General features: G+C 71.2%; 41 protein-coding genes (1 of these 41 running past the window's edge). 13 read left to right on the top strand and 28 right to left on the bottom strand.

Annotated features, from left to right (window positions below; translation table 11 throughout):
- From AC30CM_RS12870 to AC30CM_RS12855, 4 genes are all read right to left on the bottom strand, one after another.
- Positions 1–16,549: the 5' portion of a non-ribosomal peptide synthase/polyketide synthase gene (locus AC30CM_RS12870; protein WP_490117266.1), read on the bottom strand. The gene continues 6,224 nt to the left of window position 1, outside the view; only the first 16,549 of its 22,773 coding nucleotides appear in the window; the start codon lies at positions 16,547–16,549; its stop codon lies beyond the left edge, outside the window.
- Positions 16,550–16,590: 41 nt separating this feature from the next.
- Complete coding sequence (locus tag AC30CM_RS12865) at positions 16,591–18,402, bottom strand: ABC transporter ATP-binding protein (protein ID WP_490117265.1); 1,812 nt, start codon at positions 18,400–18,402, stop codon at positions 16,591–16,593.
- Entirely contained in the window at positions 18,399–20,057 is a 1,659-nt protein-coding gene (locus AC30CM_RS12860) for an ABC transporter ATP-binding protein (RefSeq protein WP_490117264.1), read from the bottom strand. Before AC30CM_RS12860 ends, AC30CM_RS12865 begins: the two co-directional genes overlap by 4 nt.
- Positions 20,058–20,122: 65 nt before the next feature.
- Positions 20,123–20,362, bottom strand: a complete 240-nt coding sequence (locus tag AC30CM_RS12855) for an MbtH family protein (RefSeq protein ID WP_490117263.1) — start codon at positions 20,360–20,362, stop codon at positions 20,123–20,125.
- Positions 20,363–20,568: 206 nt separating this feature from the next.
- Here AC30CM_RS12855 and AC30CM_RS12850 point away from each other — a divergent pair, with 206 nt between their 5' ends.
- A complete protein-coding gene (locus AC30CM_RS12850; protein ID WP_490117290.1) occupies positions 20,569–21,537 on the top strand; it encodes a methionyl-tRNA formyltransferase in 969 nt (322 codons plus the stop codon).
- On the opposite strand, the gene AC30CM_RS12845 is transcribed toward AC30CM_RS12850, so the two are convergent.
- From AC30CM_RS12845 to AC30CM_RS12800, 10 genes are all read right to left on the bottom strand, one after another.
- Positions 21,511–22,326, bottom strand: a complete 816-nt coding sequence (locus tag AC30CM_RS12845) for an ABC transporter ATP-binding protein (protein WP_490117289.1) — start codon at positions 22,324–22,326, stop codon at positions 21,511–21,513. The genes AC30CM_RS12850 and AC30CM_RS12845 overlap by 27 nt on opposite strands.
- A 23-nt stretch (positions 22,327–22,349) precedes the next feature.
- Positions 22,350–23,417, bottom strand: coding sequence for a FecCD family ABC transporter permease (locus AC30CM_RS12840; protein WP_490117262.1), 1,068 nt, complete (start codon positions 23,415–23,417; stop codon positions 22,350–22,352).
- On the bottom strand, positions 23,414–24,457 hold the full coding sequence (locus tag AC30CM_RS12835) for a FecCD family ABC transporter permease (RefSeq protein WP_490117261.1): 1,044 nt from the start codon (positions 24,455–24,457) through the stop codon (positions 23,414–23,416). Before AC30CM_RS12835 ends, AC30CM_RS12840 begins: the two co-directional genes overlap by 4 nt.
- Positions 24,458–24,464: 7 nt before the next feature.
- Positions 24,465–25,343, bottom strand: a complete 879-nt coding sequence (locus AC30CM_RS12830; protein WP_490117260.1) for a siderophore-interacting protein — start codon at positions 25,341–25,343, stop codon at positions 24,465–24,467.
- A 61-nt stretch (positions 25,344–25,404) separates the two neighbouring features.
- Positions 25,405–28,794: an ATP-binding protein gene (locus AC30CM_RS12825; RefSeq protein WP_490117259.1), complete on the bottom strand. Its 3,390-nt coding sequence runs from the start codon at positions 28,792–28,794 to the stop codon at positions 25,405–25,407.
- On the bottom strand, positions 28,787–29,518 hold the full coding sequence (locus tag AC30CM_RS12820; RefSeq protein ID WP_490117258.1) for a DUF4194 domain-containing protein: 732 nt from the start codon (positions 29,516–29,518) through the stop codon (positions 28,787–28,789). The genes AC30CM_RS12825 and AC30CM_RS12820 overlap by 8 nt, the downstream gene beginning before the upstream one ends.
- Complete coding sequence (locus tag AC30CM_RS12815) at positions 29,515–31,014, bottom strand: DUF3375 domain-containing protein (RefSeq protein WP_490117257.1); 1,500 nt, start codon at positions 31,012–31,014, stop codon at positions 29,515–29,517. The genes AC30CM_RS12820 and AC30CM_RS12815 overlap by 4 nt, the downstream gene beginning before the upstream one ends.
- Before the next feature lie 116 nt (positions 31,015–31,130).
- Positions 31,131–31,496 carry an RNA-binding S4 domain-containing protein gene (locus tag AC30CM_RS12810; protein WP_490117256.1) on the bottom strand — a complete coding sequence of 122 codons (366 nt, stop codon included), beginning with the start codon at positions 31,494–31,496 and terminating at the stop codon, positions 31,131–31,133.
- Between the two features lie 50 nt (positions 31,497–31,546).
- Entirely contained in the window at positions 31,547–32,950 is a 1,404-nt protein-coding gene (locus tag AC30CM_RS12805; RefSeq protein WP_490117255.1) for a hypothetical protein, read from the bottom strand.
- 252 nt (positions 32,951–33,202) lie between these two features.
- Positions 33,203–33,865, bottom strand: coding sequence for a GntR family transcriptional regulator (locus tag AC30CM_RS12800; protein WP_490117254.1), 663 nt, complete (start codon positions 33,863–33,865; stop codon positions 33,203–33,205).
- 52 nt (positions 33,866–33,917) lie between these two features.
- Between AC30CM_RS12800 and AC30CM_RS12795 the strand changes: the two genes are divergently transcribed.
- Together AC30CM_RS12795 and AC30CM_RS12790 are read left to right on the top strand one after the other, a co-directional pair.
- Entirely contained in the window at positions 33,918–35,042 is a 1,125-nt protein-coding gene (locus AC30CM_RS12795) for a glycerate kinase (protein ID WP_490117253.1), read from the top strand.
- Complete coding sequence (locus AC30CM_RS12790; RefSeq protein WP_490117252.1) at positions 35,039–35,329, top strand: hypothetical protein; 291 nt, start codon at positions 35,039–35,041, stop codon at positions 35,327–35,329. The genes AC30CM_RS12795 and AC30CM_RS12790 overlap by 4 nt, the downstream gene beginning before the upstream one ends.
- 10 nt (positions 35,330–35,339) lie before the next feature.
- Here AC30CM_RS12790 and AC30CM_RS12785 read toward each other — a convergent pair whose 3' ends face one another.
- Positions 35,340–35,729, bottom strand: a complete 390-nt coding sequence (locus tag AC30CM_RS12785; protein WP_490117251.1) for a CBU_0592 family membrane protein — start codon at positions 35,727–35,729, stop codon at positions 35,340–35,342.
- Positions 35,730–35,828: 99 nt separating this feature from the next.
- Here AC30CM_RS12785 and AC30CM_RS12780 point away from each other — a divergent pair, with 99 nt between their 5' ends.
- The 3 genes from AC30CM_RS12780 to AC30CM_RS12770 all read left to right on the top strand — a co-directional run bounded on the left by AC30CM_RS12780 (position 35,829) and on the right by AC30CM_RS12770 (position 38,706).
- Positions 35,829–36,761, top strand: coding sequence for a LysR family transcriptional regulator (locus AC30CM_RS12780; protein ID WP_490117250.1), 933 nt, complete (start codon positions 35,829–35,831; stop codon positions 36,759–36,761).
- 107 nt (positions 36,762–36,868) lie between these two features.
- Complete coding sequence (locus AC30CM_RS12775; protein ID WP_490117249.1) at positions 36,869–38,032, top strand: GGDEF domain-containing protein; 1,164 nt, start codon at positions 36,869–36,871, stop codon at positions 38,030–38,032.
- Between the two features lie 137 nt (positions 38,033–38,169).
- Positions 38,170–38,706, top strand: coding sequence for a hypothetical protein (locus AC30CM_RS12770; protein ID WP_490117248.1), 537 nt, complete (start codon positions 38,170–38,172; stop codon positions 38,704–38,706).
- A gap of 6 nt (positions 38,707–38,712) precedes the next feature.
- On the opposite strand, the gene AC30CM_RS12765 is transcribed toward AC30CM_RS12770, so the two are convergent.
- Positions 38,713–39,012, bottom strand: a complete 300-nt coding sequence (locus tag AC30CM_RS12765; protein WP_490117247.1) for a thiamine-binding protein — start codon at positions 39,010–39,012, stop codon at positions 38,713–38,715.
- A gap of 23 nt (positions 39,013–39,035) precedes the next feature.
- Positions 39,036–39,548: a MarR family winged helix-turn-helix transcriptional regulator gene (locus AC30CM_RS12760; RefSeq protein ID WP_490117246.1), complete on the bottom strand. Its 513-nt coding sequence runs from the start codon at positions 39,546–39,548 to the stop codon at positions 39,036–39,038.
- Between the two features lie 55 nt (positions 39,549–39,603).
- On the opposite strand from AC30CM_RS12760, the gene AC30CM_RS12755 reads away from it, so the two are divergent.
- Both AC30CM_RS12755 and AC30CM_RS12750 read left to right on the top strand, forming a co-directional pair.
- Complete coding sequence (locus AC30CM_RS12755) at positions 39,604–40,731, top strand: FUSC family protein (RefSeq protein WP_490117245.1); 1,128 nt, start codon at positions 39,604–39,606, stop codon at positions 40,729–40,731.
- A gap of 12 nt (positions 40,732–40,743) precedes the next feature.
- Positions 40,744–41,358 carry an FMN-dependent NADH-azoreductase gene (locus tag AC30CM_RS12750; protein WP_490117244.1) on the top strand — a complete coding sequence of 205 codons (615 nt, stop codon included), beginning with the start codon at positions 40,744–40,746 and terminating at the stop codon, positions 41,356–41,358.
- A gap of 13 nt (positions 41,359–41,371) precedes the next feature.
- Here the strand turns inward: AC30CM_RS12750 and AC30CM_RS12745 are convergent, their stop codons facing one another.
- On the bottom strand, positions 41,372–42,133 hold the full coding sequence (locus tag AC30CM_RS12745; protein ID WP_490117243.1) for an IclR family transcriptional regulator: 762 nt from the start codon (positions 42,131–42,133) through the stop codon (positions 41,372–41,374).
- 201 nt (positions 42,134–42,334) lie between these two features.
- Between AC30CM_RS12745 and AC30CM_RS12740 the strand changes: the two genes are divergently transcribed.
- On the top strand, positions 42,335–43,624 hold the full coding sequence (locus tag AC30CM_RS12740) for a DUF6986 family protein (RefSeq protein WP_490117242.1): 1,290 nt from the start codon (positions 42,335–42,337) through the stop codon (positions 43,622–43,624).
- On the top strand, positions 43,621–44,496 hold the full coding sequence (locus tag AC30CM_RS12735; RefSeq protein ID WP_490117241.1) for a bifunctional allantoicase/(S)-ureidoglycine aminohydrolase: 876 nt from the start codon (positions 43,621–43,623) through the stop codon (positions 44,494–44,496). The genes AC30CM_RS12740 and AC30CM_RS12735 overlap by 4 nt, the downstream gene beginning before the upstream one ends.
- A 15-nt stretch (positions 44,497–44,511) precedes the next feature.
- Here the strand turns inward: AC30CM_RS12735 and AC30CM_RS12730 are convergent, their stop codons facing one another.
- Positions 44,512–45,234: an aspartate/glutamate racemase family protein gene (locus tag AC30CM_RS12730; RefSeq protein ID WP_490117240.1), complete on the bottom strand. Its 723-nt coding sequence runs from the start codon at positions 45,232–45,234 to the stop codon at positions 44,512–44,514.
- A gap of 8 nt (positions 45,235–45,242) precedes the next feature.
- Positions 45,243–46,748, bottom strand: a complete 1,506-nt coding sequence (locus AC30CM_RS12725; protein WP_490117239.1) for an NCS1 family nucleobase:cation symporter-1 — start codon at positions 46,746–46,748, stop codon at positions 45,243–45,245.
- Positions 46,749–47,020: 272 nt separating this feature from the next.
- Here AC30CM_RS12725 and allB point away from each other — a divergent pair, with 272 nt between their 5' ends.
- Positions 47,021–48,394 (top strand): allantoinase AllB, encoded by a 1,374-nt coding sequence (gene allB / locus AC30CM_RS12720; protein ID WP_490117238.1) that lies wholly within the window; start codon positions 47,021–47,023, stop codon positions 48,392–48,394.
- 4 nt (positions 48,395–48,398) lie between these two features.
- Here the strand turns inward: allB and AC30CM_RS12715 are convergent, their stop codons facing one another.
- The 8 genes from AC30CM_RS12715 to AC30CM_RS12680 form a co-directional block, all read right to left on the bottom strand.
- The gene (locus AC30CM_RS12715) at positions 48,399–48,686 is read right to left on the bottom strand and encodes a barstar family protein (protein ID WP_490117288.1); all 288 of its coding nucleotides are present in this window, start codon (positions 48,684–48,686) and stop codon (positions 48,399–48,401) included.
- Between the two features lie 14 nt (positions 48,687–48,700).
- Positions 48,701–49,147: a guanyl-specific ribonuclease gene (locus AC30CM_RS12710; protein WP_490117237.1), complete on the bottom strand. Its 447-nt coding sequence runs from the start codon at positions 49,145–49,147 to the stop codon at positions 48,701–48,703.
- Between the two features lie 8 nt (positions 49,148–49,155).
- Complete coding sequence (locus AC30CM_RS12705; RefSeq protein WP_490117287.1) at positions 49,156–49,767, bottom strand: FKBP-type peptidyl-prolyl cis-trans isomerase; 612 nt, start codon at positions 49,765–49,767, stop codon at positions 49,156–49,158.
- A gap of 37 nt (positions 49,768–49,804) precedes the next feature.
- Entirely contained in the window at positions 49,805–50,458 is a 654-nt protein-coding gene (locus AC30CM_RS12700; protein WP_490117236.1) for a dihydrofolate reductase family protein, read from the bottom strand.
- Positions 50,459–50,563: 105 nt separating this feature from the next.
- The gene (locus AC30CM_RS12695; RefSeq protein WP_490117235.1) at positions 50,564–51,382 is read right to left on the bottom strand and encodes an NlpC/P60 family protein; all 819 of its coding nucleotides are present in this window, start codon (positions 51,380–51,382) and stop codon (positions 50,564–50,566) included.
- Position 51,383: 1 nt separating this feature from the next.
- On the bottom strand, positions 51,384–53,051 hold the full coding sequence (locus tag AC30CM_RS12690) for an SMI1/KNR4 family protein (RefSeq protein ID WP_490117234.1): 1,668 nt from the start codon (positions 53,049–53,051) through the stop codon (positions 51,384–51,386).
- Positions 53,052–53,141: 90 nt separating this feature from the next.
- Positions 53,142–54,002, bottom strand: a complete 861-nt coding sequence (locus tag AC30CM_RS12685; RefSeq protein WP_490117233.1) for a universal stress protein — start codon at positions 54,000–54,002, stop codon at positions 53,142–53,144.
- A complete protein-coding gene (locus AC30CM_RS12680) occupies positions 53,999–55,414 on the bottom strand; it encodes an APC family permease (RefSeq protein ID WP_490117232.1) in 1,416 nt (471 codons plus the stop codon). The genes AC30CM_RS12685 and AC30CM_RS12680 overlap by 4 nt, the downstream gene beginning before the upstream one ends.
- Before the next feature lie 123 nt (positions 55,415–55,537).
- On the opposite strand from AC30CM_RS12680, the gene AC30CM_RS12675 reads away from it, so the two are divergent.
- Positions 55,538–57,139, top strand: a complete 1,602-nt coding sequence (locus AC30CM_RS12675; RefSeq protein WP_490117231.1) for a PucR family transcriptional regulator — start codon at positions 55,538–55,540, stop codon at positions 57,137–57,139.
- Positions 57,140–57,263: 124 nt separating this feature from the next.
- The gene (locus AC30CM_RS12670; protein ID WP_490117230.1) at positions 57,264–57,506 is read left to right on the top strand and encodes a hypothetical protein; all 243 of its coding nucleotides are present in this window, start codon (positions 57,264–57,266) and stop codon (positions 57,504–57,506) included.
- Positions 57,507–57,671: the final 165 nt, after the last annotated feature.

Below are 57,671 nucleotides of genomic sequence, written 5' to 3'. Positions count from 1 at the left end.
GGTCGGTGGGTCTGCCGGCGACGGTCGAGCCGAACACGACGTCGTCGCTGCCGGTCTCGTAACCCAACACCATCGCCAGCGCCGTGCCGACGAGGGCGTTCAGCGTCACCCCGGCGCGGCGGGCGCACCGCATCAGCTCGGCCGTCTCGTCGTCGGTGAGCGTGAACTCCAGGCGCAGCGCCAGGGTGGGTTCGGTGCCCACGGCCTCGGGGACCAGCAGCGTGGGTCCGGGCAGGCCCGCCATCGCGGCACCCCAGCGGCGCGCCGAGGCCTCGCGATCACGTCCGGCCAGCCACGTCAGATAGTCGGTGAACCGTGCGGCCGGGGCGTCGATTCCGGCAGTCCGCCCGTCGCGGGCCGCCGCGTACTCGGCGAACCATTCCCGTAGGAAGTGTTCGCGCGACCAGCCGTCGAGGAGCAGGAAGTGGTAGCTGAGGATCAGCCGGTCTCCACCGGTGCCGCGTACCACCGTGCACCGGATCAGGGGTGGGGCCGCCAGGTCGAAGGAGCGCAGTCGGTCGGCTGCGGTGATCTCCGCGACGCGGGCGGTCGCGGCCGCCTGGTCGAGGCCGCCGATGTCGATCACCTCGGGTGACACCTCGGGTGCGGTGGCGATGACCGCGACCGGACGGGGCAGGTCGTCGGCATGGAAGCCCGACCGCAACACCGCGTGCCGGGACAGGACGCGCGCGAACGCCGTGCGCAGCGCGTCGAGGTCGATCGGGTCGTCCACGTCGAACACGTTCTGCACCACGTACACCGGCGACTCGGCGTACCTGGCCTGGAAGTACACCCCCTCCTGCAGGGGCGACAGCGGCCAGACGTCGTCGATCGGTTGGCCCGCGCGCGCCAGCACGCGATCCAGTTCGGGCTGGGTCAGGGTGACGTGGGCCAGGTCGGACGGGGTGCGGGTGGACCCGCCCGCCGAGGCCGGGGCGACGTCGCGGCTCAACTCGGTCAGCGTGGCCGAGAAGTGCTCGGCCAGTTCGACCGTGGCCTGGGCACCCAGACCGCCGTCGGCATAGGTGAACACCGTCTTGAGCCGTGGCCCGGCGGCGGTGTCGTCACAAATCGCGTTGACCTCGAGCAGATACGGCGTCCCGAGGTCCGGGTTGGGACCCACGCGCAGCGCGTCGACCTCCGGGGCCGAATCCCAGTCCGCCGCACCGTCGGCGGTCCACCGGCCGAGGTAGTTGAACAGCACCTGCGGTCCGGGGAGCCTTCCCAGCGCCGCCGCGGTCCTGGCATTGCAGTAGCGCAGCTGGCCGAAGCCCAGGCCTTCGTCGGGCACGGCGCGCAGCGTCTCCTTCACGGCGCGCAGCGCCCCGAGCGCGTCGGCGGGATCGACGGGGTCCAGGCGGACCGGGGCGATGGCCGTGAGCCAGCCGACCGTGCGGCTCAGGTCGTGCTCGCCCCGATGGTCGCGGCCATGGCGCTCGAGATCGAGCACCAGCGGAGCGCCCGGCGCGGTGCCGCGGGCCCGTCGCCACCGCTCGACGGCGAGCGTCAGTGCGGCGACCAGGGTTTCGGTGACGTCGGCGGACGCGGCGGCGGGCACGGTCGTCAGCAGCGCCTCGGTGACGTCGGCGTCGGCGACGACGACGTGGTCGCGGGTGTCGCCGACCACGAGCCCGAACGTGGACGCGGTGGCGTCGAGTTCCCCGCCGGGCGCCAGGGTCGCCGACCAGTGTTCGAACTCCGCGAGCCGGGTGGCCTGCTGGGCGCCGTCGTGCACGGCGCGGGCATGGGCGCGGATGGACGTCGGCACCGCGGGCAGGTCGGGCCGCCGGCCCTCGGCCACGCGGGCGTACGCCTCGGACAGGTCGTCGAGCAGGATCCGCCACGACACCGCGTCGACCGCGAGGTGGTGCACCACGAGCAGCAACCGCCCCTGCTCGTCGGAGCCGCGGTCGAACCACACCGCCTCCACGACGCGGCCCGCTTCCGGGTCGAGTCCGTCGGCAGCGGCATCGGACTCCGCGCCGACGGCGTCGCGCAGGCCGTCGGCGTCCAGGCCCTGCGCGTCGACGCGGCGCACCGAGAGCGGTTGATGCGGCGTCGTTTCCAGCGACCACAGCATGGGCGCGGGACGGTGCAGCCGCAGTCGCAGGGCGTCGTGGGTGGCGACCACTGCGTTGAGCGCGGCGTCGAGCCGCTCCACGGTGGCGCCGACGGGGGTGCGCAGCAGCTCGGTGAGGTTGAGCCGACCGATGGAACCGCCGAGTTCGGCCAGGCGGCCCACGATGGGCGTCGGCATGACCTCGCCGAGGTCGGGCCGAGGGCCGGTGCCCGCCGGATCCGACGCGGGCGACCCGCCGTCCGCCGCTGCCGCCGCCTCGGCGAGTGCGGCGGGGGTGCGCGCGACGAACACCTGCTGCGGGGTGAGGCGGATACCGGCCCGCCGGGCGCGGTTGACCAGCTGGATGGCGACGATGCTGTCCCCGCCCACGGTGAAGAAGTCGTCGTCCGGACCCACCGGGACGCCGAGGATCTCGCCGAACAACCCGGCGAGGACGGCGGCGGTGTCGGTCGTGGCCGGTTCCGGGGTCTGTTCGGTGGCGCGGTTCGTGGCCGCGTGCGTGACCTGGGCCTGGGCCTGGACCTGGGCCTCGGGCGCGGCGTCGGCGGGCGCGGGCAGCGCCGCGCGATCCAGCTTGCCGTTGACGGTCAACGGAAGGGCGCCGAGCACGACGAAGGCCGACGGCACCATGTATCCCGGCACGCGGTCGGCGACGTGGGCGCGGACCCGGGCGACGTCCGGTGCCCCCCGACCCACCAGGTATCCCACCAGGCGCGTCCGGCCGGTGGCGTCGACGTGCGTGGCGGCCGCGGCGTTGGTCACTCCGGGGGCCGCGGCCAATGCGGCCTCCACCTCGCCGAGTTCGATGCGGAAGCCCCGCACCTTGACCTGCGCGTCGGAGCGTCCCACGTACCGAAGCTCACCGGCGTCGGTCCACGTGGCCGTGTCCCCGGTGCGATAGAGGCGTTCGCCCGCCGCGTCGAACGGGTTGGCGACGAAGCGCGACGCCGTCAGCCCCGGCCTGCCGACGTATCCGCCGGCGACCTGCCCGCCGCTGACGTACAGTTCGCCGACCACGCCCGCGCCGACGGGTCGCAAGCGGTCATCCAGCAGGTGCAGGCGCAACCCCGAAAGCGGCCCGCCGATGGCACCGTTGCGGCTGCCCGCGTCGTCGACGTCGGCGGCGGTGAGCGGCCGCACCGAGACGTGTACGCACGTCTCGGTGATGCCGTACATGTTCACCAGCTGCGGTGCGTCGTCGGCGTGCCGGACGTACCAGGCGGCCAGCCGGCGGATGTCGAGTGCCTCCCCGCCGAACACCACGTAGCGCAGCGACAGCGTCGGCCGCAGCCGCGCGTCGGCATCGATCAGCGGATAGAACGCCGACGGCGTCTGACTGAGCACGGTCACGCGCTCGGTCTCCAGCAGCCCCAGGAAGCGCTCCGGATCGCGGGTGTCCGCGGCCTCGACGACCACGAGCGTGCCACCGGTCGTCAACGCGCCCCACAGCTCCCACACCGAGAAGTCGAACGCCGCCGAGTGGAACATCGTCCACACGTCGTCGGCGCCCACGTCGTAGTGCTCGGCGGCGGCCGCCAACAGTGCGGTGACGTTGCGATGGCTCACCGCGACGCCCTTGGGCACACCGGTCGACCCCGAGGTGTAGATGACGTAGGCGTCGTCGTCGGGGTGGGTCGCCTGCCGCGCTCCCGCGGCGGGGGTCGCGGTGACCGCCTCGGCGAGCACGACGGTGGGCACGTCGGACACGTGCGCCACGCGGTCGGCGACGTCGGTCAGCACGCACGTCGGCGCCGAGTCGGTCAGCACGTGCGTCAACCGTGCGGCGGGGGAGTCGATGTCCAGCGGGACGTAGGTGGCCCCCGCCTTGATCACCGCCACCAGGGCGACCACCAGCTCCACAGTCCGCGGAACCGCAACGGCGACACGGGTTCCCGTGCCGACGCCGAGCCCGGCCAAAGTGGCGGCCACCGCGCCGGCCTGCGCGTCGAGTTCGGCGTAGCTCAGCCGGCGCTCACCGCACACCACGGCGGTCGCGTGGGGTGCACGGCGCACCGCGTCGTCGAAGGCCTGGGTCACGGTGCGGGCCGGGCCGGGCCGTGACACCGTGCCCGCGGTGAACGAGCGCTCGACGGCAGTGCGCAGATCGACGTCGCCGATGGCGTCGTCGGGACGTTCGGCGAACGCGCGCAGCACCGCGGCCACCCGCTCGGCCATGCGCTCGGCCATGCCGACGGCCACCCGCCCGGCGTCGTACTTGACCTCCACGGCGAGTTCGTCGTCGAGGTAGGCGACCAGTGCCAGCGGATAGTGCGGCGCGTCCGTGCCGGTGAATCCCGTGAAGGCCAGCGCCGCAGGATGTCCGGTGTCGGTGTCGGTGTCGGTGGTGGGGAAGTTCTCCACCACCACCAGGGTGTCGAAGAACTCGCGGACCCCCGCGATCTTGGCCAGCTCGGTGAGGCCGACGTGCTGGGCGTCGAGCACTGCGCTCTGACGTTCCTGAAGCCGCGTCACGGCCGCGGCCAGCGACTCGTCCGGCGTCCACGCCATGGGCACCGGGATGGTGTTGATCAGCAGGCCGACGACGTCCTCGGTGCCGGCGAGCGTCCCACCGCGGCCCGAGACCGTCGAGCCGAACACCACGTCGGTGCGGCCCACGTGGGCGCCGAGCACCAGACCCCAGGCCGCGTGCACCACGGTCGACGGCGTCACGCCGCGCTCGCGCGCGGTCGTCAGCAGCGTCGTGGTCAGATCCCGGGGCAGCCGGCGCACGGTCGCCAGATGCTCGCCCACCGGAACCGTGTCGTCGACGGCCAGGGTGGGCCGGACGTCGACGAGTGCGGCGGCCCAGGCGGTCCGGGCGGCGGCGTGGTCGGCGGAACGCACGGCCTCGACGTGATCGCGCAGGGAGACCGCCGGCGGCTGGGGCGCCGGTCCGGCGCCCACCGCGGCGTTGTACTCGGCCACGACGTCGCCGAAGATCAGGGGATAGGACCACCCGTCGGCGACGACGTGGTGCAGGGTCTGGATCAGCCGGTGCCGGTCGGGCCCCAGGCTGGCCAGCACGTAGCGCACCAGCGGCGGATGCGCCAGGTCGAACGGCCGGTCGAGCCGGGTCCTGGCGAGCGCATCGGCGGCGTCACCGTCGGTCACCGCAACGTGCTCGAATTCGACCGCGGCAGAGGCGAACACGATCTGCGCCAGCGTGCCGTCGGCGAGTTCGCGGAAGCCCGCGCGCAGCGCCTGGTGCCTACCGACCACCGCCGTGATCGCGCGGTGCAGCACGTCGGGCCGGACCGGCCCGACGAGTTCGGCGACCTGCTGCACGCGGTAGGTGTCCACGCCGCCGCCGTACGTCGCGTGGAAGTACATGCCCTCCTGCAGCGGCAGGAGTGGCAGCACGTCCTCGACGGCACCGTCGCGCTCCCAGGCGTCGACGTCGGCCTGCGTGGCCGCGACGAGCGGGAAGTCCGACGGCGTGTGCCCGGCGAGGTCCGCGCAGCGCGCCAGCGCCGTCAGCGCCTGCGTCCACAGACCCGCCAGGTCCGCCACGTCGGCCTCGGCGAGGATGCCGGTGGGCCACGCCAGGGTGATCGACAGCCGCGTGCCGTCGGGGCCGTCCTCGGCCGCGGCGTTGATCTCCAGGGCCACGGCGGGATTCGTCGGGTCGACGCCTTCGCGCAGCGCGCCCTGCTCGGCGACGGGCTCCCAGTCGCGGCCCGTACCGCCGGAGAAGCGGCCCAGGTAGTTGAACAGGATCTGCGGTGCGGGGGCCCCGGCCAGCGACCGATCCGGATCCAGGTGCCGCAGTACGCCGTAGCCGATGCCGCGGCTCGGGACCGTGCGCAGTTGCTCCTTCACCGACTTCGCGGCGCGGGCCAGCTCGGGTCCGGCCGCCAACACGTCGTCCCAGGCGACGGCGCCGGGATCGACGCGCACCGGGTAGATCGAGGTGAACCATCCCACGGTGCGCGACAGGTCGAGATCGGCGCCCAGGAACTCGCTTTCGCGGCCGTGGCCTTCGAGGTTGAGGACGGTCGCGGTATGTGACTGCCCGCCTCCGCGGCTGGTGCGCCACCGCGCCAGCGCCAGCGCCAGCCCCGTCAGCAACACGTCGTTGGCCCCACCGTGGAACGCGGCGGGGACCGCACCCAGCAGCGGGGTGCTCGTCTCCTCCGGGAGCGCCACGTGGAGCCTGGCCACGGTGGCGGCCGTGTCGACGGCCGGGTCCAGGGGTCGCCTGCCGAGATCGGGGTCCGGCGTGGCCAGGACGTCCGCCCAGTACGGTAGTTCCGCGGTGAACGTCGCGTCGGCGATGGCGTGCGAGAAGGTCCGGAACGACGTGGGCACGTCGTCGAGGACCACCGGTCGGCCAGCCCGGACGTCAGCCCAGGCGCGCGCGAGATCCTCGCCGAGGATCCGCCAGGACACCCCGTCGACGACGAGGTGGTGGATCACCAGCAGCAACCTGCCCTCGCCGGCCGCGTCGTCCCACACGGCGCGCACCAGGAGGCCGGCGTACGGGTCGAGCCCGGCGGCCGCCGCGGACACCGCGGCGTCCACGTCGTCGGGTCCCAGCGGCGCCTCGACCACCGACGCCTCGACCGCCGACCTCTCGATACCGGTGCCGGGCACCTCCAGCGTCCACCCGTCGTCGGTGGGGCAGAGGCGCGCGCGCAGCATGGCGTGCCGCTCCAGCACGGCGGTCAGCACCTCGACCAGCCGGGCACGCGTCAGATCCGCGGGTGTCGCCAGCACCATCGCCTGGTAGAAGTTCGCCAGCGGGGTGTGCGCCGCTTCGGTCTCGGCCAGCATCGGCGTGCGCGCGACGACGCCGACGCCGGTGTCGGCCACCCGTGCCGTCGTGGCCTCGCCGGTGTGCGCGGCGGCGGCGAGCGCGGCGACCGTGCGGCGCCGGAACACGTCGCGGGGGGTCAGGACCAGACCGGCCTTGCGGGCGCGGCCGCACACCGCGATCGACGAGATGCTGTCGCCGCCGAGGGCGAAGAAGTCGTCGTCCACGCCGATTCCGCCGATCTCGTCGATGCCGAGCACCGCGCTCACGATCGCCAGCAGCGTCGCCTCCCGGTCCGAGCGGGGACTGCGCGCCGCGCCGCGGGTGGCCGCCACGGGTTCGGGCAGCGCCGCCACGTCGAGCTTGCCGTTGATGGTCAGCGGCAACTCGTCGACCAGGCCGTAACGGGTGGGCACCATGTAGGGCGGCAGGATCGCGGCCAGACCGTCGCGCAGCGCGGCGACGAACTCCGCGGGATCGGCAGGGCTTTCCGCGGCGATCACGTAGGCCGCCAGTGTCTTCATCGGTGGCGTCGCCGTCGTCGCACGCGCCACGACGGCGCAGCGCGCCACCCCGGGCAGACCGGCCAAGACCGTCTCGACCTCGCCGAGTTCGACCCGGTATCCGCGGATCTTCACCTGGTCGTCGGCGCGGCCCAGGAAGTCGAGATGCCCGTCTGCGCGCCGCCGCACCAGGTCGCCGGTGCGGTACATCCGGCCGCCCGCCACGAACGGGTCGGCGACCATCGTGGCCGCGGTCAGCCCCGCGCGACGGTGGTAACCGCGCGCCAAACCCGTTCCCGCCACGTACAGTTCGCCGACGGTGCCGTCGGCGACGGGGCGTAGCGCGGAGTCGAGCAGATAGCCACGCGTGTTCCAGATCGGCCGGCCCACCGTGGGCGTGGCACTGTCGTCGGTGCCGCCGCCGAGGGTGTTGATGGTGTACTCGGTGGGACCGTAGAGGTTGTACCCGGCGGTGCCGGGAGCATCGCGCAGCGCCGACCACACGCCGTCGCCGACGGCTTCCCCGCCGAGCAGGACCAGCGCGGGGGCGTGGCCGTCGAGCAGCCCGGCGTCCAGCAGATGGTGGGCATAGGTCGGGGTCACGTTGATCACCTCGACCCGATGGCGGTGGCAGTACGCGACGAGCGCGGGCGCGTCGCGGCGCAACTCCTCGTCGCACACGTGCACGGTGTGACCCTCGACGAGCCAGAACAGCTCTTCCCACGACATGTCGAACGAGAACGACACCGTGTGGGCCACGGCGACGCGGTCGCCGGCCCCGGCCGCCGCGGCGCGCGCGACCGTCGGGGCGAAGATGGCCTCCCGGTGGTTGAAGTACATGTTGGTCAGCCCCGCGTACCCGGTCAGCACGCCCTTGGGCTTCCCGGTGGAGCCCGACGTGTAGATCAGGTATGCCGGATGGTCCAGACGCTCGGCGCCGGAGGCGAACTCGCCGAGTTCGGCGGGCGTCGGTGGGGTCGACGGGGTCGCCCGCAGCTCGGCGGCGACGTCGGGATCGTCGAGGGTCACCACGGCGGCGCCGTGGCCTCGCGCGCGGTCGGCGAGGACGTCCTGGGCGGCGGTCGTCACCACCAGCACCGGCCTGGCGTCCTCGACGATGGTGTCCAACCGTTCGATGGGCAGGTCCAGTTCCAACGGCAGGTACGCTGCGCCGGCCCGCAACACCGCGAACAGTGCCACCACCATGTCGATGGATCGGGGGAGCGCCAACGCCACGAAGGTCTCGGGCGCGGCGCCGCGGTCGCGGAGGAAACGCGCGAGTTGGGACACCCTGGCGTCCAACTCGCCGTAGGTGATCCGGCGCTCCCCGAACACCAGGGCCACGCCGTCCGGGTCGGCGGCGGCGGTCTCGCCGAGCAGTTCGGCGATGGTGACCGGCTCCAGGGGGCGCCGCGTCGCGGACCAGCGCCGCTCGAGGTCGTCCCGTCGTCGCGCGGTCAGCACGTCGATCGCACCCATCGCCACGTCGTCCGGGTGACTCAGCGCATCCAGGACGGCGGCCACCTGGTCCACCATCTCGCGGGCCCGGTCGGGGCCGACGACCCGGTGCTCGAGTTTGACGGTGAGTTCCCGGCCGGGCGTCAGCACCCACGTCAGTGGGAAGTGCGTGGTGTCGTGGTACTCCACGGCGACGATGCCGTGCGCGGACTCCAGGTCGGCGAACGTGTCGTCGTCGAGGAAGTTCTGCAGCACCAGCAGCGAGTCGAACAGCACGCCACCGGATTCGCCTGCGGTGCGCTGGATCTGGCCCAGCCCCAGGTGGTCGTGGCGCATCATCGACACGCGCTGGGCGCCGACGGCGGTGATGGCCTCGGCGGCGCTGCGCCACGGGGTGGTGTCCACCCGCACCGGAACGGTGTTCAAGAACAGGCCGATGGTCTCGTCGATGCCGACGAGTTCACCCGGTCGGCCCGCGACCGTCGTGCCCAGGACCACGTCCGACGTGCCCGCGTGGTAGCCGGTGACCGCTGCGACGGCGGTCGTGACCACCGCGTTGAGCGTCACCCCCAGCGTGGCCGCACGCCGGTGCAGGCGTGCGGTGACGGCCTCGGGGATGCGCACCACCAGCCGGCCCGGCGCCACGTCGGGCGAGGCGTCTGGATGGCCCGGTTCGACACCGGAGGCCAAGGTCGGTCCCGGCACGCCGGCCAACAGCTCGCCCCAGGCCTGCGTCGCGGCGTCGGCGCCGACGGTACGCAGCCATTCGAGGTGTCGCACGACCATGTCGCCGTGGGGTTCCAGCACGCCGGTGGTGCCACCAGAGGCGTACAGCGCGAACAGTTCTCGCAGTACCAGTTCGCGTGACCAGCCGTCGAAGAGCAGGAAGTGGTAGGTCAACAGCATGCGGTCGCGCCCGCCGGGCAGGCGGATCACGGTCAGCCGCAGCAGCGGTGGCGTCGCGACGTCGAACGGGGCGGTGCGGTCGGCGGCCGCGACGCGGCGCGCGCGGTCCGCTGCGGTGTCGGTGTCGACATCGGTGAGGTCGACCACGGTGACGGCCGACGGCGGGTCCGCCACCACCACCTGGACGAGGGCGGTCGCGTCGGGATCGGGGTCTGCCTCGACGTGCTCGACGGTGCGGAAACCCACCCGCAACTGCGGGTGCCTGCGCAGCAGCGCCGCGAACGCGGCATCGAGGGCGGCGACGTCGATGCGCCGGTCGACGTCGAACGCGTTCTGCGCGATGTAGGTGGCGTGGCCGCCGTCGAGGGCGCTCTGGTAGTAGACACCCTGCTGCAGCGGGGACATGGCCCACACGTCGTCGACGGACTCGGCGGCCACCAGGCGTTCGAGCGTCGCCGGGGAGAGTCGCACGGTCGAGAAGCGGTCGACGGTCGTCGCCGGGACGGCGCCGTCATTCGCGGAGCGCTCCAGCAGCGCCGCGAGTTCGGCGGCGGTCCGGTGCCGGAACACGTCCTCGGTGGTCACCACGTAGCCGGCCCGGGCGAGGCGGCTGGTGAGGCGGATGGCCGCGATGCTGTCGCCGCCCGCGGCGAAGAAGTCGGTGGCGGTGTCGACCGCCCCTGACGGCTGCGACCCCAGGACGTCGGACATCAGCTCCACCACGCGGCGCTGCAGCGCGGTGGTCGGCGAGGCGTCGGCGGTCGTGTCGGTGCGCGGCGCGGCTGCGCCGTCGACGGCCGCCCGGATGGCGGCCGCGTCTCGTTTCCCGTTGGGCAGCAGCGGGATGGCGTCCGCCACGCGGATGCGTGCCGGCACCAGGTGGCGGGGGAGTTCGGCCGCCAGCAGCGCCGTCAGCTCGGCGGCCGACGGCGCGTCACCGGCGTCGGCGACCACCAGCGCCGCCAACGTGGTTCCCGTGCTCACCACGGCGGCCTCGCGGACGTCGGCGATGCGGGTCAGCGCGGCCTCCACCTCGGCGGGTTCGACGCGGTGACCGTTGACCTTCACCTGGGCGTCGCTGCGCCCGGCGTACACCACCTGCCCGTCGGGCAGGCGGGCACCGAGATCGCCGGTGCGATACACCCGCGCGCCGCCGGGCGCGGCGACGAACCGTGCGGCGGTCTGGCCCGGTGCGTTCAGGTATCCGCGGGCCAGTTGCACGCCGCCGACGTAGATCTCACCGAGCACACCGGCCGGGAGTTCGGCGAGCGTCGCATCGAGCACCCGCACGTCCGCGCCGGGCACGGCGGCGCCGAGGGTGATCCGGTCGTCGTGCTGCGTTCCGGCGAGGACGTCGCCGGTGACCTCGGACGAACCGTAGGAGTTGACCACCTCGGCGTCGGGGCTCGCGGCCCGGATGGCGCGCAGGTGGGTGGTGTCGAGCGCCTCACCCGAGACGATCCACCGGTGCACGCCGGCGAGTTCGGCCGGATGCTCGTCGGCCAGGGCGGCCGCCAGCGAGGGCACCGCGAGCACCTGGTCGATTCCGTGGGCGGCGACGAGCGCCGCCAGCGCCCGGCCGTCGCGCGCGGCATCGTCGCCGGCCAGGACGGTCCGCGCACCCGCGGCCAACCCGCCGAGCAGTTCGGTGACGCCGTCGACGAACGACGGCGAACTCTTGGCGAGCCGGACGTCGGCACGCCACGCCGTGGTGGCCCACGCGATCCGATTCGCCAGCGCCGCATGGGTTCCCACGACCGCCCTGGGGGTGCCGGTGGACCCCGACGTGTAGAGCACCGTCACGGCGTCGAGCGGATCCACCGGGACCGGTCGCGTGCCGTGCGCGGCGATGCCTGCCTGGTCGGCGGCGACGACGGGAACACCCTCCGGCACCTCGACTGCTGCCCGGCCGAGTGCGTCGGCCAGTACGGCGGCGGGGCGGGCGTGAGCCAGCATGAACGCCGTGCGGGCCCGCGGATAGGCCGGATCGATCGGCAGCACGGCCGCACCCGCGGCGACGATGGCCCACGCGCCGGCCACGAGGTCCACGGTGCGGGCGGTGGCGAGCGCGACGACGTCGCCCCGACGCACGCCGGCCTCGGTCAGCCGGCTCGCGAGCGCCGCGGCGCGACGGTCCACGTCGGCGAAGGTGTGCGAGCCGTCGGCGGTGACGACGGCCGTGGCTTCGGCGTGCTGCCGGAAGGCGCTGCCCAGCAGCGCGGTCAGGGTGGTGGCAGGCGGGGCGTCGACGACGGGGCGCTCGCCCCCGGGGTCGTGCGCCGCCCCGGCGACCAGCGCCGCGAGCACGTCCGACAGGACCGCGGTGGCCGCGTCGGCGAAGGCGTCGGAGACGTGCTCCCGGTCGTTGGTGACGGTCACCGTCACGGTGTCGTGTACCGCGATCATCACCGTGAGGGGATAGTGCGGTGCCTCGATGACCCGGACGTCGCCCAGCGTCAGACCGTTGCGGGAATGCGTCGTGGCGCCCAGGTTCTCGATGACCACCAGCGAGTCGAACAGCTCGTCGAGACCGGCGATGCGATGGGCCTGCGGCAACGGCAGGTGGTGGTGGTCGCGGATGGCCGCCTCGAACGCGGCGACCTGGGCCACCACGTCGGTGGCGGTCTGGGCGGGTGTCCACCGGACGCGCAGGGGCACGGTGTTGACCAGCAGCCCCACCATCGCCTCGACGCCGGGGACGTCGGCGTCGCGTCCGGACACCACCGTGCCGAAGACCACGTCGGTGCGGCCGGTCAGTCTGCCGACGGTGATCGCCCACGCCGCGTGCAGCAGCGTGCCGACGGTGACCGAGGCGGCGGCGGCCCGAGCGGTGAAATCGGCGCGTGGGCCCACCTCGACCCTCCGGCTGCCGAAGCCGCCGCGACCGGACGGCGCTGCGCCGTCGGCCGCGGCCACGCGACAGGGTTCGACGAGCCCGGCCAGCAGGCCCGACCACGCCGCCCGTTCGGCCGCGCGGTCGCGCCGCGACTCCGACCACCGCAGGAAGTGATCGAAACCTGCTGCGGGGCCGTCGAAGTCGTCACCGGCGTATGCGGTGAGCAGGTCGTCGAGCACCACGGGCACCGACCAGCCGTCGGCCACCAGGTGGTGCACCGTCTGGATCATCGTGTGCCGATCGGCGGCGTGCCGCACCAGCGTGTACCGCGTCAGCGGGGGTCGGGACACGTCGAAGCGGCGTTGCCGGTCGGCCTGCGCATGCCGGGCGACCAGAGCGTCCGGGTCGGCGGCGGTGCCGCGGTGTGCATCGGCGGCGGTGCCGCGGTGTGCGTCGACGACGCGGAAGTCCGGCGGCACCACCGTCGCGTACACCGCGACGGGCGTTCCGTCTGCCGTCGTCGTGAACGCCGCGGACAGCGCGCGGTGGCGCGTGGCGACGGCTTCGGTCGCCCGTTGGAAGCGATCGACGTCCAACGGCCCCGTGACGTCGACGATCTGCTGCACCACGTAGGGGTCGCGCCGTGTGGTGAACGTGGAGTGGAAGTAGATGCCCTGTTGCGCCGGAGTCAGCGGCAGCACGTCGACCAGACCGGGGTGGCGGGCCTCGAGTTCGGCGACGTCGGTCTGCGTCAGCGGCACCAGATCGAAGTCCGATGCGCTGTGGCCGGCCACGTGCGGGCTCGTCGCGATGGCGGTGAGCAACTCGGTCCAGCGCTGCGCCAACCGTCGCACCTCGGGCTCGGCCACGGCGTTCGCCGCCCAGCTGAACACCGCGCGCAGCACGGTCCCCGTCGGGGCTGCGACGGCTTCGGCGTTCACTTCGACCAGGCGCGGCAACGGCATCCGCGGGTCGCGGTCCTCCAGCACCGCACCGTGATCGTCGGTGAACGACCATGGGCGCTGGGTGGATTCGAAACGCCCGAGGTAGTTGAACAACACCTGGGGTGTGGCGGCGAGCGCCTGCTGCGGGCGCCCCCGCAGGTAGCGCAGCGCACCGTAGGACAGCCCGTGCGACGGGACGGCGCGCAGCCGATCCTTCACCGATCGCACGGTGGCGCCCAGTGCCGGACCGCCGCACACCGCCGTCCGCCAGTCGATCTCGGGGTCGTCGAGTGCCACCGGATAGAGGGTGGTGAACCATCCGACCGTCGACGACGGGTCGACGTCGCCCACCAGCTCCGCCTCGCGGCCGTGCCCCTCGAGTTCCACCAGCAGGGGCGCGTCGGCGTCGGGGTGCGCGCGCACCGCGAGCCATTCGCGCAAGGCCAGATACAGCGCGGCCACCATGGCGTCGTTGACGTGGCCGTGGATCCGCTCGGGCACCGTCGTCAGCACGGCAGCGGTGACGTCGGCGGGCAGTTCGACCGTCAGACGCGCCTCGGTCGCCACGGTGTCCACCGCCGCGTCGAGTGCGCGGTCTCCCCAGGGGCGCTGCGGCACCGCGCACACCCGCTCCCAGTACGCGAGGTCGGCGTCGAACGTTCCCGCCCGGGTGGCCTCGGCGAGCCGGTGGGCCCACGCCCGCCAGGACGTCGCGGCCGGAGCCAGGGCCCCGGGATCGGCGTACGCCGCCGACAGATCGTCGGCCAGTACCCGCAGTGACACCCCGTCCACCACGCAGTGGTGCGCGATCACGAGCAACCGTCCGCCGTCGGCGCCTCGCAGCCAGCCGAACGCGATCATGACGCCCGCGGCCGGGTTCAGCTCCGCTACCAGGCGGTCGCGGAGCGTCGCGGCGGCGTCGGGCACGTCGGAATCGCCGACGAGCATGGGTGCGCTCGGAGGGTCGGCGGGAATCACCAGATCGGTCGAATCACCCGTCGTGGCGGCCCACAGCACGGGGTGGCGCCCCACGACGGCGTCGAGCGCGGTGCGCAGCCTGGTCTCGTCGACGTCCGTCGGCAGGCGCAGTGCCATGCCCTGGTAGAAGCCGTCCAGGGCAGGACCTGCCTCGTCGAGCCAGTGCAGGATGGGCGTCGCGGGCACGGCGCCCGTGGCCTCGACCACGGGGGCCGCCGCCGCGCCCGGCCCGGGCGTGGCGTCGGCGAGCAGCGGCGCCAGCGCCGCCACGGTCCGGTGGGCGAACATGTCGCGGGGACGCAGCGAAAAGCCCAGTGCGCGTAGCCGGCTCACCACGCGGATCGCGACGATGCTGTCCCCGCCCAGGGCGAAGAAGTCCTCGTCGACGCCGATCCGATCCAGGTCCAGCGCGTCGGCGAACGCTCGGCACAACGCCTCTTCGCGCGGCGTGCGCGGTGCGGTGACGGTCCGCGTGCCGCTGGGTTCGGGCTCCGGCAACGCGGTGCGGTCGGTCTTGCCGTTGGCCGTCAGCGGCACCCGCTCCAAGGTCACGAACCGCGACGGCACCATGTAGTCGGGCAGCCTGGTGGCCGCCCACCGGGCCACCTCCGCATGCAGGGCGGGTCCGTCGTCGGACCCGTCGACGGCCACCAGGTAGCCGATCAGCTGTTCGGACGTACCATGCCGGGAGATGGACACCACCGCTTGCCGCACCGCGGGATGGTCGGCCAGCTGCGACTCGATCTCCTCGAGTTCGACGCGCCGACCGCGCACCTTCACCTGGTTGTCGGCGCGGCCCAGGAACTCCAGCGTGCCATCGCCGGTCCAACGGGCCAGATCGCCCGTGCGGTACATCCGAGAGCCGTGCGGGTCGAACGGGTTCGCCACGAAGCGCGACGCCGTCAGCGCCGACGCGTTGACGTATCCGCGGCCCAGCAGGAAGCCCGCTGCGTACAGTTCGCCACCCACTCCGGGCGGCACCGGGTTGAGGCCCTCGTCGAGCACGTAGAGCTGGGTGTGCGGATTGGGCTTGCCGATCGAGGTGGCGATGCGCTCGGCGGCGTCGCGATAGACGACGTGCGAGACGCCGATGGTCGCCTCCGCGGGCCCGTAGCCGTGATAGAGCGTCGTCGCGAGTTGCCTGCGGAAGCGCGCGAACAGATCCGGCGTGAGTACCTCGCCGCCGCACCACACGTGACGCAGCGATGCCAACCCGCTCGGCGTCCCGTCCAGAGCCGCCATGCGATCCAGCTCGAGCAGGGTGTCCAGCATCGACGACACCAGATAGACGAACGTCACCCGCTGCGTCCGGATCAGCTCGAGCAGATACTCGGGATCCTTCTCGCCGCCGGGGTCGGCGACCACCACGCGGCCCCCGCACACCAGTGGCAGCAAGATCTCGTTGACCGAGATGTCGAAGGACAGGGGGGCCTTGAACAGTGAGGCGTCGTCGCCGTCCTTGCCGAACAGCAGCACGTGGTCGCGCTGCCACACCAGGCGCTCGGCGATCGCCTCGTGCCGGATCATGGCGCCCTTGGGTTTTCCGGTGGAGCCGGACGTGAAGATGACGTAGGCCAGCTGCGCGGGGTCGACGACGACGTCGGGTGCGGTGCCCGGTCGGTCGGCGTGCGCCCACGCGGCCAGGTCGACGCGCAACGTCGGGACGCCCCAGTCGGTGTCGTCACCGGCCGCGACGAACGCGGCGACCGCGCCGGCATCGGCGAGCACCTGACGGCGGCGGTGTGCGGGCCAGGAGGGGTCCAGGGGCACGAACGCGGCGCCGGCGAGCATGGTCGACAGGACCGCCACCACCATCTCGGCCGACCGCGGCACCCCGACCGCCACCACGGCCTCGGAACGCGGGTCCACGTCGCGGATGGCGTGGGCGAGCTGTGCCGCATGCCGGGCCAGCTCGCCATAGCTCAGCGTCCGCTCGCCGTGTACCACGGCGATGGCGTCGGGATCCGAAAGGCACTGTGCGGCGAACAGTTCGGGCACCGTCGAGGTGGCCTCGGGAGCCGAGTCGTCGTTCCACTGCGCCAGCAGTTCGGTCATGTCCAGATCTGCCGTGTTCAGGGACTGTGTGGTCACGCGGGGGCAACCTCTCCGTCGTCGTTGGGCCCGGAGGCCGTTCAGTGGTGCAGGCTCCAGGCCTGCCAGAGCCGGGCGTACCGGCCATCGAGTGCGAGTAGTTCGTCGTGCGTGCCGGATTCGACGATTCGGCCGTCGGCCATCACGGCGATGCGATCGGCCGTCGCGGCCTGGGTCAGACGGTGGGCGACGACCAACGTGGTGCGGCCCTTCGTCGCCGCCTCGGCGGCCGCCTCCAGTTCGGCCGCGTGGGCACTGCCGGCCTCCGCGGTGGCCTCGTCGAGGACGACGACCCGGGGATCGGCCAGCACCAGCCTGGCCATCGCGACGTGCTGGGCCTGGGCGGCGGTCAACGTGACGCCCTGCTCACCCACGAGGGTGTCCAGACCGTCGTCGAGGGTGGCGACCCACTCCGCACCCACCCGCTGCAGTGCCGCCCAGACCGCGTCGCGATCGGCATCCGGCGCCACCAGGCGCAGGTCGTCGAGCAGCGTGCCGGAGAAGACGTGGACCTCCTGGGTGATCGTGGCCACCCACTGCCGCAGTCGATCCCGCCCGATCGCGGCCACGTCGACGCCACCGATCAGCGTGCGACCCGCCGTCGGCGTCAGCAGCCCGGCGACGACCGCCGCCAGGGTGGTCTTGCCCGCCCCGGTGGTGCCGACCAGCGCGCACCGGGTGCCCGCGGGGATGGTCAGCGAGACGTCGTGCAGCACCTCGGGACCCGAGCCGTAGGCGAACGAAACCCCGCACACCTCGACGTCGGAACCCGCGGGCACGGCAGCGACGACGGGGTCGGCGGCGGTGTTGACAACGGTGCTGGTGCTGGTGCTGGTATCGGTGCTGGTGTCGGTGCCGGTATCCAGGATCCCCACCAGGCGCGCCAAACTCGCCGCCGCGGACTGGATCTCGTCGAAGTTGAACATCAACTCCCCGATGGGATTGAACAGCCGGTGGAACAGCAGCGCCGCGGCGGTGACCTGGCCGACGGTGACGTCTCCGGCCTTGACCAGCAGGAAGCCCGCCACCAACGTGGATGCCAGCCCGATGAATTCGGCGCGGTTGACGCGGCCGACGAAGCGGGTGAAGAACGTGAAGACCGAGATCGAGATGTCCCGCGCGCGGGCCGAGGCGCCGTCGATGTCGGCGAGGTGACGGTCGTGGATCTCGTAGGCCTCGATGGTCTTGACGCCTTGGATCGACTCGACCGTGACCTGGGCGCGTTCGGCGATCGCGATCCGCTCCTGGGCGTACATCGGCGCCGAGCGGGGGAGATACCACCAGAGCCCGGCGACGTAGGCCGGGATGGCCAGCGCGCCGGCCAACCCGAGCCGCCAGTCCAGGCTCGTCATGCCCGCGAGCGTGACGACGGCCAGGAAGAGCGCGTTGACGATCTGCGGGAGTACCTGGCCCACGGCCCTGGCGACCACGGCGACGTCGGGACCGACGCGCGACAACAGGTCGCCGCGTCCGGCCTCCTCGATGGTGGTGGCGGGAAGGTCCAGCGCGGTGGCGAGGACCTGTTCCCGGAGATCGGCGAGTGTGCTCTCGCCGACCCGCGAGGTCAGATAGCCGGCCAGCCCCGTGCCGAGGCCGCCGAGCAGTGCGGTCACGGCGATGGCCATGGCGATCCCCGGGAGGCCGCCCGCGCCCGCGCCGGCGCTGACGCGGTCGACCAGTGTGCCCAGCAGGTAGATGGGCACGATCGAGGCCGCCGCGGCGGCGAGCCCGACGGCGACGGCACCGAGCAGTCCGCGCCAGCGGTGGCGTAGATCGGTTGCCAGCCAGGCGGCGGTGCGGCGCGTCGACGCGACCGGGAGCACCGGCGGCGTGATGGGTTCGTCGCTGATCATCGGCTCACCAGATCCCGGTACCGGTCGTGCGCCGCCATCAGGTCGAGGTGCGGCCCCTGCGCGACCACGGCGCCGTCGACCACCAGCACCACGCGATCGGCGGCCGCCAACAGCGCGGGACTGCTCGTCAGGACGACGGTGGTGCGTCCGGCCGCACCGCGGAGGTCGCGGATGCCGTCGGCGATGGCCTGTTCGGTGACGGCGTCGACGGCCGTGGTCGGGTCGTGCAGGACCAGCACGTCCGGATCGGCGGCCAGCGCCCGGGCCAGCGTCCAGCGCTGCCGTTGTCCGCCGGAGAGGCTGGCGCCGCGCTCCACGACACGATGTTCCAGGCCGTCGGCGTGCACGGCGACGACGTCGGTGGCGCAGGACGCCGCCAGCGCGGCGTGCACGTCGGCGTCGTCGAGGTGCGCCCCGACGGTGAGGTTCGACCTGAGGCTGCCGGTGAACAGGTCGCCGTGATGGTGCTCGACGAGCAGGCTGGAGCGGCGTTGCCCCTCGGGGATGTCGGCGACGCTGCGGGCTCCTGCCAGCACCAGGCCTGGGGAGTGCGCGGCGTCGGTGGGATCGCCGTCGCGAACGTGGCCCGACAGTAGGTCGACGAGTGCTGTCGCATCGCGGGCGTCGGCGGCGAGCACCGCCACGAAGTCGCCGGGCGCGACGTCGAGGGACAGTCCGCGCAGGGTGCCGTGCCGGGCGTCGCGGATCTCCAGCCGGCCGCGTGGATCGGAGGCGGGAACCGCCGGGCGGGGGTGGTGCCGAGTGGGCGAGTTCAGCACGGTGGCAACGCGGTTGGCCGATGCGCGGGCCTCCGCGACCCAACTGGGGACGACGGCCAGCAGGGAGAAGGGTTCGATGAGGAACTGCACCAGGCCGATGACCGTGACGAGTTGGCCGAGGGACAGGTCGCCGGACAGTGCGAAGTAGGTGGCGGCGACGGCAATGCCCATGCCGGCCAACGCGCCCGCGGCGGCCGCGGCGCCCGCGTGCACGCTCTGGATGCGGGCCGCGCGCAGGGTCGCGGCCAGCGAGCGTCGGCTGGCGGAGCGGTAGCGGGCCGCCGCGTTGGCCTGCGCGCCGATGCCCTGCAGGGGGCGGTGACCGCTGACGAGGTCGGTGGCCAGGGCGGTGGCACGACCGATCTGGGCCTGCTGCTGTTCGACGCGCGAGGCGATGAGCGGCGCGGTGAGTTGCAGTCCGGCGACGACGATCGGCACGCCGATCAGCACCATCAGCCCCAGCGTCACGTCGATGCTCAGCAGGACGGCGCCGCAGGCGACGGTGGCGACCACGGCTCCGGTGACCCGTGGCACGTAGTCCAGCAGATACGACGTCTCGTCGGCGTCGGTCGACGAGATCGACAGCAGCTCACCGGCCTTGTACTCGGTCCGGATGCCCAGCCGGTCGAGGATCTTGTGGCCGAGTTCGACGCGCAGCAGGTGGGATTCGCGGGCGATGGCGAACATCAGCAGGCGCGCACCGAAGCGGTAGACCACGGTGAGTACCACGAACAGCCCGGCCAGGACGGCGAGCCACGCGACGATGGCGGGCGTGCTCCCGGTCAGCACGGCGCGGTCGACGATGACGCCGATGAGCACCGGTACCGACACCTCGCACAGTTGGTGCAGGGCGATCAGCAGGCTTCCGGAACTCAACCACCGCAGGTTTCGCGTGACGGTTCGGCGCAGGATCGAGGCGCCGGTCCACCGGGTGTTCGCCGTCAAACCGATCGGCCGGCGTCGGCGGCCATGCGTTCCCGCAGGGAGCGTGGCCGCATGTCGGTCCAGTGTTCCTCGACGTATCGCAGCGCGTCGTCACGACTGGTCCCGTCCGGACCGCCGTGTGCGACGGTCCAGCCGTCGGGGACGGCGGCGAAGACCGGCCACAGCGAGTGCTGGTCCTCGTGGTTGACGAGCACCAGGAAACGACCGTCCTGGTCGTCAAAGGGATTGCTGGACAACGCTTTCCTCCGTACGTTCGCATCACGACGTCGACCATCCGAGCGGATGGCCCGGTCCCCGCGGGACACGATGGGGTGACCTCCCCGTAGCATCGCCAGGGCATGCTATCAAAGGTAAGGCTAACCATTGCGAGCTACACATCGGTGACCCCGGTGGGGCTCTCCGGCGGGCTACGAGAGTCCCGCCGACGGATCGAGAGGTGACCGTGCGCGTCGTCATGTTCGGATATCAGACGTGGGGGTACCGCACCCTCGAGGCGCTGCTGGCATCGCGCCACGAGGTGTGCCTGGTGGTCACCCACCCGACGAGTGAGCATGCCTACGAATCGATTTGGGACGATTCGGTGGAGGATCTGGCCCGGTCCAAGGGTATCGACGTCTACCTCGCCAAACGGCCCGACGCCGCGCTCGTCGAGATGGTCGCCGGGCTCGCGCCCGACGTCATGGTGGCCAACAACTGGCGCACGCGCCTGCCGGAGGAGTTGTTCTCCATCCCCACGCACGGGACCGTGAACCTGCACGACTCGTTGCTGCCGAAGTTCACCGGCTTCTCGCCCGTCATCTGGTCGTTGATCAGCGGGGCGTCCCACACGGGTCTGACCGCGCACCTGATGGACGCCGAACTCGACACCGGCGACGTCCTGGTGCAGCGCGCCGTCGAGATCACGCCCACCAGTACCGGCACCAGCCTGGTCCACGACACGTTGGACCTCATTCCCGGCGTGCTGTCGGAGGCGTTGGACCAACTCGAGTCCGGAACGGCTCGGCCCGTGCCGCAGGACCTCTCGGAGCGCACGTTCTTCCACAAGCGTTCCGAGCGGGACGGGCTCATCGACTGGTCGTGGCCGGCAGCCGACATCGAACGGCTGGTGCGCGCACTGTCGGATCCATATCCGAACGCCCACACGTACTTTCGGGGAGAGCGACTACGCGTCATCGCCGCGCGGGTGTCAGGTGGCCGCTACGGCGGTACGCCGGGGCGGGTGTTCATCGAAGAGGACGGCGGCATGGTGATCGTGGCGGGCGCGGACGCCTACCGCGGCCGATCCCCGGGTCTGATCCTGGACGTGGTGCGCACCGACGACGGCGTCGACCACGACGCGCTGACCTACTTCGGCCACGGCGGTGGGTATCTCGGTGGAAGTCCCTCAGCGCCGTCCGGTGACGTACGGTGAGGCCTTCGGCACCACCAGCGGCGTGCCGGTCTGCGGATCGTCGATGATCTGGCAGGCCAGGCCGTACACCTCCTCGACGAGATCCTCGGTGATCACGTCCAAGGGCCTGCCCTGGGCGACGATGCTGCCCGCCTTCATCGCCACGATCTGGTCGGCGTAGCGGCAGGCGTGGTTGAGGTCGTGCAGGACGGCGACAACCGTCCGCTGCCGTTCTCGGTTGAGCATCGCGAACAGGTCCAGCAGGTCCACCTGGTGCGCGATGTCCAGGTAGGTGGTCGGCTCGTCGAGCAAGACCAGCGGCGTGTCCTGCGCCAGCACCATCGCCACCCACACGCGTTGGCGCTGCCCCCCGGACAGCTCGTCGACGAGCCGACCGGACAGCCCGTCCACCCCGGTGCACCGCATCGCCTCGGCCACCGCGCGCTGATCGGTCTGCGACCACTGGCGGAGCACCTTCTGGTGCGGAAACCGGCCGCGCGACACCAGGTCTGCCACCGTGATGCCCTCGGGGGCGATCGACGACTGGGGGAGCAGCCCCAGCCTGCGCGCGACGTCCTTGGTGTGCCGGGTCGCGATGTCCTGACCGTCGAGGACCACCTGGCCTGCCGACGGCGTGATGAGCCGCGCCAAGCCGCGCAACAGCGTCGACTTGCCGCACGCGTTCGGGCCGACGATGGCGGTGACCCGGCCGTCGAGGAGGTCGAGCGTCAGATCGGCCACGATCGTGCGCTCGTCGTATCCGATCGACAGTCCGCGGGCCGACAGCCGGGATCGCGACGTCTCCGCCATGGGGTGCTTGTCCTCCTCGAGCGTCACCGGCGTTGCCTCGCCTGGGTGACGAGCAGATGGATCAGGTAGATGCCGCCGAGTGACACGGTGACGGCGCCGACGGGAAGTTCGTTGCTTGAGAACAGGTGTTGCGCCACGATGTCGCTGCCCAGGAGCAGCACCGCCCCCATCGCGGCCGACGGCACCAGACCCACGCCGGGGCTCGCGACCAACCGGCGCGCGATCTGCGGCGCGGCCAAGGCCACGAACGTGATGGGCCCTGCCGCGGCGCACGCCAGCGCGACCAGCGCCACCCCGACCACCAGATAGCGCAGCCGGGCGCCTTCGGGCCGTACGCCCAGGGCGCCCGCCGCGTCGTCGCCGAGTTGCAGCACCGGCAGGCGTGGGCCCAACGCCACCAGGATCGCCCCGATCACGGCCAGGCACACCAGCATGGGGATGACCTCCGACCACCCGAGACCGTTGAGCGTGCCCTGCTGCCACACCGCCGCGGTGACCGCGGTGTGGTAGTCGAGCTTGATGACGATCCACTGGTTGACCGAGTTCAGCACCGCGCTCACGCCGATTCCGACGACGATCAGCCGGTACCCTGCGACACCGTTGCGGTAGGCCAGCGCGTACACCAGGACCGCGGTCACCAGCCCTGCCGCCAGCGCGCCCGCGGCCACGGCGTAGTAACCGCCACCGAAGCCCGCCAACATCACCAGCGCCCCGGTGTAGGCCCCGGAGTTGACGCCGATGATGTCGGGGCTGCCCAGTGGGTTTCGGGTGAGGGCCTGGAAGATCGCGCCCGAGACGCCCAGTGCCGCACCGACGAACAGGGCCATCAGCATGCGCGGCATGCGCCACTCGAGCACCACGACGCGGTCGAACGACGTGTTGGTGCCGAGCAGCACCCCGACCACGTCGCCCGGTGCCACGGTGTAGGTGCCGAATCCGATCGCGACGACGCCGATCACCAGCGCACCCACCAGCAGGGTGGTCACGACGACGACGGCGCGCCACGAGGCGCGCGCCGAGAACCCGCCGATGCGCAGCACGCACTGTCGATGCCCGAACGTCGGCCCGGAGCCGGTCTGCGTGGTGGTCACGGGCGATCGGCTCCTCGCTTGCGCACCAGCCAGATCAGCACCGGGGCTCCGAGGAACGCCGTCACGATGCCCGCGGGCAGCTCGCTGGGGCGGATCACCACCCGGCCGACGATGTCGGCGGCCAGCAGCAGCGTGGGCGCCACGACGGTCGAGTAGGCCAGGATCCACCGCCAATCGGGGCCGGTGAACCGCCGCACCGCGTGCGGGACCATGAGACCCACGAATCCGATGGGACCCGCACCCGCCGTGGCCGACCCGGCCAGCAGGGTGACGGCGACCAGGCTGAGCGCCCTGGTGCGCACCACGTTGCCGCCCATGCTGCGCGCCAGGTCGTCACCGAGCGCGGTGACGTTCAGCGAACGCGACACGACCACGCAGGCGATGACGCCGATCAGGACGAAGGGCGCGATCGCGGCCGAGACCTCCAGGCCGCGGCCGTCCAGCGCGCCCGAGTCCCAGAACCGCATGTTGTCGAAGGCGCGCGGGTGGCGCAACCGGATCGCGAACCCGATTCCATCCATGACCGCACCGATCGCGACGCCCGCGAGCAGCACGCGGACCGGTGTCACCGTCGCCCGACCGGTCATTCCCACGAGGTACACCAGGACCACGGCGAACAGGGCGCCGGCGAACGCGAACCAGATGTAGGTCCAGATGCCGGTGAGACCCCCAAAGGCGATGGCGCCCACCACGAACAGCGCGGCGCCGGAATTGATCCCGAGGATCTCGGAGTCGGCGAGCGGATTGCGGCCGACGGCCTGGATCAACGTGCCCGACAGCCCGAGCGCCACTCCGACCAGCACGGCCAGCACCGTGCGCGGGATGCGCAGTTCGTAGACGATCCACTGGTCGCCGACGTCGCGGTAGTCGGTGACGGCATGCCACACCGTCGCGAGGTCGACGTCGGTGGTGCCGATGGCCAGGCTGGCGATGCTGGTGAGCGCCAGCAGTGCGGCCGCGATCGCCAGGCCCGCGGGGCGGCCGACGGGGCCGCTGCGTGGCGCGGGCGCTGTGGCCCGTGGGGTGGCGTGGGTCGTCATCGGCGCTCTACAGGCCGGCCCGCTCGAGGGCTTCGTCGAACTCCTCGGAGGCCACCTTGTCACCCTTGCCCGCGGCCAGCGCTCGGGTGTAGACGGCCACCACGTCGTCCTCGATCAGGGCGAACTTGGCGTCCCAGGTCTCGGAGTCGAATCGCCAGTAGCCGGTGACGTCGAGTTGATCGACATCCCAGCCGAGCCCGCGAAAGTGCTTGCGGACGACGCGTGATTCGGCGGCCTCGCCGGCGAACCAGCAGTACCCGCGTCCGGCGGGCAGCGGCAGCGTCGTCGCCGTCGCGGCGAGCCGGCTCTGAGCGTGGCCGTTCCCGCTGCCCACCGACGGCAGCAGGGTCACGCCGGCGGGCACCGCCAGGTAGGTCAGGTCCGACTCGTCGGCCACTTCCGCGACCACGACGGTGCGCACGTCGCCCGCCGATCGTTCCAGGATGCGGGCGGTCGCCGGCAGCCCGGACAGGTCGGTCACCAGCAGTTGCCATTCGCAGTCGGGCGGCGGCCGATACCACGACCGAGCATGGTCGAGCCCCACGCGGTCGCCGGGACGGGTCTGTGTGGCCCACGTCGTGCCGAGCCCGCGGGCGTGCAGCACGACGTCCAGGTCGATCAGGTCGCCGCGCTGGGCACGCACCGAGTAGTTGCGGCCGTCCGCGCCCGCGGAGGTGTCGGCGTACCGCACGCCGTCGACCCCCGTCGCCACCGGCGGCGGGATCCGCGAGCCGTCGGGTCCGGGGGAGGAGAAGTACACGCCGACGGCGGAATCGGGCTCTGGACGCACTGCCAGCACGTCGGGTTCGTCGACGCGCAGCGTGATGCGGCGCAGCCGCACGCTCGGGGAGACGACGCCGGTGACCGTCGCATACGAGAAGCTCATCGAATTTAGGGTAGCCTAAATAGGCTTTCGGCATGACGCGGCCCCGCCCGTCACGCCGACGTCACACCCCGGCGGGCACCTTGGCCGTATTCCTCATCTCCTGGCGCAGCGCGCTGAACTCGCTGATCGTCTTGCACGCCACCGTGGCGACCGGACGCGCATTGCGCCCGGTGGCCTCGCGCTTGGACACCATCACCACGCTGTCGACGTAGGGCTGGATCGTCGTAGCGTTCTGCACCGTCGCCACGATGACGAGTTGGAACCCGAACTTGCGGAAGGCCTGCAGCGCCTGCTGCGCGAACTGCGGATCGGACTTGCTGAACGCCTCGTCGAGCATGAGCTGGGCGAACACCGGACGATTGTCCGTGTCGGCGGGCTGCGTGCCCAGGCCCGGTTGGGCAGGGCTGGCGAGGTTGAAGCTCAGCGCGCCCGCCAGGCAGAACGCCATCAGCTTCTCCTGCTCACCGCCCGAGTTGTCCCCGGCGTTGCTGTGCGTGCGGATCAGCTCGTCGGAGGCCACGTCCCACTCGGCGCAGTCGAAGGTGAACCGGTTGCGCACGTCCAGCGCATCCCGCGTCCAGGCTCGATCCTCGGGGGCCGTGGACGCCAACCGGTTTCGCAACCGCAGGATGTCGGCGTACTGGTCCAGGATCGCCTGCTTGTCGCCCAGCCCCACCTCGGCGATGCGCCGCGAGATGGCCCGCACCACGTCGGTCAGCTCGGCCACCGCGGTCAGGCTGCGCTGCGTCGCACGCAGCGTCAGCCGGGTGCCGCTGTTGAACTCCACCGCGCCGAGGCCGGTGTTGACACGGGCGATCTGGTCGCTGATGCGCCGGGTCTCCTGCTCGGCCACGCGGTGCAGCGTCAGGATCGCATCCGGCGCCTGCTCGGTGACCAGCCGCATCATCCGCTCGTAGGCCTCGGGCAGCTCGCGCTCGTCGATGTGCTGACACAGCGCCACGTAGTCGTGCACGCGTTCGTCGAAGACGTCGCTGTCGTTGGGAATCGCATCGGGGAACGCGGTGTCGAACGTGTTGAGGATGCGGGCCAGCTCGTCGTAGGATCGCCGCCGGCTCTCCCGGAGCTGGTCGCGTTCGCGACGGATGGCGGCGAACACGGCCTCGCGGTGCGGCTCCGGATTCAGCAGCTCGAGCGGCACGGGAACCTCTGCGGCGTAACGGTTCAGCAGCTCGGTCAGCGGCTCCGACACGAACGCCGGGCGCAGCCGCTCCTGCAGTTCCAGCAGCCGAGTGCGCCGCACGTCGAGGTCGTCGCGACGGGTCTGGATGGCGCCGCGGCGCGTCATCAACACCTGGATCTCTTCCCAGCATTCCTCGGCGCGCGCGTTGAGCGCCTCGATGTCCGGGTGATCGGCCAGCAGCAGCTCGTATTGTTCGCGCAGGCGCTCGGCGTGCCCGTCGGCGGTGTCGACGTCGACGTGGTTCCACTGCGGAAACTGCTCGCAGATCGCCTTGCACGCCGACGCCCGGTCACGCCACCGCTGCCGCTGCGCGGCGATGTCGTCGGCGGCCCGCCGCGCGGCCTGGTACGCCTCCTCGGCCGCCGCGAGGTCGACGGTCAGCGCATCGAGCTTGGCGGCGACGTCGCCCTGATAGATGTACTCCGAGGGCTTCAGCGGCCGCCGGTCGTCCTTGATGGCGAGCCGGTCGGAGTCCTTGTAGAGCCCGGCGTCGGTCACCGCTCGTCGGAAGCGAGGGAACAGGTCGGGGTCGTCCACGCAGACGTGATCGCCCGCGGCCGTGACGACGTCGGCGGCCTCGGCGGCGCAGACGTGTGCGGGGTCGACGACGAACAGCTTGCCCGCCAACGTGTTCGACGGCGCCTCGGCGGGTTCGGCGCCCAGGAAGCGCTCCCGGACGTGGTGCAGTTGCAGCCGTCCGCGCATGTTGGTCTCGTTGACCAGCCGCAGCACCGCGGCGTAGTGCCGGTCGGGGACCAGCAGGCGCAACCCCACCCCGCGCAGCACCTTCTCCACCGCGACGCGCCACCGGCTCTGGTCGGGCCGCAGATCCATCAGCTCGGCCACGTAGGGCAATTCCTTGGCCTCGACGCCCAGCGCCGAACAGATCAGATCGCGCATGGCGATCGCCGACTCCGGCAGCGCCGACCCGACGTGCTCCACGCGCTTGAGTTCCTTGGCGGCGTCGTCGCGGGCGATGCGCGCCACCTTCTGCGCGTACTCGGCGTCGGTGGACGCCTCCCGGCCCCGGTCGAGCTTGGCCAGCAGCTCGGTGATCTGGGAGGTCAGATCCTCCCGCAGATTCCAGAAGGCATCGGCGGTCTCCGGTACGTCGAGGTCCTGCGCCGTCAGCATCGCCTCGTAGGTGGCGCGCCGACGGCTCACCTCCTCGGCCTGCGCCTCGGCGGCGGCGACCTGGGATTGCAGCGGGCCGATGCTCGAGCTGGAGCCGCTGATCTGGGCGTTGAGCGAATCACCCTCTGCCTTGGCGATGTTCAGCTGCCGCGTGACGTCCTCGTACTCGTTGCCCAGCTGATCGATGGTGGCGTCGAGGGATTCGATCTGCGCCGGGCACTGCGCCAGCCGGACGTGATCGGTGTAGGCGCGCACCATCGGCGCGTCGACCAGGTCGATGATGCCCAGGTCCGACGATTCCAGCGCGTACCGCTGCTGGATGGCCTCGATGTCGCCGAGGATCTTGCGCTTGCGCTGGGCCACGGCCAGCAGCTCGCGGGCCTCGACCAGCGGGTCGATCTGCTTGAGGGCCTCCGGGAGTCGGGCCAGGCTCTCGGGTTCGTCGAGCATGAACTCGCGAACGAACTGCTCCAGACCGCCGACGCTCTTGAGCGACTTGGCCTTTCCGAGCAGCTGCTGCGCGGCGTCGGAGGCGCGGATGCCGATGGTCGCGTACAGCTGCGCCAGGTACTGCGATTCCACCTTGGTGGAGAACCGCCACTCGTCACTGCGGAACACTCCGGCGTCGAAACGTCCTGCCGCCCAACGATTGCACACGTCCTCGATGTCGCGGTCGTCGTCGGCCAGCACGAACCGGCTCGAGGAGTCCGACCGGGACTCCCCGGTGAGCCACTTGAGCACCAGCCCGGTGACCATGCGGCCCGACGTGCTGGCGTAGGTGACCGCGATGGCCGACCACGCGGTGCCGTCGCCGCGCAGGTACATCACCTTGCTGGTGCCGCCGTCGCTGCGCTGCCCCCAGGCCCCGCGGACGTACTTGTCGACGGTGCGCCTGCCCGCGCTCGAGCCCGCGGCGGTGTTGTCGCCCGAGGCGTTGAAGTTGCGTCGGTTGAACGGCAGGAAACCCAGCGAGATCGCGTCCAGCAGTGACGACTTGCCGCTTCCCGACGCGCCCGCGATGAGCGCCCCGCCCTCGCTGAACGGGATGGAGTGGTAACCGTCGAAGACGCCCCAGTTGATCACCTGTAGCCGGGACAGGTGGAACTGCTCAGTCATCTCCGTCTCCGTCCTCGACGTCCCGCTCGCGGGTGCCCGGTTGACCGCCCATCAGCGCTTCGAACTGGTGTTGCAGTTCGCTGATCACCGAGGCCGTCATCACCGCCGTGATCACGGGGCTCACGGTGTAGGAGTCCTCGTCGTCGCGGCTGCGGCGCAGGATCTCCAGCGCCGTGAGCCGCGCGATCGCGGCGTCGATGCGCGCGGCGAAGGTCACCGCGTCGCGGTCGACGTCGTTGAGCACGCCGGAGAACAACCCGTGCACCTCCTCGCGGCTGATGAGCACGTGCTGATCGCCCGACGCGCGCATCATCTGCGCCAGGTGCAGCGCCAGGATCGAGTCGTAGGTACCCAGCGGTTCGCGGCGCAGCAGCTTCACGCCCCGCGCCGACTCGTAGCGGGCCTGTTCCACGAACGCCACCTCGACGCCGTCGACGACGCGCAACTGCAGGTCCAACTCGGACAGCCGCACCGCGAGTTGGGGCCGGTACTCGACCACCCAGCCGTACAGGTCGCGGTCGGCCTCGGCGCTGATGTAGCGCCGCGTCAACAGATGCTGCAGGGCCCAGCAGGCCCGGTCGGGCAGTTCGGAGACGTCGCCCTCGAACCGCGGCCTGCGCTGGTGCGGGGTCCGCGCGGCCTGGTCGACCTGCGGGAGGTCGGAGAACCCCTCGTAGCCGGTGCGTTCGGTCCCGGTGCGTTCGGGCCCGGTGCGTTCGGTCACGACAGGGCTCCGGCGATGCTGGACACGGGTTCGGTGAACACCAGACGAGGTACCTCCATGGCGCGGTCGCGCCCGTCGAGCGAGCGGAAGCGCACGGTCACCGAGCCGACGTCGGCGGTGCCCGAGACGTCACCGGGCACCGGCTGTTTGAGCGCCCAGGACCACAGCACGATGACGTGACCGAGATAGGGGGCGTCGAGCATGGCGACGGCGTCTGCCAGCGGGAGCGGACCATCGTCGATGGCGGCGTTGATCATGTCCGACATCGCGGGCGCGTCGACCTGGGTGCTCAGCGCCGCGAAGCTCGCCAGGTCCACCTCGCCCTCGGCCGCCACGGCGGGCTTGGGCTGCGACAGATCGCCGATCCGGAAGCTCAATGCGCCGACGGAGCTGATCGCGTGCCGCGCCAACGGCAACTCGAGGTCCAGTCGGGAGTCGACCAGCGAGGTCTTCAGCAGGGCGCGCGCGGCGCCGATGGCATCGCCGAGCTGGCGGGCCACTCCGCGACTCTGCTCCAGGGTGCCGAAGGCGGTGAACCGCTTCACGCGCTGCGCGCACCGCTGCTGGATGCGTTCGACCTCGTCGATCTGCTGACCGACGAGTTCGAAGAAGCCGGCCATCACCCGGCGCAGTGCCGGGTCGAGCGCGGGCAGCGCCTCGGCGACGGCCGCCACGTCGGCTTCGAACTCGGCGCGCTGATCGGGGTCGTTGATCATCCGCAGGAACGCCCGGTGCGAGTCGCGTCCCTGCGAGTCCCAGGCGGCCTGATAGTCGGCGTACATCTGGCGCTGTCGGTCGCGGTACTCGACGTTGGAGTCGATGGGCTCGTCGAGTGCGGCGGTAGCCTGTTCGATCATGGTGCCGTACTGGCCGATATCGGTGATCAGGCGTTCCATCTGCAGCGCGATCGCCCGGGCTTCGTCGTAGGCGTCGGTGGCGTCGGCGCCGTCATCGAGCCCGATGGGCCGCGTTCCGGCGTCGAGGTCGTCGAGTTCGGCGCGCAGTGCCGCGATCTCGGCTTCGATCCCGGCGCGGATGCGCTCGGGATCGGTGCCGACGCGGATGGCCACCTGCTTCAGGCGTGCGGCGATGCCGTTGATGGAACCACCGGTGGCAATGGTGTCCTGCCGGTGCATGCCGCGCAGGAAGTCGAGCGCGCGCCGCGCATCCTGGGTGAGGTAGCACAGGTTGCGTTCGACGCCGGCCCGCTGATCGGCCACGCGGTGCAGCCATCCCTGGCTGGCCCAGGCCTTGATGTAGCCGAGGCCCGTCTGCGCGTCCGCCAGTCCCACCTCGGCGAGATCTCGTTCCAGGGCCACCACCAGCTCGGCCTCCACCGCCACCCCCGCGCTGAGGTGACGTTCCATCAGGGTGGCCACCACACCGAGGTTCGCGCCCGCGAGCAGCCGGATGGTGGGTGACGCCTGAATGTCACGGTTCGCCGCGAGCAGGTCGGCAGCGGGCGCACGCCCGTCACCGGTACCTGGTGCGTGCACCACGTGTCTCCTCGGGGTCGGCTTGGGCGTGACGTCGGATCGGTCGGACCGTCCAACATAGGACACGCCGCCGCGGGGCGCGGCGCCGCCCGCCCGCCGTCACGGGCCCCTCCTGCTCAGAGCCGACCGGCTCGCCAGCGGTCCAGCGCGCGCCGGTCGCGCTTGGTGGGTCGGCCCGCACCGCGGTCGCGGACGGCCACCGGCACGAAGGGTGTGGCAGGCGGGGCGGGGGAGCGGTCCAGGTAACAGGTCACCGCGTCGGCGGCGCCCACGCGCTTCTGGATCACCCGCACCACCTCGACGATGCGCACGCGGTCGCCGACGCGGGCCCTGATCTCGTCCCCGGGCACCACCGTGGTCGACGGCTTGGCCGGCCGGTCGTTGACGCGGACGTGGCCGCCGCGGCAGGCCTCGGCGGCGTCGGGCCGGGTCTTGGTCAGGCGGACCGCCCACAGCCAGCGGTCCACGCGCGACGACTCCATGGATCCATCATGGCGGGCCGACCCGCCCGTGGGGCGGACCGGCACCGGCCTCAGGTGGTCGTGCGCTTGCGTCGCCCGATCACGATCACAAGGATCACGGCCACCACGGCCACGATCCCCAGCCCGAGTCCCACCCAGGGCAGCACGGACTTCTGGTCCTGCTGTGGTGCCGCAGGTGATTCGGCGGCCACCAGCTGGTAGCCGGGAGGCGCCTCGGCGGCGGGCTCACTGAGGCCGGGCAGTTTCTCGGTCAGCTTCACGGTGAGTTCACGCTGTCCGGACTTGGTGGTACCCCACGTACCCCACGCCGGCGTCTCCTCGTCGAGCAGCACCTTGTGCGCGCCCACCTGGGGATCGTTGCCCAGATCCGTGACCGACTTGATGAGTACCGGCTTGTACTTGTCGTTGCCGAAGTCGAAGCGCACCACCACGTTCTGGTAGGTGGTGGGCACGGCGGGCTTCGGCGGCGGCGGCTGCCCGGGCCGTGGCACGTAGCCGCCCCCGGAGAAGCTGCCCACCGACACGCTCGACACGCCGCCGCCCGAATCCTTGGGCACCAGAGCCGTGAAGCTGTACACGCCGGGGCGTGGCGCGTTGACGACCGCGCGCTGCAGCGGCGGGACGCTCACCACGTAGGGCTGCCCGGCGTAGGTGTACGCCAGCTGGATCGGCACGCGGTAGGGGTTGACGAACACCGGCTGATACCACTGGTCGTACTGCACCCACGCCGAATTCCATTGCGTGATGGTCGCCGTCGACGACGACAGGTATTCCGTCTGAATGGTGCTGAGCATGGTGTCGACGGTCGTCTGGCTGGCCACGTCGGTGCTGCTGACGGCGATCGCGGTCGCGGACTCGGCGGTGGTCACGTCGGTGGCGTCGGCCTCGGCGACGTCTGCGGCGGTGACGTCGGTCAACGAATCCAGGGACGGGTCGTCTGCGCCGTCGGCGCCGGAGCCGCTGCCGCCCTCGGTGGCGCTGCCGCTGCCGCCCTCGGAGGCGGAGCCGCCGCCGGTGCCCTCGCTACCCGACGTGCCACCGGGTTCGGTGCCGCCGGGTTCGGTGCCGCCGGATTCGGTGCCGCCGGGTTCGGTGCCGCCGGCCGCGGGACCCTCGTCGGCCCCGCCCGCGGGCTCGGATTCACCTGGCCCGGTGCCGCCCTCGGCAGGGCCGGGTTCTGGCTCACCGGCGCCGCCCGCGTCGGGAGCCTCCTGCGGTTCCGGTGCGGTGGCCTGGGTCTCGGGTGCCGAGCCCGCGTCGGGCTCGGAACCCATGTCGGGTTCGGGGCCGTACTCGGGTGCGGAACCGCCGTAGTCCGGCTCGACGTCGACGGTGGCGTCGCCGTCGTCGTAGGGGTCGGCGAGGGCCGCACCCGCGCCGACGAACAGCACGGTGGTCAGGCTGATGAGGATCGCTGCGGTCAGCGCCGCGATCCGATGGGCCAACGTGGGCATGGGCTTCCTTCGAGATCGCTGACGCGAGTCGCGGTCAAAGTGACTGGAGTGCAGATCGATTCGGGACGATATCACGCAACATCGCTGGTGATGAGGCATTCGTCGAGGGGGCGGTCCGCGCTTGGAGGCGTTGCTGAGCCCCGCCGTTTTGGTGGCAATCGCAAGGACCGCTCGGGAGTGTGCGCGGCCCTGCGGCAACCGTCGAATATTGACGTATGAGCAAATACCAGGCGTGCGCCCGCGGGTCGATCGTCAGTTCCGCGGAGCCGTTCCCAGGTGCTCGAGCAGGCGGCTCTCGGCGGTGCGCAGATGGTCCTCGCCGACGCGAACCGCCCGCTCGGCGTCGCCGTCCTCGATCGCCGACAGGATGGCGGCGTGCTCGGCGTGGATGTCGGCGGGGTCGAGCAGACGGTGGCTCTGCACCTGTGCGAGGCACAGGCGCATCTCGTTGATCAGGAGCTGGTGGGCGCGCTCCAGGTGCGGGCTGCCCAGGCTGCGCACCAACTCGCCGTGCAGCGCGACGTCGGCCTGCACGACGGCCACCAGGTCCCCGTCGGCGACCGCCCGCCGGAAGGCCGCGTGGGCACGCCGCACCGCGGCGGCCACGTGGTGTCGCTCGGCCAGCAGGCCGTAGGTGCGACTCTCCAGGAATCGGCGCGCGAAGTAGAGGTCGCGCACCTGGTCGGCGTCGAGGCGCGGTACCCGGGCGCTGCGATGCGCCGTCCGATGCAGCAGGCCCTCGGCCACCAAGCGTTCGATGGCCGCCTTGGCCGTCTGCCGGGCCACGGCGTAGTCGCCCGCGACCGCCGCCTCCGTGACGGGGCGTCCCGCGGGGATGTCCTCGGTGAGGATGCGCTCGCGCAGTGACTCCACGAGCGCGTCGGCCACCGAACGCGTCTGCAGTTCGAACGTCATGTCGCTCGTCATGTTAACTTGACGAACAATCGTGATGGAGGTGTGGCGTCCGATGCCGCGAATCGTGCTTGCGCCCGACAAGTTCAAGGGCAGCTTGTCCGCAGAGCAGGTGGTCGCCGCGATGGCGGCCGGCTGCGCCGACGCGGGATGGGACGCCGCGTCCGTCACGCCGTTGGCGATCGCCGACGGCGGTGACGGCAGCGTCGCGGCGGCCCTGCGATCGGGATGGCAGGCCGTCACCCTGCCCACCGTGGACGCGTGGGGTGCGACGACCACCTCGACGGTTGCCACGCACGGCGATCGCGCCATCCTCGAGGTGGCCGACATCTGCGGCATGGGCGGAGCCCGGCTCACGCCCGAACACGCGTTGTCGGCGTCGAGTAGCGGCGTCGGTCAGGTCGTGCGCGCACTCCTCGACCGCGGCTTCGCCGACGTCGTCGTCGGTCTCGGCGGCAGTGCCACCACCGACGGCGGCGCAGGCATGTTGACGGCGCTCGGCGTGCGGTTGCTCGACGCGGCAGGCGTTCCGGTGGCTCCCGGTGGCGGCGGGCTGGCGGCAGTGGCGGAGGTCGACCCGACCGGTCTCGATCCCCGTCTGGCGGACGTGCGGCTCACGGTGGCGTGCGACGTCGACACCCCGATGGTGGGGGTCGACGGTTCGGCGGAGGTGTTCGCCCCGCAGAAGGGTGCCGACGAGGACGCCGTCGCGGTATTGGCGTCGGGACTGGCACGGCTGGCCGCGGTCGTGGAACCCGCCTTCGGGCGGCCGCGACTGCATGCCGCTGCCGGCACCGGAGCGGCGGGCGGTCTGGCGTGGGCGGGCGTGTTGCTCGGGGCACGGGTGCGCTCGGGCGCCGCGCTCTTCCTCGACATGCTGGGGGCGAGGGACGTCCTCGCGGGGGCCGACGTGCTGATCACGGGGGAGGGCAGCCTGGACGCGCAGAGTCTGCGCGGCAAGGGGCCCGTGGCCGTCGCGACGCTCGCCGCCGAGTTCGGCGTGCCCGCCCTGGCCGTCGTCGGCACCAACCGGTTACCCGACACGTCGGAACCGGGTCCGTTCGTCGACGTCGCCGCCATCGATCGGATCGATCCGCGGTGCGTCGACGATGCCGAGCTGTCGGCCCGGCTGGTCCGGGCCGCCACGTCCGAGCTGCTGTCCCGACACGCCGCCCGATGAGCGAGCCGGAGCACACCGCCGACGGTCACCACCTGGTCATCGACGGACGGCGCTGGCGTGCAACCGATCCGGACATTCCCGAGGATCGGCGTGCAGAGCTGGTGCGGATCCTGATGGCATGGCGACGCCAGGTGCGGGCGCACCGGGGAGGTGACGGCGAGAGCGCGGCCCGCGCCGGGGTGCACGCCTGCAAGGTCGCCCTCGGCGAGCGGGGGACCCCGCCGTGGTGGGAGCAGACGGACGCGCAGCGAGCGGCGCGGTGGTCGGCCGAGGTGCCCGAGCCCTGACCTTCGAAGGTCAGCCGATCTCGGTGCCCCGAGACTGGCGGGATCCGGACGCCGCGCACGGAAGGTGATGTCCGCCACGGTGGTTGGCGCGGACGGCCAGCCCTTCGTAGCGCGGTCGCGGTGGCACCTGTCGTGGCGGCAGCGCCTCGCGCGCCGGACCGGGCGCCGGGCGACGGACCGCGTTGCCCAGGGTCACCGCGCCGAGGGCGGCCCACACGAAGTTGGACGCTGCACTCGGCCACGCGGCGTACAGCACCGACGCCGTGCCGGCCAGCACGCCGCCGACGAGGTTGAGCAGGCCGTAGCGCCACGACTCGGCGTGCATGCGTCCGCGCGAAACCAACACGTACGCAACGAAGGTGCCGACCGTACCCAGCCAGCCCAGCGCCGCCGCAATCATTGGTACCCCCGTCTCACATCGACATGCGCAGTGAGTATGGCGGCCGACGAGGGTTCATGACAATTGAATTGTCGTTGATCACTTGTTTACGATTCGTGAATGCCCATCGATCCTCGACGATTGCGCTTCCTGCTGGCCGTGGCGCGCACCGGCGGTGTGCTCGCCGCTGCCGACGAGATGCGGATGACACCGTCGGCGGTGTCTCAGCAGATCGCCCGCCTCGAGCGCGAGGCGGGCTGCGTGCTGATGACGCGCACGTCGCACGGATCGGCGCTGACCGCGGAGGGTCTGGTGTTGGCCGAGGCGGCCCAGGAGATCGAGCGCACCCTCATCGACGTCCGCGCGCGTCTGGAGCGGGGCGACGCCGAACTGCGCGGCGTGCTGCGCATCGGGGGCTTCCAGAGCTTCCTGTCGGTGGTGATCGCGCCCGCGCTGCCACGCTGGAAGCAGCACCTCCCCGGCGTGCACTTCGAGATCGTGGAATCCGATCAGGATTCGATGTTGCGGTCGCTCAAGGCGGGTGAACTCGATGCCGTGATCCTCGAGTTGGATGCCGAGGATCGGCCGCGCGCTCTGCCCGCGTCGCTCACCGAGGCGCCGCTCCTCGACGAACCGTGGAAGCTCGTGGTGCCTGCGGGCACCGTCATCGCCGACGTCGTCGACATCGGGAGGTTGACCCTGCCGTGGCTCGGCGTCGAACCCGGTGCGGCCAGCGCGCAGGCGATTTCGCGTCTGCACCGGGTCGCAGGCATGGATCATCCGACGGTGCACCGCTATTTCGGCACACAGACGGCGTTGGCGCTGGTGGCCGCTGGAGAGGGGATGGCCCTGGTCCCCATGCTCGCGCTGCAGGGCGTGCAACTCGACGGGGTGGACACCTTGGACGTACCGGGCCTGGGAACGCGCCGCATCGTGGTGCGCAGCTTCTCGCGCGGAAAGCAGGCGGACAATCTCACCGCCGCCCTCGTGGGCCTGCTCCGCGACGCCGTCGCCGAGGTGCCGTCGGACCCGATGGCCACCGTCGGCGGATAGTCGATTTCGTCGGCCCCACCGGTTACGTTGGCAGTTCGGTCGCGGGGATGCTCGGTGGTCGTCGGCCGGTGCCATCCCCGCCATGCCTGTCCTGGGGGAGGTCGAGCATGCTGCGCTGGACGCGTCGATGGTGGCACCAGCCCGACCAGTTCGCGTGGTTCAGCGCGTACCTGCGTGACCGAGGCCTCCAGGTCGTCTGGCGCCGGGCCACTTTCGGCTTCACGCTCGTCCTCGCCGGACTGCCCGTCGTGATGATGGCCAGTCCGGCGGGCCCGCACGACCCCGCCGGGCGCACCATCGCGGGCCTGGCGGCAGGCATCGCAGCAGCGGCCGCCGTGCCATGGCTGATCGGTTGGCCGTCGCGCGGGCAGTCGGTCCTGTTCGCCTGCGCGTCCACGACCGCCATCGCGGGTTCGTGCCTGGCGCTGTCCAATCCGTACACCGGGCTGATGGGCTGCGCCGTGTTCGCGGTCATCGGCGGCTTCGTCGCGTACTTCCACACACTCGCCGTGGTCGTGGTCAACTTCGCGGTGGCGATGGTCTCCGCGGCGGTGTTGACGTGGCGCCTGGCCACCTCCACCGGGGACGTCGCGCTCGCCGCGGCCGCAGTCGTCACCGTCATGGCGCTCAACGTCGGCGTGCCGTTCGGCATCCAATCGATGGTGCACGCGCTACGAGCCGACCTGCGCGACTCCGACAACGACTTCCTCACCGGCCTGCTCAATCGCCGCGCATTCCACCACCGCGCGTGCGATCTCGTCACCGACCGGCGTGCCGAGGGTGACGTCCTAGTCACCGTCACCTTGATCGACCTCGACGACTTCAAACGCCTCAACGACACTCGCGGCCACGCGGCGGGCGACGCGGCGCTGGCGACCGTCGGCGCACTGTTGCGCGCGCACGGCCCCTCGGCCGGACTCGCCGGACGCTTCGGGGGAGAGGAGTTCGTCGTCATCGAGGTGCGCGACGTCGACGGTGCTCCGGCTGGCCGTGATCCGGCCGCGGCTGCGGCAGACGCTGCCGAGACGCTCCGCATGGCCATCGCGGCGAACGCGGCGCCGGTCACCGCGAGCATCGGCATCGCCGGCGTGACGCTCGCCAGGGGCGACGCGCGGTCGGCCACCGATCTCATCGACGACCTGGTGCGGCGTTCGGATACGGCGATGTACGAGGCGAAGCGGGCCGGCGGCAATCGCGTCCAACGGGCCGTCGGCGGTCCCCGGACGGTCCGTGAACAGCAAACGGGACAGGATGGCACCTGGTCGGGCTAGCCCCCGGCAGCGAAACACATAGGGTTCGAAAGGTGACCGGTTCGTGTCACAAACGTGATGGGCGTGGCAGAACGTTACCCGAGTGACATTTGTGCTTGGCGGTGAGCACGATCCGCGGGGAAACGGAGAGTACGCACATGACGACGGCGGCACCCACATTCCATCGAAGGCCCAAGGCTGCGGGCCGGGTCAAGCCGAAGACGGGGCGCACCGCGGTCAACGCCGTCGACCTCATCGCAGCGTCCGCGTTCGTCGTACGACCGGTGGCGCTCGCGGGCGCCATCCTGGCCGTGGCCGCCGCGCTGCCTGCGCAGGCCAGGGCCGACGTCGACCCGGTGTCGCCGGTGCTCAACCAGATCGGCATCGGCAACAACGGGCCGCTGAGCACCGCCATCGCGCAGATCGGCACCTCGCTGTGCCCCCTGCTCGTGCAACCGGGTAGCCAGTTGGCGAGCAATGCCGTTCAGGCCAGCGGCAACGGTGGTCTCGCGCCGCCGATCGCCGGGTGGGTGGCAGGCGTCGCCATCCAGACGCAGTGCCCGGCCTTCATGACGCGGCTCGCCAACGGTGACTTCACGGTGCTGAGCAACGCCGCCACCATGCTGGGCATGGCTCCGAACACGGTCGCACCCGCCGTGCCCGGTCTCAATCCGCTGCTGCCGCCGGGCATGTGACCGCCGTCAGCCGCCGAGAGCCCGCTCGATCCGTTCCACCTTGGCGGTGAGTTGCCCGGTGTAGCCGGGGCGGATGTCGGCCTTGAGCACCAGGCTGGTGCGCGGCGACACCGCAGCCACCACGTCGACGGCCTGCTTGATCACGGCCATCACCTCGTCCCACTCGCCCTCGACGTTGGTGAACATCGCATTGGTCTCGTTGGGTAGGCCCGACGCGCGCACCACCGCGACGGCCGCGGCCACCGCCTCGCTCACGCCGCCGGTGTCGTCGCCGCCGGACGGGCTGATGCTGAAGGCCACGATCATGTCTTCTCCTCGCGTGGTGCCGGTCAGCCACCCAGCGTGACACACACCTTGCGCAGCAGTGCGGCGAGCGTGTCGCGTTCGGCGGCCGTCAATCCCGAGATCAGCTGTTCGTCGTCGGCGAGGCGTCGCGGCATCTCCTCGTCGACCACCGATCGTCCCTCCGGTGTCAGCACGAGGAGCACCACGCGCCCGTCGCGTTCCGATTTCTGCCGCTCGAGAAGCTCTCGGCGGCAGAGGTTTTCGGCGATCTTCGTGATCGAGGCACCGCTCAGCATCGTGGTCGACACGACCTCGCTGGCCCGTAGGGGGCGGCCCGCGCGCGCGAGCGCGCTCAGCACTGCGAACTCCGACCGCGTGACCCCGCGCGGTTCCAGGGTGAGGTCGAGCCGCTGATTGGACGCCGAGGCGATGCGCTGCACGCGCCCCAGCACGTCGATGACCGCGGTGTCCAGCCCGGGGTGGCTCTGGGCCCATTCGCGCCGGATGCGGTCGACCTTGTCGCTGGGCGTTGCCGTCTCGGGGCCGGGTGCTGACACGTGACCATCGTAACGGGAAACAATTTTACTGGTGAACCAGTGATAAAGTTCTTCGATGCTCGTCGCCCCTCTGTCCGAACACCTCGGTCGTCGACGTCTCGCGCTGCGACATGCGGTCTCGCCCGTGGTCTGGCGCGATGCCCTGCGCGCCGACGTGCGCAAGGCGAGCTTCGCGGCACCGTTGCGCGTCGGGGCGGCGGTCGCCGCCGTGTTCGTCGTGGGCGGCCTGACCGGAGCGCACGACGTGGCGGGGTTCGCGGCACTCGGCGCGCTGGTGGCCGCGTTCTGTCGTCCCGATCCGTACCCGGTGCGTCGCGGTCGGCTCGCGGTACTGGCCGTCGCCATCACGGCGGCCGTCGGCATCGGTGCCACGTGTGGCGCCCTCGGCACCGGGGCGGCAGTCGACGTCGTCGTGGTGTCGGCACTCGCCGGCGCTGCCGCCTACCTGGTGTGGGCGCTGCACGTCGTCGGTCCTGGGGCCGTGGTGTTCGTCTTCGCGGCCGTCGGCGCCAGGGGTTTCGCCCACGACGCCGGCGACGTGGGCCGCCTCGTCGTGATCACGGCCGCCGGTGCGGCGATCGGGATGTTCGCCGCCCTGGCCCCCTGGGCGCTCGCGGCGGTGCGGCGTGGCCGCGATCGCGAGACCGCCGTCGTTGCGCGCGAGCCGCTCTGGCTCACCGTGGTGCGGGCGCCGCACGCCACGCTGCTGGCCCGCAGCGCGCGCATCGCCGTGGCAGGGGCGGCGGGGGCCGCCATCGCGTTCGCCCTCGGATTGCCGCATCCGATGTGGGCGGCCATGGGCGCGGTGGCCACCATGCAGGGAGTGGGTTACCACGTGACGATCCACCGCGGCGTGCAGCGGTTGCTGGGAAACGTCGCGGGAGCGCTGGTGGCCGCCGGTTTGCTGGCGTTGCCGCTGGGCTACTGGGGAGCCGTCGTCGCGATCGTCGTGCTCCAGACCGCCGCCGAGATCGCCTCGACGGTGAACTACGCCCTGACCTCGCTCGCCATCACGCCAATGGCCCTGCTGCTCACCGGCATCGGCTCGGGACTGGCGCCGGCCGTGGCCGTCGATCGGATTCTCGACACGGTCATCGGCGTCGTCGTGGGCATCGTGGTGGCCGCGGTCACGATGTCCGGTGCCGACGCCCACCACCTCCGGCGCGCGACGTCGGCTGACTAGACTCACCTGCCCGTGGCCTACCTTCTGCAGCTGGACTCGTCCGCCAACGTCGGCTCGTCGACGTCGCGTCGTCTGACCGACGAGTTCGCTCGGCGCTGGGTGGCCGCCCGCCCGGGCCGCGAGATCCGCCACCGCGATCTCCATGCCGCCCAGCTGCCGCACCTGCCCACCAACGCGCTGCACTTCGCCGCAGGGCTGCGACCGGCGGACGCGGTGGCGCCGTCGGCCGACGCGACCCGCCTCCAGGACGAGTTGCTGAGCGAACTGTCCGGCGCCGCCGGGGTGGTGATCGGTGCGCCGATGTACAACTTCAGCATGCCCTCGACGTTGAAGGCATGGCTGGACTACGTGCACGTGATCGGTGTCGATTCGCCTGCGGCAGAAGGCATTGCGCCACTGCGGGGCGTGCCGGTCGCCGTGGTGTCCGCGCGGGCCACGCCCACCGGTGCCGACGTCCGCGGCGACTTCGTGCTCGGCCCGTTCTACGCGATCCTGGGCGGCTTCATGAGCATGGCCGTTCAGGGCTTCGTCGTTCACACCGAACCGCCCGCCGCGCCGGGGGACTTCCACCGGCCCGAAGCCGAGGTGCGCGAGGAACTGCTCGCCTGCGCCGACGGCTGGGGATAGGGTCCCGGGCGGTCTACTGCTCCCGGGAGCCGATCAAGGCCTCGGAGATCACGCCCGTTGCCCTCTCGAGGGCGACGACGGCCCGAGTGACGAAGCCCTCGTCGACATGGGCCGTGGGCCCGGAGATGCCGATGGCCATGGGGGTGGGGGCGCCGGGCACCGCCATGGCGACCGAGCGGACACCGATCTCGAGTTCCTCGTCGTCGATCGCGTGACCGTCTACCCGCACCCGCTCGACGTTCGCGAAGACTGCCGAGAGGGTGGAGGCGCTGTTCTCGGTCGGTGCCGGAAGCCCGGACTGCGTGACCAATTTCAGGATCCGGGCGTCGTCCAACTCGCCCAGCACGGCCTTGCCCACACCGGACGTGTGCAGGCCGATGCGCTTGCCCACCTCGGTGCTCGTCCGGCCCGACTTGGCGGGTACGACCTGTGCGGTGTAGATCACCATGTCACCGTCGAGCACCGCGAGGCTCGCCGCTTCCGACAACTCGTCGACCAACGATTGCAGTACCGGTGCGGCGACGGCGCCCAACTGCCGGTTCGCCACTTCGCCCAGACGAATCAGCCTCGGCCCCAGGGCGTAGCGGCGGTTGGGCAGTTGGCGCACGTAGCCGATGCCGACCAGCGTCCGGAGCAAGCGATGAATCGTCGGCGGCGGCAGGGGCGACTCCGTGGAGAGTTCGGTGAGCGAGCACTCTCCGCCGGCACGGCCGATCAACTCCATCAACTCGAACGCGCGCTCCACCGACTGCACGCCGCCCGACTTCTCTGTCATGCGGTTCCACTCCCAGCCGTCGATCGTGGTTTCATCCAACATGCGCGGTGTTGATTCCGCAATACGGAATTTCGACCGGGTGCGGCGAAGTGCATGGTGGCCACTCGCCTTCGGGCTAAACTCCACGATGTGGAATTCTGATTCCACGCGTGGGTCCCGGAATGGACAGCCGGTGCAGACCCGACGACGGGAAGGGACACCGTGGCAAGACGCCTCGACGATGCGGTGCTGGCGGACGTCGATCGCCGGCTGACGGCCGCCGACGCGCGCCTCGAGAGCCGGTACCCCGGTGACGACGGCCGCAGGCAGCCGGTGCACACCGTCTACGTCCCGGGCAACCGGTACGCGGCGACGACGCCCGCCGACTGGGGATCGGCCGCTCTCGCCGCCGCGACGGACGCAGGCGGGCTCGACGCCGTCGCCTCGCTCGTCGGGGTGAGCAGCGGATCCGACTGCGCACCGGAGACACTCGCCGCTCTCGTCCACGACAAGTTGACCACCGAGCCCATCGAGGACCTCCGCATCGACTTCGAGGACGGCTACCGCACCTCGGACGGACCCTTCGACGACGCCACCGAGGACGCCGACGTCGCGCGGGTGGTCGGCGCATTGCGGGTCGCCCTCGACGCCGGCACCTCGACGCCGTTCGTCGGTACCCGCTTCAAGTGCTTCGAACCCGCCACGCGGGCGCGCGGGTTGCGCACGCTCGACATGTTCGTCAGCGGTCTCGTCGAGTCCGGCGGACTTCCCGATGGCCTCACCCTCACGCTGCCCAAGGTGACGTCAGTCGACCAGGTCGAGGCGATGGTCGCAGTGGCGGGCGCCCTCGAGCGCGCAAACGGCCTCACCGACGGTCGCATCCGCTTCGAGGTGCAGGTCGAGACGCCGCAGGCCATCCTCGGCGCCGACGGCCGTGCGCCCGTCGCGCAGTTCGTCCACGCCGGCCAGGGGCGCGTCAGCTCGCTGCACTACGGCACCTACGACTACTCGGCGTCACTCGGCATCGCGGCCGCCTACCAGTCGATGGAGCATCCGGCGGCCGACCACGCCAAGAACGTCATGCAGCTGGCGGTCGCAGGCACGGGCGTGCATCTGTCCGACGGTTCCACCAACGTCCTGCCCGTCGGCGACCGCGAGAACGTCGCGATGGCGTGGAAACTGCACGCGCGTCTGGTCCGTCGTCACCTGGAACGCGGCATCAACCAGGGCTGGGACATGCACCCCGCCCAGCTCGTCACCCGCTACCTGGCCACCTATGCGTTCTACCGTGACGCGTTCCGGCCTGCCGCGACGCGGCTGCGCAACTACGTCCACGGACTCGACTCGACGGTGATGGACGAACCCGCCACCGCGCGAGCCCTCGGCAACGTGATCCATCGCGGCCACGTGTGCGGCGCCCTCACCGTCGACGAGATCGAGACCGCCACCGATCTGCCCATGTCCACCGTTCGCGACATCGCGCTCGGCCGCACCCCGAGGAGCACCCCGTGACCCATCCAGCGACCCACCCAGTCACCCACCCAGTCACCGACCCGGTTGGCAATGCGCCGACCACTGCGTCGTACTACACGCCCCGCGGGGGCCTGCCCCCGCAGACCGCTCTGCTGACCGACCGCGCCACCGTCACCGAGGCCTACACGGTGATCCCGCGCGGTGTCCTCTCCGACATCGTCACCTCGGTGTTCCCGGAGTGGACCGACACGCGCGCCTGGATCGTCAACCGGCCCGTCGCCGGTGGTGCGACGACGTTCTTCCAGGCCATCGTCGAGGTCAAGCCGGGTGGTGGCGCGCGGCGACCCGAGCCGCAACCGGAGGTGGAGGGCTTCTTGTTCGTCACGTCCGGTGCGCTCACCGTCGACGCGGCAGGCCAGTCCCGCACGCTCGCCGAGGGCGGCTTCGCGTACCTTCCGGCGGGCACCGACTGGTCGGCCCGCAACGACGGTGACGCCGACGCGACGTTCGTGTGGATCCGCAAGCGCTACGAGGCGGTCGAGGGCCACCCGGTGTCGGTGAGGTTCGGCAACGAGCAGGACATCGAACCGTCCGCGATGCCGGGGACCGACGGCAGGTGGCGCACGACGCGCATGCTCGACCCCCAGGATCTCGGGTACGACATGCACGTCAACATCGTCACGTTCGAGCCCGGCGCGAGCATCCCGTTCGCCGAGACCCACGTCATGGAACACGGGTTGCTGATGCTCGAGGGCAAGGCCGTGTACCACCTCAACGGCGACTGGGTCGAGGTGCAGGAAGGCGACTTCCTCTCGCTGCGCGCTTTCTGCCCGCAGGCGTGCTACGCGGGCGGGCCGTCGAACTTCCGGTACCTGCTGTACAAGGACGTCAACCGCCAGATCATGCTCTGACCGGATTCGGTTGCGCTACAACCGAAACGGCCAGCCGGTGACCTTCTTCGCACGCGGGGTCGCGTAGGTCCGCACCTTGGACGTCGACAGGCCCATCCGGACCAGACCTTCGGCAATGGTGACCGCCGCGCGGACGCCGTCGACGATGGGGACGCCGGTCGCGGCCGACACCTTCGCCTCGAGTTCGGCCATGCCGCCGCAGCCCAGACAGATCACCTCGGCGTGATCGTGCTCGACGGCCTGCAGCGCCTCGCGCACGATGGCGTCGACCGCTCGTTCCGGATCCGACTCGAGTTCGAGCACACCGAGCCCGGACGCCCGCACCGACGCGCACCGCGCGTCGAGTCCTGCGAGCTTGAGCCGGTCCTCGATCAGGGGGACGGTGCGGTCGAGCGTGGTGACCACCGAGTACTGGTGGCCGAGGTACATCGCCGTCGACGCGGCCGCCTCGGTGATGTCGACCACCGGGACGTCGAGCAACTCCTGCAGGCCCTCCCGACCGTGCTCGCCGTAGCCGGCCTGGATCACGGCGTCGAACGGCTCGGGATAGGCCGTGACGGCGTCCATGACCGCGATGGCCGCGAGGTAGCTCTCGAAGTTCCCTTCGCACGAGTCCGCTCCGAATCGCGGTGTGATGCCGACGATCTCGGTGTCCGGTGACGCGACACCGCGCGCCGACTCGGCGATGGCCTCGGTCATCGAGACCGTGGTGTTGACGTTGGCTACGAGGATTCTCACGGCGGGTCCTAGTGCGTGCTCGACACGGCGATGGGCTCACCGGAGACGTCGTGGAACGGACCCCGGCGGTCTGCGACCACGAGGTACACGATCGCACCGAGACCGGCGCCGATGAACCAGGAGAACTCCGAGACCACCTTGAACGCGGGGACGAACGCCATCAGCAGCGCTGCTACCGCCGTGATGACGAGGGCGATGACGGCCCGCGTGTTCACGCCCTTCGCGTAGTGGTAGTCACCCGTAGTAGCGGCCGTGAACAGGGCCGGGACGTTGATCTGGGAACGACGCACCAGCCAGTAGTCGGCCATGATGATGCCGAACAGCGGCCCGAGGATGGCGCCGAGGCCGCCGAGGAAGTAGTTGATGACCGCGGGCGAGTTGTACAGGTTCCACGGCAGGATCACCAGACCGATGACGGCCGAGATGAGGGCCGCGCGGCGGAAGTTCAGATGCTTGGGGAACAGGTTGTTCAGCGCGTAGATGGGCGCGACGAAGTTCGCCATCATGTTCACGGCGACGGTCAGGATCAGCAGGGCCAGGGCGGCGAGCACCAGCAGCAGGGTGTTCGGCACCTCCTTGACGATGTCGGCGGGTGCCTCGATGACGCGGCCGTCGATGCGGAACTGCGCGCCGGCGAGGGTGATGACGATGCTGCCGAACACCAGCATGTTGAGCGGGATGCCCCAGAAGTTGCCCTTCACGATGGCCCGCTTCGAGGTGGCGTTGCGGGTGAAGTCGCAGAAGTTCAGGACGAACGTGCCGTAGATCGCCACCCACAGGCTGGCGCCGCCGACGATGTGGAGCCACATGTCGGCGCCGGTGAGCGAGTCGGGCGTCGTCCAGGCGATGGTCCAGTCGGCGTTGTTCAGCATCCAGATCGCGAGCGCGACCATCGTGACGAGGATGACCGGACCGGCGAACGCCTCGTACTTGCGGATCATCTCCATGCCGTAGCTGACGATGACGGCCTGGATCACCCACAGCGTGACGAACGAGATCCAGCCCAGCGTCGACAGCCCGAGGACGCTGTTCGAGTCGAGTGACTGCGCCGACGGGGCCAGGGCGATGATCAGGATGCGCAGCACGACGGACGCGAGATACGTCTGGATGCCGAACCACGCGATCGCGACCGCGCCGCGGATGAGGGCGGGGATCTGCGCTCCGCGGGTGCCGAACGAGATGCGGCTCATCACCGGGAAGGGGACACCGGTCTTCTCTCCCATGAATCCGGAGAGGTTGAGCAGCAGGAACAGGAACGCGCCACCGAGTCCGAGCGCCAGCAGGATCTGCCACCCGCCGAGACCGAGGGCGAACAGTCCGATGGCGAACGAGTAGTTGCCGAGGCTGTGCACGTCGTTCGCCCACAGGGTGAAGATGTTGTAGGCGCCCCACCGTCGGCCCTGGCGCTTGGTGGGCGCGAGGTCTGCGTTGTAGAGGTGGGGGCTGACGTCGGTGGCCGAGGGTGCATCGTGACGACTGGAGTCGCCGATGAGCCCGGTGGACTCTGTGCTCATGGATACGCCTGTCGCGGTCGGAGCGGCGACGTCCGGACGCCGCCGCAAAATTCCACTATGTGGAAGTTGTTTTCCACTGATTTGGTAAGTAACTCGCATCCGGACAATGCCTGTCAAGCCTTTCGTGCGATTGACTGTGTTACCACTCACATCTAAGGTTTTCCCAACAGATGGAGTTTTGTTTCCACGATGAGGAATTGTCCCGTGACCGTCGCCGCGACCATCCGCGTGACGACCCCCGTGACGATCCCCGTGACGATGGAGAGCTGCCGATGACCGCCGACGCCCCCGACACAGCGAGCCACGCCGACTTCGACCTGGTGGTTCGCGGCGAACGCACGCTGACCACGGCGGGGATCGTCGCCCGCGAGATCGGCATCCGCGACGGTCGTGTCGTCGCCATCGAACCGCTGGGAAGCGGCCTCACCGGTACCGAGACCATCGAACTCACCGCCGCGCAGGTCATGATCCCCGGCCTGGTCGACACCCACGTGCACGTCAACGAGCCGGGCCGCACCGAGTGGGAGGGGTTCGACTCCGCGACCCGCGCGGCGGCCGCGGGCGGGGTGACCACGCTGATCGACATGCCGCTCAACTCCATTCCTCCGACCGTCGACGTCGAGGCCCTCAAGGTGAAGCGTGCCGCCGCCGAGGGCAAGACGCACATCGACGTCGGATTCTGGGGCGGGGCCATCCCCGGCAACACCGACGACCTGCGCGGGCTGCACGACGACGGGGTGTTCGGCTTCAAGTGCTTCCTGCTGCACTCCGGTGTCGACGAGTTCCCGCACCTCGACGCCGACGAGATGGAGAAGGACATGGCCGTGCTGGCCGGCTTCGACTCCATGATGATCGTGCACGCCGAGGATTCCCGCGCCATCGACCGGGCGCCGTCGGCCGAGGGCAATCAGTACGAGCGCTTCCTGGCCTCGCGTCCGCGCGGCGCCGAGAACGTGGCGATCGCCGAGGTCATCGAGCGCGCGCGGTGGACCGGTGTGCGCGCCCACATCCTGCACCTGTCGTCGTCGGATGCGCTGCCCATGCTCGCCACCGCAAAGCGTGACGGCGTCCGGATCACCGTCGAGACCTGCCCGCACTACCTGACGCTGCTCGCCGAGGAGATCCCGAACGGCGCCACCGCGTTCAAGTGCTGCCCGCCGATCCGCGAGGCCTCCAACCGAGAACTGCTCTGGCAGGGGTTGCTCGACGGCACGATCGATTGCATCGTCTCCGACCACTCGCCGTCGACGGTCGACCTGAAGGACGTCGAGAACGGCGACTTCGGCATCGCCTGGGGCGGTGTCGCGTCCCTGCAACTCGGCCTGTCGCTGATCTGGACCGAGGCCAAGCGTCGCGGCATCGCGCTCACGCAGGTGATCGACTGGATGGCGGCCATGCCGGCCGCACTGGCCGGGCTCAACACCAAGGGCAAGATCGCGCTGGGGTACGACGCCGACTTCGCGATCTTCGAGCCGGAGTCGGCGCAGGTCGTCGACGTGCACAAGCTGCACCACAAGAACCCCATCAGCCCGTACGACGGACGCGCCCTCGCCGGCGTGGTGACCGGAACGTGGTTGCGCGGCAAGAAGATCGACTTCCAGACCCCCCACGGCCGGATGTTGCGCCGCGGCGGCGTGCAGCGCTGAGAGTTCAGGTCAGGAGCAACCCGACCCCGCTGTCGGCGAAGACGGCGCACACCTCGTCGACGAACGACCGCCGGTGGGGTCCGGGCGCCCGCAGCCGTCGTCGCGACGTCGCGCTGTGCTGCCACTCGAACGCGTACGGCTCGTCCTCCGGGGTGCCGAAGCCGCCGCGCAGGCAGTCGGCGAGTGCGTCGAGGTTGCGCCCGAAGTATCCGCCGGGACCATTCACGGCGCGGCCGATCTCGCGGTAGAAGTCGGCCTCCGACGTGATGCGTCGACCGTCGATGCGGAACACCCTGGGCTCGGCCGTCACCGTGGACTCGCATCCGTGATGACGCAGAACGAGTCGTAGTGATCACCGGTGTAGAAGTACTGCGGCGGGTCGGTGACCGGCGTGCCGCCGGTGACGATGCGGCGCGTCGACCGATCGGCGGCCCCGGGGGTCACCACGGTGTATTCGTGGTAGTAGCCCTTGGCGCGCTCGGGCAGGTGCCGTTCGCGGTTGCCGAACACCACGCCGTCGTTGCGCGGGAAGGGGAATGGCCCCCCGGCGTGGATGGCGGCGATGGTGTCGGCGACCTGGCTGGGCAGGGTGTGCAGCGGGCACGTCGGGACACCCGGGACGGACGAGGCCGCGGCGGACGAAGGACCGGGCGCGGGATCGGGTCCGACCGCGGTCGTTCGCAGCAGCGTGACGCCGCCGGCGACGGCGAGGAGCGCGACGAGTGCGAGGAGCCCGATCCGGAGCCGGCCCATGGCCGGGGTTACGGCGTCACGTCGAGGATCTTGATGGCGAAGACCAGCGAGTCACCCGGTCGGATGCCGGCACTCGGCTGGCCGTTGGGGTAGCCGTCGGCGGCGTCCATGGCGACCGCGACGGTGGAGCCGACGTGCTGGCCGGCGATGGCCTTCTGGAAGCCCGGGACCACGCCGTCGAGGGGGAACTGTGCGGGTTCGCCGCGCTGATAGCTGCTGTCGAACACCGAGCCGTCGCGGCCGTTGACGCCCATGTAGCAGACCGACACCGTGGCGGTGTCGCCGACGATGGGCCCGGTTCCGGGAGTCAAGGTGTGCACCTGGGTCTCGGTGACGCTGAAGGGGCCGGTCACGGTGACCTCGGGCGCTGCGGTGTCGGTGGAGCCGGTGACCGCGACGCTGCCGGTGGTCCCGGGCAAGGTCCATTGCGGGGTGCCACCCGCGGCGGGCGGCGTCGACGGGCACTGGGCGGCGGCGGGTGCCGCGGTGGCCGGTGCGGCGGCCGTCGACGACGTCGAGGCATCCGGGGACGGCGTACTGGCCGACGAGGTCCCGGTCTCGGACCCGCATGCCGACAGCGAGAGGACCAGGGCCGTGGCGCCGGTCGCGACCGCGACCATGGAGCGCGTGCGTGGGGTAACGATCACGGTCGCCACGCTACAACGCGCGCCCGGCGACCCGACAGCCGCTGGCGTCGGTGACGCGGTAGCGCAGGTGCGCGACCCCCGGTGCCTCGAGCACGCGGACGAGTTCGAGGCCGGGGCGACCTGCCTCGAATCCGTCGAACAACCGCTCCCCGGATCCGAGGAGCACCGGGTTGAGCTGAACGTCGATCTCGTCGACCAGGCCGGCCTGCAACGCCTGGCGCGCGCAGGACGCGCCGCCCGCGATCGAGATCGGGCGGTCACCGGCGGCGACCCGGGCGAGCGCGTGCGCCGCCTCGATGCCGTCGGTGACGAAGTGGAAGGTCGTACCGCCTGCCATCTCGAGGGATTCCCGAGGATGGTGGGTGAGCACGAACACGGGGCAGTGGTACGGGGGTTCCTCACCCCACCAACCCCGCCAGTCGCGGTCACCCCAGTCGCCCCGGACCGGGCCGAACATGTTCCGGCCCATGATCGTGGCGCCCATCCCGTCGAGCATGTCGGCCATCACACGCTGGTTCACCGGGTGATCGCGGTCGGCTCCGAGATGCCAGCGGTGCAGCAGTTCACCCCCGATCCCCAGCGGATGCTCCTCGCTCTGGTCGGGCCCGGCGACGTAGCCATCGGCGGATAGGGACATCGAGAGATGGGTGATGGGGCGGGGCATGCGGTCCTCCGTGGCGTGGCGTGGTCTCGAGGTGGTGGTCTCGAGATGGTGGTCTCGAGGTGTCGACCCTGCGGGAGGGCGGAAGTCATCGGCGCGAGGCGCCCGTCATGCCGTCGGGCGCCAACCGCCCAGGACGGCGGTGCGGTACCAGCCCACGCGCTGCCGCACCTGGACCCCGCGGACGTGTTGCGCGTCGACGCGGCTGTCGATGACGTGCTGGTCGTCGACGTAGATCACGACGTGCGACGCCGTGGTCGTGGAACCGTCCGGGTGCAGGTAGAGCAGGTCGCCGGGCTGGAACGGGCCCTCGGCGGGCAGGTTGGCTCCCATGGGCCCGGCAGACCCGGCGTACTGGTCGCCCACGTCGCCGTCGAAGTGGATTCCGAGCCCGTAGTCGTAGACCCAGGCCGTGAAGTTCGAGCAGTCCAGGCCCGGACCGGGCCCCCACGCCGACGGCTCCTGGGGCGCGTCGACGTCGCCATTGCGTTCGGGCTCGCCTGCGAACGTCGAGGTGGGCGGGTCCCATGCGGGCACGTGGTGGTGTCGGTACTCCAGGCCCAGGGGGTTTCCGGGCGTGTCGAGGTAGCGCATCGCCACGGCCAGGACGCGCTCCCGCTTCCACGTGGCGGCGTCGCAACCGGCATCGTGCGGGATGGCCGGTGGCGGAAGGGGTTTGGCGCGTGGGCCCCACCCGCCGTTGACGTAGCGCCCGGCGGCGTCGGTCTGGTACCACTGCGACGGGGGGTCGTCGCTCTGCGGCAGTGCGTCGCGGTCCCCGAAGTCGCCCGTCAACGAACCCCAGGTGCAGGTGAAGGCGTACGGTCCCGCGGCGGGCGGCGCGTCGGGTTCCGCGTGGGCAGGTGCGCCGAGCGCGAGGCACGCCAACGTCAGCACGACGGCCGACGTCCGCCACGGACGACCCATGTCAGGCTCCCGAGGATTCGACGTCATGGGGTATCGCGACGTCACTCCACGCGCTGCGGTGAAAGCGCAAGCGTCCCAACATCTCTGCGACGCTCTCGAAACGCAGCGCCGCGCTCGTGGGCAGCGCCAGATCCGTGACAGCCAGCACCGCCGGGTCGTCATCGGCGCGGTCGCGATAGTCCAGCAGCAGCGCCCGATCATGGTCGGCCTCCAGCGCCACCAACCTGTCGGCGTCCGGATGGCGCTGCGCCCAAGGAGTTTCGCCTGCGGGGAAGCGGATGCGGCTCGACAGCTCGGCGAGCGTCACCACGTACTCGAGCGGTACCGGAAAGCGCATCACCTCGTGCACGGCGCCGGCGTTCGCGACGAAACGTGACGCCACACCGCCGCCGTTCTTCTCTCGCCACAGCGCCACCAGCTCGTCCGGCAGGATCAGCCCCAGCCGCTCGCAGGTGGCTGCGACCAGGTCGTCGTCGGCGGTCGGCCGCGGGGCGGAGTCGTCGCGGCGATGGCCGGCGTTGCGGGCGAAGGGGTGGGCGTCGGCCCGGCCCCAGAACCGTCGTGCCCGCAGGTCGGCGGGTGCTTCGGCCAGCGGTCCACTGAGGTCGTCGACGTGCGGACCGTCGGGGGAGTCGTCGCGCTCGCGCCGCAGAGCGGCAAAGAACGCGTCGAAGTCGTCGAACGCCACGTCGACGGGATCCTCGCCGACGGGCTTGTCGAACTGGACGATCAGGACGCGGGGGTGGGCACCGCGCGAGTAGTCGAGCAGTGTCATGTCGCCGTAGCGGGCCTGCAGCACGACGAGCCGGTGGGCGTTTGCGGGCAGGTCGTCGGGGTCGTCGGTGAAGTCTGCGTAGTGCTCGGCGACGGTGCGCAGTCGGGCCGTGGGGACCAGCGACGAGTAGTCGATGGCGAAGGCGCCACGCCAATGGTCGTGGCGAGGACCGGGATCGGGTACCAGCGGGACGTACGTCCAGCCGACGTAGCCGCCGTCGTACACGCCGTACAGCCGTCGCAGGGTCGCCGGCAACCGCACGCCGAGCCGTTCCTCGGCGGCGGCGAGCATGTCCTCGCGGGCTGCCCGCGGCGGTTTGTCGACGGGGACCTCGTGGGCCTCCATGGCGCCTCGCGCGGCGTTGGTGCGCCAGTGCGCCGGCGCCAGGAAGAACGTGTCCACCGTCAGAGGAGTGGGGTCGACGTCGAGTTCGATCTCGCCCTCGACGGCATGGCCGCCGTCGTCGGTGGCCCGAGGGTGCGGAGGGGGCGCGCCGTGCGCACCGCGCTCGATGCGGATCACCGCGACGCCGAGCGCTCCGGCGACCGCGAGCAGCCCCGCCACGATCACGACGTCCGACGAGGATGCGGCGGCGATCGCGCGCGGTCCACCGGCCAGCCGGCCCATGCCGACGCCGAGCACGTAACAGATCGTGGCCACGACGGCCTGGATGGGCAGCGCCACCGCGATGGCGCCGGCGATCCGCCGCGCTCCGCCGATGCGCCAGGCCAGCCGCCACGCCTGCCACTTGCCCAGCGCGTAGAGCATGGTGAACACCGGTGTCACCAGCACGACGATCCACGGCGAACGATGCGCGAAACCCGCACCGACCATGGTGGCGACGACGCTCACCGCGGCCACCAGACGCAACCCGAGCGCCAGCCGCGACGTCATCGCGTTCTCCCGTCGTCGTGGCCAGCGAGCGCAGCCATGATCGCACGAGCGACGCGCCCACGAGGCGTCCACGCGGCGGAACCGCGCGGCTCACGCCGGCGTGGGCGTCTCCTCGCCGGGTGTCACGAGGATGGGAACCTGCAGCACGCGCAGGATGCGGGCGGCGGTCGAGCCGAGCATCAGCCGACGCGGCGGGGCGAGCCTGCTCGATCCGAGCATCAGGACGTCGCCGTCCTGCCACTGCAGGCCCTCCACGGCGGCCTCGACGGTGTCGCCCGTGGCGACCACGGCCGTGACGTCGACCCCGTCGGGCAGCGCGGCGGTCACCTCGTCGAGCGTCTGCCGTGCGTGCTGCTGGGCCGTGTCTGCAGCGCGGTCGTCGATCTGGTCGAGCGCCACCAGCGACACCAAGCGCAGCGGCGTGCGGGTGGCCGTGCTGACGCGCACCGCGGTGTCCAGGAGACGGCGGGCACCGGGCCGGTCGCCGACGGCGCACGTCACCGAGCGGATGCGTTGGGCGTCACCGTGCCGGGTGCCGCGTGGGGCGACGGCGACGGGAACCGGCGCCGTACGCAACAGCTCGTCGACGAGTGCGCCGAGGGCGAGGCTGCCCACCAGACCGCCGCCGGACCCGCCGACCACGAGCACCTCGGCGTCCAGCCGCTGCGCCTCGGCACACAGGGCGTCGGCGACCGACGCGTCCACCAGCACCTCACCGCGTGCGGTGACGTCGTCGGGGACCATGCGCAACGCCTCGTCGAGCCACGTCGCGCCCTGTTCGGCGAGCACTTCGTGGTAGCGATCGGGGGTCACGCGTTGGATGGCGACGTCGTCGGGTGCCAGTACCAACCGCACCTCCACGTCCGCAGCGAGGGTGCGGGCCAGACGAACCGCCAGGGCCATGGCGTCCGCGCCGCCGGAGGTGGCGAGGTAGCCGACCACCAATCTCACCGGGGCTCACCGCTCTTGCCGTGCTCGACGTGGGGGACCGGAGTGCCCTCGGCCGCCAGCGTCTCCTCTTCGATCCGCATGGTCATGGGTTGGCGTAGCCCCTTGGTGACGTACACCAGCAGCGTCGCCCCGATGGCGAACCAGATGGCGCCGTACAGCAGGGCGTCCACGTGCAGGTTGAGCCACAGCACGGCCGTGAGGCTCATGCCGATGATGGGCAGCACGACGTTGGTGAGGATCTCCATGGGCGTGTGGCGCCGCTTCAGCCGCCCGGCGAAGTAGACCAGGACGGTCAGGTTGACCACCGTGAACGCGATCAGCGCACCGAAGTTGATCATCGCCGAGACGAATTCGAGCGTGAAGTTCACCGCCAGCAGCGACACCACCCCGACGATCAGCACGGCGTGCGTGGGCGTCAGGAACCGCGGGTGGATGTAGGACAGGAAGCGCGGAATGCGACCGGTGCCGTTGCGAGCCATCACGTAGATCATGCGAGACACGCTGGCGTGTGAGGACAGGCTCGAGGCGACCATGGCGGCCAGTGCCGCGGAGACGAACAGGATCTTGAAGAACTCGCCACCGACCTTGAGGGCGAGTTCGGGAAGCGTGTCGTCGGTGACCTCGAAGCCGTCCAGGGTGGGGAAGGCGGCCTGGCTGAACCAGGCGCCGATGAGGAACACCAGACCGCCGATGAGCAAGGCGAGCACGATGGCCTTCGGCACGGTGTTCGGCGACTTCGCCTCCTCGCTGTACATCGTGATGGCGTCGAAGCCGATGAACGAGAAGCACACCACCGTGGCGCCTGCGATCACCGCGCCGATCTCGACGCCGGAATGGTAGAGCGGTTGCAGGGCGAACACCGTTCCCGTCCCGAGCCCGTTGCGGATCTCGAGGTAGGCGAGCACGACGAACACGCCGATCAGCACGATCTGGAAGACCACGAGGACACCGTTGATGCTCGACGTGCCCTTGATGCTCCAGCAGTTCACGGCGGTGACCGCGGCCACGTAGACCACGACGAACACCCAGGAGGGCGCCTCGGGGAAGAACGACTCGAAGTAGATGCGGCCGATCACGGCGTTGACCATCGGCAGCAGCAGGTAGTCCAGCAGGGACGACCACCCGACCAGGAAGCCCACGTTGGGGTGGATGACCTCGGAGGCGTACGTGTACGCCGAGCCCGCCGAGGGGAACACCCGGGTCATCCGGCCGTAGCTCACCGCGGTGAACAGCATGGCGACCAGCGCCACCAGGTAGGCGAGCGGGACCACGCCGTTGGTCTCACCGGAGACGATGCCGAAGGTGTCGAACACCGTCATGGGCGTCATGTAGCCCAGACCCAGACCCACGATCGCCCACAACCCGAGGGAGCGCCCGAGGTGGGGCGAGGTGGAAGCAGAAGTTGGCTGCACGCGAGTCCTCTCAGCCGGTTCGTCCGTAATGCCTCAAGAAGTGTGCGCCGCGCCACTGGCGAGCACCGCACGCCAATTCGTCCATCTCGACGACGACTTTCCGCCGATTCGTACAATCCGTTGATGCGCGTCTCCGTGGCCTGGGTACTTACCCAAACGGGCCTGTCCCTGCGGCTGCGGGGTGGTGCCGCCGGTATCGGCCGCACCATGAACGTGGTGCTGACCACCGAACTCGCCGACCCGGCACGCTGGCTGTCGGGTCACGAGCTGGTGCTGACCACCGGGATCCGGCTACCGAAGACTTCCGCGGGCCGAGCGGCGTATCTGCGCAGCCTCGCCGACAGCGGTGTGGCCGGCGTCGGCTTCGCGACGGGACTGACCCACGCCGCGGTGCCCGACGACATGATCGCGGTCGCCGACGACATCGGCCTGCCGTTGATCGAGGTGCCGCTGGAAACCCCGTTCGTCGCCATCGTCAAGGCCGTCACCGCCCACATCGCCGAGGTCGAGTACGACGCGGTGCTGCGGGTGTCGCGCGCTCAGCCGCACCTGACGCGCGCGGTGATCACCGGCGGAGCCGACGCGGTTGCGCGTGAACTCGCACGCTCGCTGTCGGCCACCATCGTGGTGCTCGACGCCGCCGGCGACATCGTGACCTGCCATCCGCCTTGTTCGGACGTGACGCTGCTCGACGAGGTACGCGCGACCGTGTCCGCGGGTGCGGACGTGGGCGTCACGACGGTGACCACCGACGGGGTGGCGACCACCGTCGTGCATCAGCGCATCCGCATCGGTGCACGCTCGTACGGCGAGGTCGTCGTCCTCGGCGGAGGTCCGATCGGGCACGTCGACCAGATGCTCCTCGGGCATGCCAATGCCCTCCTGGCTCTGGAGTTCGACAAGCCCAGACGTCTCGATGCCGTTCGGCGCCAACTGAATTCCTCGGCGCTGGGGCTGCTGTTGCACGGCGGCGACGATCGCCGCGCCGCGAAGGCGATGGTGGCGCGGGCAGCGGACTCGCATCGCCGGATTCGCGCGGTCGTGGTCGATCGGGGTGCAGGTGGCGAGCTGACGACGTTGCACGCCGCCTGCGAGGACGCCGTCGAGCGGGCGGGATATCAGTGCTTCGTTCATTCCGACGTTCATTCCGACGTCCATTCCGACGTCCATGCCGACGACGCGCGGGTCGTCGTCGTGGTGCCCGGTGACGCGGGGCTCGACGTCGTGACCCAGCTGTTCGCCGACCTCGACGGCCCGACGCGGCGGTCGATTCGCGTCGGCGTCAGCAGGCCGCACGGTCTCGACGAGCTGGCGGCGGCCGTCCAGAGTGCTCAGCTCGCGGCCGAGACGGCCCGAAAAGGCGGCGCCCCAGTCGATCTCGCTGCCGAGGCCGGTCGAACCCTGTTGTCCCACGAGGCCAGTAGACGAGTGCTCACGGCCATGGCCGACAGCACCCTCGGACCGCTGGTGCAGTACGACCGGGACCACCACGGCGGGCTGGTCGACGCCTTGCGCGCCTTCCTGGAGGCCAACGGCCACTGGGAGACCGCGGCGGCGGCCTCCGGCGTGCACCGGCACACGCTGCGCAACCGCATCACCAGCGTGCGCCGGCTGCTCGGCTGCGACCTCGACGACGCTCGGGTGCGTGCCGAGCTCCTCCTGGCACTGCTCGCCACGACGGGCCGCGGAGTGGTCGAGCCGTCGCGGCGGACCTCGAATACATAGAAAGCCCAACTAACACAACGACCTTGCGTAGGCATGCGGACTTGCTGGCGGAGACATGCCGTTTGCCTGTGAAGGTGCTGGCGGTCGATGCGCTGACCGTCGTCGATCCGCACAATCACTTCCCATGACTTCACCACGTTCCCTCTCGTTCCGGTTCAAGACGCTCGCCGCGGCCCTCGGCGCCGGCTCCGTCGTCACCATGGGCGTATTGGCGGCCGCCGGCGGTACCACCGCGGATGCGGGGACGACCCCGTACTCGCCTGCCGGCATGCAGGTGGGTGAGACCACCACGGTCACCTACACCGGCACGATCGTGCCGGTGAAGGCCGCACCGGCGGTGAAGGCGCCCCCCTACGGCAAGAAGTAACCGCGACGACGCGTCGACGATAATCGGCGGGTGATCGTCGCCCTGTCGGTTCTGGCCGCCGTCGAATTCGCCGCGCTGGTCGCGCTGGGCGTCGTGGTGATCGTGACGCGGCGCCGGCTGTCGCGGACGCGCCGCGAGCTCGCGCGGCGCCGCGCCGGCGGCACC

The organism is Mycobacterium sp. DHQP2018-32-09 (assembly GCF_058148405.1).
Note: the sequence above shows the minus strand (reverse complement) of the source record. Positions and strands in the feature narration are given on the sequence as shown.

What these genes read in the sequence shown, in the direction of transcription:
- AC30CM_RS12865 (WP_490117265.1), bottom strand. Translation starts at nt 18,402, where the DNA reads ATGATCAGCGACGAACCCATCACGCCGCCGGTGCTCCCGGTCGCGTCG.
- AC30CM_RS12845 (WP_490117289.1), bottom strand. Translation starts at nt 22,326, where the DNA reads ATGGCGGAGACGTCGCGATCCCGGCTGTCGGCCCGCGGACTGTCGATC.
- AC30CM_RS12835 (WP_490117261.1), bottom strand. Translation starts at nt 24,457, where the DNA reads ATGACGACCCACGCCACCCCACGGGCCACAGCGCCCGCGCCACGCAGC.
- AC30CM_RS12830 (WP_490117260.1), bottom strand. Translation starts at nt 25,343, where the DNA reads ATGAGCTTCTCGTATGCGACGGTCACCGGCGTCGTCTCCCCGAGCGTG.
- AC30CM_RS12825 (WP_490117259.1), bottom strand. Translation starts at nt 28,794, where the DNA reads ATGACTGAGCAGTTCCACCTGTCCCGGCTACAGGTGATCAACTGGGGC.
- AC30CM_RS12810 (WP_490117256.1), bottom strand. Translation starts at nt 31,496, where the DNA reads ATGGAGTCGTCGCGCGTGGACCGCTGGCTGTGGGCGGTCCGCCTGACC.
- AC30CM_RS12805 (WP_490117255.1), bottom strand. Translation starts at nt 32,950, where the DNA reads ATGCCCACGTTGGCCCATCGGATCGCGGCGCTGACCGCAGCGATCCTC.
- AC30CM_RS12800 (WP_490117254.1), bottom strand. Translation starts at nt 33,865, where the DNA reads ATGACGTTCGAACTGCAGACGCGTTCGGTGGCCGACGCGCTCGTGGAG.
- AC30CM_RS12795 (WP_490117253.1), top strand. Translation starts at nt 33,918, where the DNA reads ATGCCGCGAATCGTGCTTGCGCCCGACAAGTTCAAGGGCAGCTTGTCC.
- AC30CM_RS12790 (WP_490117252.1), top strand. Translation starts at nt 35,039, where the DNA reads ATGAGCGAGCCGGAGCACACCGCCGACGGTCACCACCTGGTCATCGAC.
- AC30CM_RS12785 (WP_490117251.1), bottom strand. Translation starts at nt 35,729, where the DNA reads ATGATTGCGGCGGCGCTGGGCTGGCTGGGTACGGTCGGCACCTTCGTT.
- AC30CM_RS12780 (WP_490117250.1), top strand. Translation starts at nt 35,829, where the DNA reads ATGCCCATCGATCCTCGACGATTGCGCTTCCTGCTGGCCGTGGCGCGC.
- AC30CM_RS12775 (WP_490117249.1), top strand. Translation starts at nt 36,869, where the DNA reads ATGCTGCGCTGGACGCGTCGATGGTGGCACCAGCCCGACCAGTTCGCG.
- AC30CM_RS12770 (WP_490117248.1), top strand. Translation starts at nt 38,170, where the DNA reads ATGACGACGGCGGCACCCACATTCCATCGAAGGCCCAAGGCTGCGGGC.
- AC30CM_RS12765 (WP_490117247.1), bottom strand. Translation starts at nt 39,012, where the DNA reads ATGATCGTGGCCTTCAGCATCAGCCCGTCCGGCGGCGACGACACCGGC.
- AC30CM_RS12755 (WP_490117245.1), top strand. Translation starts at nt 39,604, where the DNA reads ATGCTCGTCGCCCCTCTGTCCGAACACCTCGGTCGTCGACGTCTCGCG.
- AC30CM_RS12745 (WP_490117243.1), bottom strand. Translation starts at nt 42,133, where the DNA reads ATGACAGAGAAGTCGGGCGGCGTGCAGTCGGTGGAGCGCGCGTTCGAG.
- AC30CM_RS12725 (WP_490117239.1), bottom strand. Translation starts at nt 46,748, where the DNA reads ATGAGCACAGAGTCCACCGGGCTCATCGGCGACTCCAGTCGTCACGAT.
- allB (WP_490117238.1), top strand. Translation starts at nt 47,021, where the DNA reads ATGACCGCCGACGCCCCCGACACAGCGAGCCACGCCGACTTCGACCTG.
- AC30CM_RS12710 (WP_490117237.1), bottom strand. Translation starts at nt 49,147, where the DNA reads ATGGGCCGGCTCCGGATCGGGCTCCTCGCACTCGTCGCGCTCCTCGCC.
- AC30CM_RS12705 (WP_490117287.1), bottom strand. Translation starts at nt 49,767, where the DNA reads ATGGTCGCGGTCGCGACCGGCGCCACGGCCCTGGTCCTCTCGCTGTCG.
- AC30CM_RS12700 (WP_490117236.1), bottom strand. Translation starts at nt 50,458, where the DNA reads ATGCCCCGCCCCATCACCCATCTCTCGATGTCCCTATCCGCCGATGGC.
- AC30CM_RS12695 (WP_490117235.1), bottom strand. Translation starts at nt 51,382, where the DNA reads ATGGGTCGTCCGTGGCGGACGTCGGCCGTCGTGCTGACGTTGGCGTGC.
- AC30CM_RS12690 (WP_490117234.1), bottom strand. Translation starts at nt 53,051, where the DNA reads ATGACGTCGCGGCTGGCGCTCGGGTTGCGTCTGGTGGCCGCGGTGAGC.
- AC30CM_RS12675 (WP_490117231.1), top strand. Translation starts at nt 55,538, where the DNA reads ATGCGCGTCTCCGTGGCCTGGGTACTTACCCAAACGGGCCTGTCCCTG.
- AC30CM_RS12670 (WP_490117230.1), top strand. Translation starts at nt 57,264, where the DNA reads ATGACTTCACCACGTTCCCTCTCGTTCCGGTTCAAGACGCTCGCCGCG.